The organism is Bacillus sp. LL01 (assembly GCF_001037965.1).
This window is the reverse complement of the sequence record NZ_LFEL01000007.1, coordinates 1-57,671: the sequence shown is the minus strand read 5'-3', so window position 1 is coordinate 57,671 and position 57,671 is coordinate 1. Positions and strand designations below refer to the sequence as shown.

Here is a 57,671-nt window from a genome sequence, read left to right as displayed (position 1 = left end):
ATCGGACTCATCGGGTATTTACTCATCGTCTGAGAAGTTAACATAATTCAGTGTAATTTGAATAAGCTTTACTATTACAACTAGGGGGGGCAAGCCATATGGACGAAAAATTGAACGTACTTTTTGTCGTTGTTGAAAGTCACTGGTGGCTGGCTTCTCTCGGTTTTATTCTTTTTCATGTATTAAGACAAGTCCTATTCATACCGGTTGTCATCATTTGCATCGCAGGTGGGGCATTGTTCGGTGGGATTGTAGGAAGTATCTACTCAATAGTAGGGCTGACGTTATCGAGTTTGTTTTTCTATTTTCTCTATCAACAGTTTCCCGGCATCTTTGGCAAAATATTGAGGATGAAAGAAAGGGTGTTTGGATCCCGAGCAAATTTCTCGGTTGGACAAATCACCGTCATGCGTCTCATTCCATTCATTCACTTTCACCTGCTCTCCCTATGTCTGATTGAAACAACCAAAAGCTTCACCAAATATGCTAAAGCCTCTCTTCTAAGTAATATTCCCCTCGCCATCATCTATACGGTCTTCGGTCAATTTATCAAGGAATTCTCCCCAACTGCAATGGTTGTTGTGCTGGCGGTACTTCTTCTTCTCATGCTCATCATGAGACAAAGGGTTGTCGTCATGAAATGGGAACAGTTCTTCCATAAAGAAAAGCAATACAAAAGAGGTTAACGCCCCGCATGGACGTTAACCTCTTTCTTCTTTAATAAACTCTTTTATCGGACTTTTCCAATCAATGAGGGCATCCGGATATTGCTTCCGGACCTCTTTTTGAATAAATTCAAAATCATGCTTTTTCAACCCTTGAAGTTTTTCCGGATTTTTTGGCCAAATAAAAATGGAGATGACTTCAAATGCCTTGTCCGTGGTGCCTAAATATTTTTCCCCCTCAAACATGACGCCTTTGTAAGTGAGAAGAAAGTTTTTACGTACATTGCTCTTCTGATCTAGCATATAAAAATTCTTTTGTTCATGGGCGATCTCCAACTTCCGCTTTGGATTCAGGAGGTACTTGAAAATGGAATAGATAATAAAAGCAACAAGTGCAAGTAAAGCAAGACGAATGAGAATCATAAACATATATTTGCTACTCCTTCGCAAAATTAAAAGTTTTATTATAAAATACCTAATATACGGGTGTAGGTATTAAAAGGTTTCATTTTTTATAAAAAAAATTTAAAAAAGGCGGTACTTATGAATTTACAGACATTATATGACATGCAAAGAGAGCTAGATGCAAAAATTGAATCACAACATGGATTGCGAAAAGAGAATTTGGTTGAAGAAAAGATATTGGCTTTGCTTGTAGAGCTTGGTGAGTTGGCGAATGAAACAAGATGTTTCAAGTTCTGGAGTGTTAAGCCACCTGCGGAGCGGAGTGTAATCTTGGAAGAGTATGTTGACGGGGTGCACTTCATATTATCACTAGGATTAACGTTCGAATATGGTGGAGAAGTATCAATAGGACTTGCGGAGCCTTCGGAGTCCCTTACCGGACAATTCAACTCGGTGTACAATCTTGTATCTGTGTTCAGAAATGATGTTTCTGAAGAGAATTTTTCCGTATTGTTTGAATCGTACATTGCATTAGGGGAAATGCTCGGTTTTTCCTGGGAAGAAGTAGAGCAAGCCTATTTTGCTAAAAATAAGGTTAATCACGAACGCCAGAAGCAAGGATACTGATTTCGTTAGTTAAGTTTGACCTCAAGTGGGGAAAACAACTAATCCTTTTTACATTAGTAAGACTTTTCTGTATAATAATTCTTGGATTGATATTTGTTAAGGGGGGCGAAATACATGACAAAGTTAGATGAAACTTTGACAATGCTAAAAGATTTGACAGATGCCAAGGGGATTCCCGGCAACGAAAAAGAACCGCGTGACGTAATGAGAAAATACATAACTCCATTTGCTGATGAAGTAATGACAGACGGCCTGGGAAGCTTGATTGCCAAAAAAATCGGAAAAGCGGACGGACCAAAAGTAATGGTAGCCGGACACTTAGATGAAGTAGGCTTCATGATTACCCATATCGATGACCGCGGATTCCTGCGCTTCCAAACAGTAGGCGGCTGGTGGTCCCAAGTAATGCTTGCCCAGCGAGTAACGATTGTAACTTCTAAAGGGGACGTAACTGGAGTAATTGGCTCTAAGCCACCACATATCCTGCCTCCGGAAGCTCGCAAAAAACCGGTAGATATCAAGGACATGTTCATCGACATCGGTGCATCCAGCCGTGAAGAAGCACAGGAGTGGGGAGTCCGCCCTGGCGACCAGGTAGTCCCTTATTTCGAATTCACAGTCATGAACAACGAAAAAATGCTTCTTGCAAAAGCTTGGGATAATCGCATTGGCTGTGCTATCGCCATTGACGTACTTAAGCAATTGAAGGATGCAGATCATCCGAATGTCGTTTACGGAGTGGGAACAGTCCAGGAGGAAGTTGGCCTACGTGGTGCGAAAACCTCCGCCAACATGATCCAGCCTGACATCGGATTCGGTGTGGACGTAGGAATCGCAGGGGATACTCCAGGCGTGACCGAAAAAGAAGCACTAAGCAAAATGGGGAAAGGACCTCAAATCATCCTTTATGATGCATCCATGGTCTCTCACAAAGGATTACGCGATTTTGTAACAGGCGTAGCCGACGAAATGGAAATTCCATATCAGTTCGACTCTGTTGCAGGAGGCGGAACAGATTCCGGTGCCATCCACCTGACAGCTCAAGGTGTACCTGCACTATCCATCACTATTGCAACACGCTACATCCACTCTCACGCAGCAATGTTGCACCGTGACGACTATGAAAATGCGGTGAAATTGATTGCAGAAGTGATCAAGAAGCTGGATGCTGATACTGTAAGCAGATTGACGTTTGATTGATATTTTTTGGAGGGCTCGCCGCTCGCATTATTGCGGGCGGTTGGCTTTTTATTTTCGATTTAGATCTTTGGGTATTTTTGGTCACTGGGGGTCGGTAGGATTAAGGTCAAAAAGTGGTTTGGCATCAACTTGGAGCGTTTTGGCATGAACTCGGGCGATTTTGGCATGAACTCGAAGCATTTCGGCATGAACTCTTCATAAAACGGCACGAACTTTCCGGAAATCTCTGCACAGTGTTGTTATATTATGGTACCATTAACCAGAACAAAATACTTGGAGGGAAAGATGATAATAAAACCACTAGAAAAACCGTTAACTATCAGAAAGTTAGAAGCATTGTTGAGAAGAATTGATAAAAATCATCCAAAAAGGCCGCAAATTGAGCAAGATCTAGCAAAAAGAATGGCAGGGTACAAAGGTGAACTTTCTATGGAGTATCATTTATCGTTTTTGGACGAACGTAAATACTATATCTTTCATGCGTTAAGGCTACAATCATCTACTAATTATTACTTCCAAATGGATGTCCTCCTCTTAACCTCAAAATACTTCCTCATCATTGAAATTAAAAACATCATTGGCCAAGTATCTTTTGAAAATCATTTTGCACAATTTATTCGGACATTAAATGGCATAGAAGAAGGTTTTTATAATCCGCTAGATCAAGTGAAAAAACAGAAACTAAGACTAGATTCGTTTATAGAAAATCATAAAATGAAATGTCCCCCTATAAAGTCCTTTGTTTGTTTTACCAATCCCCAAACAATTATTAGATCAGATTCTAGAGTGAAAGATTCCCACTCTGTCATGCATGCACATAATCTTTTTTCGAAAGTAGAAGAGCTTGAGCTTGAACAACAATTCGATACGCCCGTGTTTACTCAAAAAGAATTACTGAAAATTTCACGGAAATTATTAAAGAAGCATTGTGAAGAAGATATAAACATCCTAGAACGTTATGATTTAAAGCCTGAAGAAATTATAAGAGGAGTACAGTGTCCAGGCTGCTCTATTATTCCAATGAACAGGCAGAGTGGGTCATGGTTTTGTAAATGGTGCAATGTTAAATCTAAAGATACTCATATAACAACTTTGGAAGATTATAAATTACTATTCGGTGAAAAGATCACTCTCCAAGAGTTGTAAGTATTTCTGGAGATACCTTCAGATTCAGTTGCTTCTAAAATTATATACTCTTTAGAATTAACGCATTGTGGTTCAAAGTATAGGAGAACGTACAAACTCAAATAAAAACAGCCCCCACAAAGGAGCTGTCCCATCCAATACTATTTCAACCCATCCTCTAAAGTTGAGAGCATTTCAGCTTTGTCCTGCTCAGAAGAATTCTCCCAAATTACTTCAAACAACACGCCCAAACCTGGAAGCATTTTTTCCTCGCCTTTATTGATGGCATCTAAGATAGTCTCTCTAAGCTGGTCTTGGGAATTACCTTCCACATTTTCACGGATCGCATGACGTAAATTTAAATTCATCCTTATCACCTCGTAGGAAAAATAGTATCAACACATAGGATGTCCAACAGGTGGTTTAATTATGTGTGCAAAATGCGTATAATAGCAGTAATGAGTAGCGGAAAAGGAGAAACAAGCATTGAAACATATAGAATCCATCAAGAACAATAAAGTGAAACAGTGGAAAAAACTGCAGAAAAAGAAAGAACGTGAACAGTCCGGAACGTTTATCATTGAAGGATTTCATCTGGTGGAAGAGGCACTGAAAGTAGACAATCTTGTAGAAGAAATCATCATTTCCGAAGATCGCTCCATCCCGAGCGAATGGGATCTCAACCATGTGGAACTAATTTATGCCGTTCCGAATGTCCTAAAAGAAATCAGTGAAACGGAAACGCCACAGGGAGTGGCAGCGATTTGCCGAATTCCCGAAGAAAACGAACGCACTATCCAACCTAACCAAAAAATTCTTTTACTGGATAATGTTCAAGATCCGGGAAATGTGGGCACGATGATAAGAACAGCGGACGCAGCGGGAATGGACATGGTTATTTTAGGAGAAGGCTGTGCAGATCTATACAGCTCCAAAGTGATCCGTTCCACACAAGGATCGATTTTTCACCTGCCAATAACAAGAGGCGACCTCAAAAGCTACATCAAGCAGTGTAAAGAGCTCCATACACCAGTTTACGGAACTTCTCTTCAAAACGGTGTACCTTACCAGGAAGTCCAATCGTCTGAGGGCTTCGCGCTTATTCTTGGCAATGAAGGAAAAGGAATGGCCCAAGATCACCTCGACATGACAGACCAGAATCTTTATATACCTATCCACGGTCAAAGCGAATCCTTGAATGTCGGCGTTGCAGCAGGTATTTTAATGTATTATTTACGCGGATAGAGTTGCATCCGGCACGTGTTTTCAATATAATATAAAAATAGTTACATACAAAACAAAGCAATGAGAGAGGCAAGTAGCTCATTTCAGACCTTACCAGGGAATAGGTGCCGTAGACTGAAAGCATCTTAAAGGAAGAATGAGTGAACATTTCACCTCTTGAGTGACACTTGGACCAGCAGGCCTAAAGCCATGCTGTAAAGGTGGACCGGTTAGATAGCCGTTATCTGGAATAGAGCGAACAAAGAGTAATTTGTCTTTGTTAACTAGGGTGGTACCGCGAATATCTCGTCCCTTTTTTAGGGGCGAGTTTTTTTGTTTATTAATAGGCACTGTTAAACGCCGCTGTTGATTTCCGCACTGGGCTTCGCTTTCCGAGGGGCGGTGCTTGAGCCTACTCACTCCGTTGCGGGGTCTCAAGTCTACCGCTACCTCCCTCCGGAGTCTTCGCCCTGTGCTCCAATCAACAGCTGGAAATTTCAACAACCGTACTCAATAATGAACCAAGGAGGAATAGATGTGGAACAGCGATTAAAGGAATTAGAAACACTTGCCATCGAGCAGGTAGAACAAGCGCAAGACTTAAAGCAACTAAATGAAGTCCGTGTAGCGTACCTTGGAAAAAAAGGTCCCATCACGGAAATTTTGAAAGGAATGGGAAAGCTTTCAGCAGAAGACCGTCCGAAAATGGGAGCACTAGCTAACGTTGTGCGTGGAAATGTTGCCGAGAAAATTGAAGCAAAGCAAGCTGAAATGGAAAAGGCGGAAGTAGCGAAGAAGCTTGCATCTGAAACGATCGATGTAACTTTACCTGGCCGTCCGGCACCAACAGGAAACCCACACCCATTAACAAAGGTTATTGAAGAAATCGAAGACCTGTTCCTAGGGATGGGTTACACCATCACAGAAGGACCGGAAGTGGAAACGGACTACTACAACTTCGAAGCATTAAACTTGCCGAAGGATCACCCAGCCCGTGATATGCAGGATTCTTTCTATATTACAGATGAGGTACTTCTAAGAACACAAACTTCCCCTGTGCAAGCAAGAACGATGGAAGCGAACAAGGAAAAAGGACCAATCAAGATCATCTGTCCTGGTAAAGTGTACCGCCGTGATGATGACGATGCGACTCACTCCCACCAGTTCACACAGATTGAAGGACTTGTTATTGACGAGAACATCAGCATGAGTGACCTTAAGGGGACGCTTGAAACTTTTGCAAAGAAGATGTTCGGTGAAGATCGTGAAATCCGTCTGCGTCCTAGCTTCTTCCCGTTTACAGAGCCGTCTGTTGAGATTGACGTGACGTGTGCGAAGTGTGGAGGCAAAGGCTGTAGCATGTGTAAGGGAACTGGCTGGATTGAAATTCTTGGTGCAGGTATGGTACATCCACGCGTGCTTGAAATGTCCGGTTATGATCCGAAAAAATATCAAGGATTTGCTTTTGGAATGGGCCCTGAGCGTATTGCGATGCTTCGTTACGGTATCGACGACATCCGCCATTTCTACACGAACGATCAACGTTTCGTGAAGCAATTCAATCGAGTTTAAGAGGAGGGGAAACCATGTTTGTTTCTTACAATTGGTTAAAAGATTACGTAAATATAGATGATATTTCCGCAGAAGATTTAGCGGAAAAGATTACAAGAAGCGGAATTGAAGTAGAAGGCGTGGAAGTACTGAACGACGGTATCAAAGGTGTCGTAGTCGGTCATGTCTTAGAAAAAGAACAACATCCAAATGCGGATAAATTGAACAAATGCCAGGTGGACCTTGGAAACGGAGAGACTGTACAAATTGTCTGCGGTGCTAAGAATGTAGACAAAGGCCAGAAAGTGGCAGTTGCAACAGTCGGAGCAGTACTTCCTGGTAATTTTAAAATAAAGCGCGCGAAACTTCGTGGCGAAGAATCTAACGGAATGATTTGCTCCCTGCAGGAACTTGGAATCAACTCTAAGCTTGTTGCTAAGGAATTCTCAGAAGGGATCTTCGTGTTCCCAAATGAAGTTGAAGTCGGTGCAGATGCACTGGAATACTTAAACCGCACAGACAAAGTGATGGAGCTCGGTCTTACACCAAACCGTTCTGACGCACTAAGCATGCTAGGTGTGGCATATGAAGTAGGAGCAATCCTTGGCCGTGAAGTAAATTGGCCATCAACGGAATATGTTGCCAACAATGAGGAAGCTTCTGCTTATATTTCAGTCAATGTGGATGCATCTGAAGATAACCCGTTATATGTGGCTAAAGTAGTGAAAAACGTGAAAATCGGTCCTGCTCCGCTTTGGATGCAAGCTCGTCTGATGGCAGCGGGAATCCGGCCACACAACAACGTAGTCGACATTACGAACTACATTTTATTAGAATATGGTCAGCCATTGCATGCGTTCGACTATGATCGTCTTGGCAACAAGGAAATTCTTGTACGCCGTGCCCGTCAGGATGAGAAAATCACCACTCTTGACGATGCGGAACGTACGTTAACAGAAGACCATCTTGTTATCACAAATGGATCAGAGCCTGTCGCACTAGCTGGTGTAATGGGTGGAGCGAATTCAGAGGTTCAATCTGACACAACGACTATCTTGCTTGAGTCCGCATACTTCAACGGAGTGACTGTCAGAAAAGCTTCTAAAGACCACGGTCTGCGTAGTGAAGCAAGTGCCCGCTATGAAAAAGGAATTGACCCGAACCGGACACGTGAAGCTGCAGAAAGAGCTGTTGCCCTTATGGCAGAGTATGCTGGCGGTGAAGTGGTTGGCGGATCTGTGGAAGTTAACACATTGAAAGTAGAACCTGCAGTTGTGACTACTACTATAGAAAAAATAAATGCTGTTTTAGGAACTTCCATCACTGCTGCGGAAGTGAAGGAGATTTTTACGAAGCTTAAATTTGAGGTAACGGAAGACAACGGAAGCTTTACGGTAACGGTTCCTACTCGTCGTGGGGACATCACGATTGAAGAGGATCTTGTAGAGGAAGTTGCTCGTCTTTACGGTTACGGCAATATTCCAACGACATTGCCTGTAAGTGCTGCGACACCTGGTGTGTTGACACCTTATCAAGCGAAGCGTCGTAAAGTCCGCCGCTATATGGAAGGTGCTGGACTGATCCAGAACATCACATACTCTTTGACAAGTGATGAGCGTGCAAAGCAATTCGCCCTTGAGGATGGAAAGGCAATTCGCCTTTCAATGCCGATGAGTGAAGAAAGAAGCACGTTGCGTCTAAGCCTAGTGCCACATCTTCTAGAAGCTCTACAGCACAATATAGCTCGTTCCTCGCAAGCGAACGCTGTATATGAAATTGGTTCTGTATTCATCGGAAAAGACGAAGCTGTATTGCCGGAAGAAAAAGAGCGCCTCGCTGGTGCGTTAACAGGATTATGGCAGCAGCACCCGTGGCAGGGTGAGAAAAAAGCGGTTGATTTCTTTGTTGCAAAAGGAATCTTAGAAGGCGTGTTCACTATGCTTGGAGTGAGTGAATCTATTACTTACAACCGTTCAGAAAAAGACGGGTTACATCCAGGACGTACAGCAGAAATCTTACTGAACGGTGAGAGCATCGGTTTCATCGGCCAGCTTCATCCAGAAAAATTAAATGAGCTAGACTTACCTGAAACATACGTGTTCGAGCTTTCCTTAACAGCGTTACTTGGAGAGAACATTGGAGAAATCCAATACGAAGCTATCCCACGCTTCCCATCCATCAGCCGTGATATCGCGCTTGTAGTGGATCGTGAAACTCCGGCAGGCGAACTAGAAGCAGTCATCAAGACGACAGGTGGTTCCCTATTAAAAGAAGTAAAGGTATTCGACGTGTACGAAGGTGACAAAATCGACTCATCCAAAAAATCAGTCGCTTTTGCATTACGTTACTACCATCCCGAACACACACTAACAGATGAAGAAGTAACAAAAGTCCACACAAAAGTGCTTCAAGCAGTCGAAGAAAAATTCGAAGCCGTATTGAGAAGCTAATATAAATGAAAAAGGGATTCCTACTGGGATCCCTTTTTTTGTAATCTATTTAAAAATGCAAAGACTAGTTGATTGGAGTGGAAGGCGCGCAGACGCCCACGGGAGAAAGGGACAGGTGAGACCCCGCAACGGAGTGAGGAGGCTCACGGACCGCCCGCAGGCAAGCGAAGCGCCTGTAACGAAGATCAACCGCTAAATGCAAATACAAATCTTAACTCAATCTCTATTTCATTCTAAAAATAGGTATTTGGAAGGAATTATAAGAACATGTGTTCTGTTTTTCTGATAGAATGTTATAATAGAGTGGACAGTATAATAGGAACGGGTGGTGCGGTGAAATCCCTGTGGAGAACGGGGGTGACCGTATGAGCGAGGTGCAGCTTTTCTTGACATCAGGACTATTCCTCTTTGCGTTGGTGAATCTAGTAATTGTGTTAATAAAAGAAATGACAAAAAAATAACCCACCCGTGACTTCTAATTCGCTGTTAGGCAGTCGGGTGAGTTACTTATTACGTTCGACTCCACAGTAGCCGTGCTTCTGCGGAACTTATTCTGTCAAGAGTCAAAGTGCGTCCAACACTTTGGCTTCTTCAATCATGTGTATACACAAATTATAGCACAAGACCTGCTTCTGTAAACGAACTTTCGACTGGTAATGTTATCTTACCAATTTTTTTGCCTTCAGTGTGTTCGCAAAATGGACTTTCGCCACTTTGTTCAGGAAAGCTTCTCCGTGCTTTTCAATCACCCTTGCAGCTGCAGAATCCACTTTAGAACCTGCCCCTTTTGGAATCGTTATGCCGGCAAGCACACTCAGTTTATCCATCTCCTTCAGGAAGGAATACCTCGCGATAATCGATGCTGCTGCCACTGATAGATGCAAGCCTTCCGCTTTCGTGTGAAAATAAACATTTTCACGCACAATATTTTTTTGCTGTGCCACATGGCGGTAGTAGACACCCGACTCGGCAAACTGATCAATCAATATGGCATCAGGCTTCTCAGGTGCTATTTTATCCAATACATGCTGCAACGCTTTATTATGAAGCAAAGCCTTGATTTTCCCCTGAGTCATTCCACTCTGCTGTAGTTCATTATATTTCTCGTTATGTAAAACTAAAAGGCTATACGGGATATGTGGTAATATCGCTTTTGCAATCCTGACAATCTTTTCATCATTCAATGCCTTCGAATCCTGGACACCAAATTCTTTCAATTTTGCCATATGTTCCTTTTTTACATAGGCCGCGCAAACCGTAATCGGACCAAAATAATCTCCTGTTCCCACCTCATCCGAGCCAATAACGGAGAGGGAGACAAAGCCTGCAGGTAAGGAGGATTTCACTTTCGTTCCCGCCGAAGAAACTGTTGTTGCTTTCTTTCCGGACTTTGCAGGTGCATCTGTTGCCCCAAACCCCTTCCATATGTTAGCTTCCTCTTCAGCCCCTTTACCTTGGAACAATACCTTTCCGGATTTATAGGCCGTAATATTGCACTTTGGTGATTTGGCCACAAATACTGCCCCGGTTGGCAGTTTGTCGATTTGATATTTTTCATAAAAGCTTTTGATTTTGCTTAAAATACTTCCTGACACCTGAATGACTTGATATGACAATTAATTCACTCCTACTACAAATTTTTACATTTTTCCATGTTTCTTTTCCACTTTAGAATGTTTCGTGGTATTATAAAGATTAGGATTTTAATGAATGGGGGCATACACGTTGTCAGAGCATAAAACTCGCACAACTGTCGACATATATGGACAGCAATATTCAATTGTTGGTACGGAAAGTATAAGTCACATACGACTTGTTGCTTCCATTGTCGATGAAAAAATGAGAGAAATCAATGGTAAAAATTCAAACCTGGACATCAGTAAACTGGCAGTCCTCACTGCGGTTAACGTTGTACATGATTATATCAAATTAAAAGATGAATACGATATGCTCGAGAAAGAATTAAAGAAAAAGGGTTGAGTACGATGTTAGACTTAATTATTATTTTTCTATTTATTATGGGATTGATTGTAGGGATTCGTCGAGGGTTCATCATGCAAATCGTCCATTTATCCGGATTCATTGCCGCCTTTGTAGTGGCATATATGTTTTATGCGGATCTTGCGCCAAAATTGAAACTATGGGTACCGATGCCGAGTTTCGGGAATGCGGAAGCTTCGATGTTTTTTGAAACGATCAGTCTGGATACCGCTTATTACAGAGCAATTGCCTTTGCAATTTTGTTCTTCAGTACAAGAATTGCCGCCCAAATCATTGGTTCCATGTTGGATTTCCTTTCCCATCTGCCGATATTGAAGCAGGTGAACAGCTGGGCTGGTGCTGTTCTTGGATTCGTGGAAGTTTATCTGATTGTTTTTATCTTCCTATATATCGGTGCATTGGTACCTTTGGATATGGTTCAGACATCAATCAGCGATTCATCCATGGCAAAGGGAATTGTAGAAAATACTCCGATATTCTCTGAGAAATTGCAGGAACTATGGACAGGGTATATAGCAAGCAGGTAGGAAACAACATAGGAAAGCAGCAGACGGAAATTGGTGTCTGCTGCTTCTTTAATTACGAAATAATTAAACGAGCTTATGTCCACAGTTAGCACAAAAGTTTCCGCCTGCGGTTTTCGTTCCGCAATTTGGGCAAAAGTTCGGTTTGTTTTCCGCTGCTGGTTGCCCTTCAGAAACAGGGGGTGCAAGGGGAGTCTTTGCCTGAGCTGGAGTCTGAGGCTCGCTTTGGTCATTGTTCTGATTTTGCTGGTTCATTTGATTCATCATCTGATTTGCCATGTTCATGCCCATCATCATGCCTGCCATGTCGGACGCCGCTCCACTGCCATTCATCTTACCGGATGACATACCATCAACCATGGATAGGCGCTGGTATTTATCCACATCCCCAACCATGCCGTGCGATGCAGTCTTGGAAATCATATCCTGAATCTCTTTTGGATAATTGAAGCTCATGACATGGAAGCCTGTAATGGTTATGCCGTTATCAATGATCTGCATATCCAAATCTTCTTTGATGCCTTTTGATATTTCAAAAGAGTTGGACTGGAGATTGAACATATCTTTGCCTTCCCGGGTAATCCATTTCATCAGTAGCTGATCGAGAACAGAGGTGATACGGATTCTGACATCCTCTACTAGATAGCGCTCCCTGACTCCAGCTATTTTATCGATCAAGGCGATATAATCATCGACCTTGAAATTAAATGTTCCATTTGCTCGGATGGGCATTCCACCAGGTAGACCAGGTGCGGGGATGTTAATGGCATTTCTGGTACCCCATTTTACGGTAAATTCCTTCGTATTGACAAAAAGAACCTCTACGCGCATGCCACTATTGAATCCGAAACGGAAACCTTTCAGAGTAGATAGAAATGGAATGATCTGTGATTCAACATCATAGGTTCCTTCATCACGAAATACCCCTTCTATTTTTCCGTTGTTAAAGAAAATGGCATCTTGACCAGGACGAATGATCAGCTTGCTTCCCTTTTTGATTTCGTTGTTGTTCCATTTATAGAAGATCATGTCTTCTCTGAATTCTTGCCATTCGATGACATTTGCAAATTGATTTCTGAAAAACGACATTTTTCATCAGCTCCTTATTTATTAAAGTTCCTCTTGGCTGCCGCTGTTGATTTCCGCACTGGGCTTCGCTTTCCGCGGGGGGGGGGCTTGAGCCTCCTCACTTCGTTGCGGGGTCTCAAGTCTACCGCTACCTCCCGCTGGAGTCTTCGCCCTGTGCTACAATCAACAGCTAGTGTTTCTGTCATCACGAAATCTTCATCAGCCAACCAAGCGTATTAAAATTCCCCTCGGCTGCCGCAGATGATCTCCGCAAATGGCTTCGCTTTCCGCGGGGCGACCTTGAGCCTCCTCGCTTCGCTGCGGGGTCTCAAGATTGTCGCTACTCCCCCGCAGGAGTCTACGCCATTTGCTCCAATCATCAGCTAGGAACTGAATTAACTTAATTCACCCCGTCCAACCAGGCGTATTAAAATTTCCCTCGGCTGCCGCTGTGGGAATGGCCGCCACCTGTGATACCCCCACCACCTGTGAATCCACCGCCACTTTTGTTGTTATTGGTCGGCTTTTTCACTTTTGTTACGGTCTTCCTGAGGTATCTATCATGTTGATGAAGTACTTTAGAGCTATTGCTATTCATATAGGTCCGGGAGCTTACTGTGATCCTGCCTCCTGAATTATATGCAAGGATGCCCACAACGACTCCGGCAACAATTAAAGAGACCAAAAGCTGGAACCATAATTGGAAAAGGATATTTTCTGAGGAATTTCCACCAGCAAATTGATTATACTCTTCCTCGTAATCCTGATAACCATCATTATTATCAGGATAAGAACCAGGGTTTTCCGCACTCGTTTCCGGTTCCACTCCCATATAAGCATGTGAACTTGAAATAAATTCTGAGAATGCCTCAAAATAGTTCCCTTCAGAGAGGGCGGGCGTTATTTCTTCCCGAATCATATCCAAGCGTTGATCGTTCAGGTATAGTTCCGCCTTCTTGAATCCAGCCAAATAAATATCCCGTACTTCCATGTCAATGGCGAGTATGGCTGTATTCCCGTGAGGCTGGTCATAACCAGGAGCATTTTCGTCATAGAAGTCCCCTACATAGTCCACAATGTCCATACCATCCGTCCCATTGGCCGTGATAATTAGAAATGCAGTATCGGATTCTGCACCAAGCTCATTTGCTAACGATTCTAGTTGTATAACTTCCTGGTCCGTCAATAACCCGGCATTATCGAATACGAACTGCTTCTGGTTAACCGATTCTGCCTGTACGGTGAACCCCCATGTTACCATCAGTAAAAGAGCCATCATCAATGGAAGAAAGGTATAGGCTTTTCGTATATTCCAATTCCAACTCACCAAAAACCGCCTCCCATCATATAGGAGACCGATTTCATCGCCAGAAGGGTACCGCCTGCAACCCCACTGAACCACATCGCCACTTTTCCCATACTGATCGGCGGTTTACCTACCACTTTTCCTGTCTGTCCATTCATGGCAAAAGTATGCTCTGATTGGGCATAATCATAGCTGATCATCCACACAGGCAATAATACATAATGATTACTAACACTATTCGTATCTATCTTTTTTTCCTTGAAGCTGATGGATTGATAGCCGGATAGCGTGGAGTGTATGTAGGAATCAATGTATCCGCTTATTTTATCCTTTGCCCTAGGAAGGAGTTCCTCGTTGTCATAGTTGTATTTTTCCGCCACATATCCTACTAAATATGGGGTTTTGAAATCCTTCAGCTGATCGTAGGGGAATGGTTCTAATTTGTCCATCATTTCATCATTCATCTTTTCAGATGCATCCACCGGGATTTTGACATAGTCGAGGTTGATATCGCGAAAGGCATCATAGTACTTTGTCTCAGTGTAAATGTAATCACCTTGTGTGTAGGTTCGTACCTTTGTGCCCACTGCCGATACCTTGACCTTGCTATTCAGATCATATAGCCAAAAAGGTACGTAGATCCCTGTGATACTTTTGATACGGTCTGCACTCATAAAGCCTTTGGGTGTCAGAAGCCCCTTGCCGCACCATTTTTGAAATGCTGTTCTCGCAGCCTCTTTGTTAATGGTAAAAGGAATGACCTTAGCAGGAGCAAGATTGCCTGACAACCGATCTGCAATTACCACTCCGGCTCCGCAGAAGCTGCAGTTAGTTGCGGTGGTTTCTATTTCCGTCATCAGGACAGCGCCACAGTTTTCACATTGATATTCCTTTACTTCATCCTCTGTAAAAGTTGTGGTAATTAACTGTTCCGGATGTTCTTCAATATTTTCCCTTAGGCCGCAACTTTGACAAGAAAGCTTGCCTGATTCGGCATCAAATCTCATATCGCTACCACAGCCCGGGCATTTGTAATGTAGAATCATTAGATATCACCTCTCACCTTATTGCTCCACGCATATCTGGTACAGACATTTCAAAGCTGTAGCGTGTTTGCTACAGCTTCGTGGACTAGGACTGATTATTATTTTTTAATCTCGCTTTTAATGCTTCAAGCTCACTATCAACATTTGCGGTTTGCTGATCGTATTTGGCTGTAAGGTCTTCAATGTCATCCTTAGGACTCGCATTAAGTTCCGCCATTGCATTGGCTTCATCAAGCGCCTGGTTTACTTTGTCTTCCATTCTGCCAAATGCGGAGATGGTATTCCCAGAGTTTGCACTCTCATTCCCAAGTTTATTTATTCTTTCCTGCGTCTTAGCTACAGACCATTTTGCCTTCAGCATGTTCCTGCGTGCTTCCAATTCGCCGATATCAGAAACCAATTTATCATGCATCTGCTTCATCTGGAGGGAGTTGGTCCTAGCCAGTTGATAGGAGGATTCCAGCTCGGAGAAAGTCGTCTCGAGCGTTCTTTTTCTCTCAAGGAACTTTCTTGCATCATCCTCATTTCCGGATTCCAATGCTTTAACCGCATAGCGTTCCATTTTCTCCAAATCCTCTCTGCATGCATCCCATTCTCTCTTCGAACGCTGCTCCTGGGCCATGACAGATGCTGTTTCCGCTTTTACCTTTCCTAGATCACTGTTCAGGTTCCGTAAATATTGATCAATCATTTTCTCCGGGTTCTCCGCTTTATCCAACAAAGCGTTAATGTTACTGGACATAATATCTCTGAATCTCGCTATGATACTCATTAAATATATTCCTCCTTTTTTCTAATAAAAATAGGAAACTCTTAATTGTTAATACTGTATACAAGGAGGAAAGGTTTCATTTTTTCATGAAAATTTACCCCAGACCTTGTTTTCCGCTTTCCTCAAGCAACTTCGGTTGTACATTTCCCCTATTTATTTGTATGATTCTAATAGGATAAGTTTACATAAGGTCAGGTGAAAAAAATGAACAAAAAACAGATTGTAAAATGGTTGGAGACAATTGCGACATATATGGAATTAAAAGGGGAGAACGGCTTCAAGGTATCCGCCTTCAGAAAAGCGGCCTTGGCCCTTGAAAATGATGAAAGAAGCCTCAGTCAGATCGAGGATTTCACGAAAATAAGTGGAATCGGAAAAGGCACTGCAGCAGTCATTCATGAAATTATGGAAACGGGTAAATCCTCTGTCCTGGAGGAGCTTCAACAAGAAGTTCCAGAGGGATTAATTCCGTTATTGAACCTACCGGGTCTTGGCGGCAAAAAGATAGCGAAACTTTATCAGGAGCTAGACGTAGTAGATATTATAAGCTTGAAAGAAGCGTGTGAAGCGGAAAAGGTACAGGCGCTAGCAGGATTCGGTAAGAAAACCGAAGAGAAGATCCTAGCTTCCATCGAAGAAGTGGGGAAAAGGCCGGACCGTTTGCCTATCTCCTTCATGACGCCAATAGCCGAGCAAATAGAAGAGTACCTGTCGACCGTGGATGGAATTGAAGAATATTCCCGTGCAGGAAGTCTCCGCAGATACAGGGAAACCATCAAAGACCTGGATTTTATCATTTCCACAACGGAACCTGCGAAAGTAAGGGAACAGCTTGTGAAGATGGATCGGGTGACAGAAATCATTGCCAATGGTGATACGAAGGTATCCATTGTATTAAAATTTGATTATGATGTCTCCGTAGATTTCCGTATGGTGGAACCATTAAGTTTCCCTACAACACTTCATCATTTCACTGGATCGAAGGACCATAATGTCCGAATGCGCCAACTTGCAAAAGAACGTGGAGAGAAAATCAGCGAATACGGTGTGGAAGACGTGGAAACCGGGGAAGTCAAGCATTTCAAAACGGAAGAAGATTTTTTCAAGCATTTTAACCTGCCATTTATCCCACCGGAAATAAGGGAGGATGGAACAGAAGTGGAATATGCCCTTGAGAATGGAGAAATCCCATTGGTTTCTCTAAGGGATATTCGAGGAGATCTTCATATGCACTCCACCTGGAGCGATGGTGCCTATACTATCGAAGAGATGGTAGAAGCAAACCGTGCAAAGGGTTATAAATATATGGCGATCACTGATCACTCTCATTATTTGAAAGTGGCAAACGGGCTTACGCCGGAACGCCTTAGACAGCAAAAAGAAGAAATAAAGAAACTTAACGAGAAGTATGACGACATTACAATATTATCCGGAGTGGAGATGGACATTCTTCCTGACGGATCCCTTGATTATGATGACGAGCTGATGGAAGAGATGGATATTGTCATCGCTTCGATTCATTCGAGCTTTTCACAAAAAAGGGAAGTCATCATGGAACGCCTGAAAACAGCGCTTATAAATCATCATGTGGATTTCATCGCCCATCCGACAGGTCGCCTGATTGGACGCAGGGAAGGGTATGATGTCGACGTGGAAATGCTGATCCAACTTGCAAAAGAAACAGATACTGCGCTTGAGCTGAATGCCAATCCGCACCGTTTGGATCTTGCTAGCCATTATGTGCGTCTTGCCCAGGATGCAGGGGTGAAACTTGTCATCAACACGGATGCCCATAGCATCGACATGCTAGACCATATGGAAGTGGGCGTGGCAACAGCAAGAAAAGGCTGGATTAAAAAAGAGAACGTGATCAACACCTGGTCACTGGACGAGTTAAAGAAATTTTTAACACGACACCATACGTAAGACAAGCAAAGAAGGGAGTTATGGTAACGTGCAACCGAGAGTTTTAAAGGTATTGGAATTTAATAAAGTAAAAGATAAATTGGCTACTTTTTCTGCCTCTTCATTAGGGAAAGAAAAAGTGGCACAACTGACTCCCGCTACAAGTTATGAAGAAGTAGTGGAGAGGCAGCAGCAAACAGATGAGGCAGCAACTGTCCTTAGGTTGAAAGGGGAGGTTCCGCTTGGAGGGATTACTGATATCCGCGCGCATGTAAAGCGTGCCGAGATAGGCGGGACATTGAATACCCATGAACTGTTGGACATCGCTGGAACCATCTATGCGGCCCGAAAGCTTGACCGCTTTGTGGAATCGGTACTCGAAGAAGAGATAGCAATCCCCATTTTACAAAATTACATGAATCAGTTGATCATCTACCCTGAGCTCGAACGAAACATCAAAAATTGTATTGATGAATACGGAGGAGTTCTGGACGGAGCGAGTGACAAGCTGCGAGGGATTCGGCAGCAACTAAGATCCACCGAATCCAGGGTGCGTGAAAAATTAGAGAGCATGATCCGATCTTCAAATGCACAAAAAATGCTATCCGATGCTATCGTCACCATCCGAAATGAGCGTTTTGTTATTCCGGTGAAACAGGAATACCGTGGTGCATATGGAGGGATAGTTCACGATCAGTCTTCTTCGGGAGCGACCTTATTCATTGAGCCTCAGCAGGTGGTGGACCTTAACAATGTGCTTCAAGAAGCGAAGGTAAAAGAGAAGCTTGAGATTGATCGCATTCTTGCGGAACTTTCTGCTGAAGTGGCAGAGGTTGCCCGCGATTTGCTCGGAAATGTCAATATCCTTGCTGAAATTGATTTTATGTTTGCCAAGGCTAAATATGGAAAGCATATTCGTGGAACAAAGCCTGAAATCAATAATGATAAATACGTAAGACTTGTTCAGGCAAGACATCCCCTAATCAGTGAGGATGAAGTAGTTCCGAACACGATTGAGCTTGGCAAAGACTACACATCGATTGTGATTACCGGACCTAACACAGGTGGTAAGACGGTAACTTTGAAGACATTGGGGCTTCTAACCATCATGGCCCAATCTGGATTGCATGTACCTGCACAAGACGGATCCGAAGTTGGTGTGTTCTCCGCAGTCTATGCAGATATCGGCGATGAGCAATCTATAGAACAGAGCCTTAGTACATTCTCCTCTCACATGGTTAACATTGTCGACATCCTTAAAAAAGTAGACCACGACAGTCTTGTTCTGTTCGATGAGCTTGGTGCAGGAACAGACCCACAAGAGGGGGCGGCACTGGCCATTTCCATCTTGGATGAAGTGTATCAGCGAGGCGCCTGTGTCATTGCCACTACCCACTATCCGGAGCTGAAGGCGTATGGCTATAACCGGGAGGGCGTAGTGAATGCAAGCGTCGAGTTCGATGTTGATACATTGAGTCCAACCTACCGATTGCTGATTGGTGTGCCGGGAAGAAGTAATGCATTTGAAATCTCCAAACGTCTCGGCTTAGGCACGGATGTCATTGAACGGGCGAAAGAGTTCGTCAGTGAAGACAGCAATAAAGTCGAGAACATGATTGCATCCTTGGAAGCATCCCAAAAAAGGGCGGAAGAGGAATGGAAAGAAGCGGAGCAGATCCGAAAAACGTCACAAAAGCTGCATGTAGAACTCGAACAGCAAATGCAGGAGCTAAACGAGCAGCGTGATAAAATGTACGAAAAAGCGGCCGCAAAAGCGGAAAAAATGGTTGAAGATGCGAAGGAAGAAGCGGAAAAGGTTATTCGCGAGTTGCGTAAGATGCGTATCGAGCAGCATGCCAACGTAAAAGAGCATGAATTGATTGATGCGAAGAAACGACTGGAAGGTGCTGTACCTACTGTTAAAAAATCAGCGGCAACGAAAAAACAGGAAGCAAGTAGCCAAACGCTTGAGCCGGGTGACGAAGTGAAAGTGCTTAGTCTTAATCAAAAAGGTCATCTCGTTGAAAAAACGGGTGACAAGGAGTGGCAAGTTCAGATCGGCATTATGAAGATGAAGGTGAAAACCAAGGAAATTCAATATGTGAGCAGACCAAAGCCTGTGGAGACAAAGCCTCTGGCAACAATCAAGGGGAAGGATTATCATGTCAGCCTTGAGCTTGATCTTCGTGGTGAACGCTTTGAAAATGCATTAATGAGAGTGGAAAAGTACTTGGATGATGCTACATTGGCAGGCTACCACCGGGTTTCAATCATTCATGGAAAAGGGACCGGAGCGTTACGAGTAGGGGTGCAAAATTACCTGAAGAACCATCGTTCCGTAAAAAATTATCGATTTGGTGAGGCATCTGAAGGTGGCACTGGTGTAACCGTTGTCGAACTGAAATAGGAAGGGAGCCTGATATGTCTAGTTTTTGGGAAAACGAATTAGTCAGAACGGCTGCAAATTTCAGCGTGGTGGTATTATGTCTCGTTTTATTTCTGGCTATTTTTGAACTGGTGACGAAATATAAAAATATGGAAGAAATCAAAAAAGGGAATCTTGCCGTAGCAATGGCCACTGGCGGAAAAGTATTGGGAATTGCAAATATATTTCGCTATTCCATCAGTGACCATGACTCCCTGTTGACGATGATAGGATGGGGGGCAGCTGGATTCGTACTGCTGCTGTTCGCATATTTCATCTTTGAGTTCTTGACACCAAGCTTTAACATTGATGAAGAAATAAGGAATGACAACAGGGCCGTCGGCTTTATCTCCTTTGTCATTTCTGTTGGCCTATCATTTATAATAGGGGCAAGTATCGGGTAAGGAGAAGGAATCTGTGGAAACTTTAGCAAAAGTATTAATAGGCTTATGTGTAATTTTTGTCTTGATTGGAATCATTTATCTCGTTATCGCATAATATCGTATATTGCAGGGTGGCGAGGACGGATATTTGTCCAGTCAATTGCAGGCTAAAAGTGTTTTTCTGTTTGAATATACAGTAACCTTGTTGATCGGAGTGGAAGGCGCGCAGACTCCTGCGGGGGAAAGGGACAGGGGAGACCCCGCAGGCTTGCAAGGGCACTGAAAAACTGAAAACGAATTGTTTTTAATGGTTTCTAGCTGTGGATTGGAGCAAATAGCGTAGACTCCAGCAGGGGAGTAGCGACAATCTTGAGACCCCGCAGGGCGCAGCCCGAGGAGGCTCAAGGTCGCCCCGCGGAAAGCGAAGCTATTTGCGGAAATCAACAGCGGTGTTTACCCAAGAACTAAAATTCAGTACTTTTTCAGTGGCCTTCAGGCTTGCCGAGGAGGCTCCCGGACCGCCCGCGGAAAGCGAAGCGCCTGGAACGGAGATCAACAGAAACAACAAATTCTAATGATTGTCTACAGTCTGCGGAGAAGGAGTCGAATCTCCTTCTCCTTTTATTTAGGAGGAAAAAACAATGCAATTTAAAACAACGGAACTGCCCGGGATAGGCAAAAAAATATCCTTTATCACTGCAGAAGGTAATATGGTGGTATTGGTCGTACACCACTCTGGAAAAAGAGAAATGTATTTCTTTGATGACCCGGACGGAGATGAAGCGGATTTTTCCATTTCCATGACTTCAGATGAAACCAGAGAGTTGGGTGCGCAATTATTGGGTGCGATGTACCAGCCAGTTGATATGGATAAAATGAAAATGTTTAAAAAGCAGATTATCATTGAATGGGTTGATGTGAAAAAGGGGTCTTCTCTTGTCGGGAAAACCATTGGGCAATCTCAGATACGTACCAAGACAGGCGCATCTATCATTGGAATTGTAAAAGGTGAAGATAACATCGCCGTTCCAGATATTGATGTTATCCTCCACGAAGGGGATGTCTTGATGATCTGCGGAAAGCAGGCGCAAATTTCCAAGCTCACTAAGCTTTGTGAGGGAGGCGACGCTTCCTGATGGATCATGGAACACCAATACTTTTAAGCATAGGAGTCATATTATTAGTTCTTTTTCTTATTGGTTATATTGGTGGGAAAATAAAGATTCCAGGTGTTATCCTCTATATTGTTTTGGGTATCGGTATCGGTTCCTTCATTTCAGATAATGAGATTTTGCACATCGCAAGCGAAGTGGGAATCGTGCTTCTATTTTTCCTGTTGGGTCTGGAATTCCCATTAGCAAAATTAAAGGGGATGGCCGTAAAGGTCTGGAAGCCGGGACTGCTTGATGTCGTTCTGAATCTGGGGGTATCCACTTTCATCTGCCTATTTTTTGGACTAGACCTCCTACCTTCCCTCATAATCGGGGGTGTCCTATACGCTACAAGCTCTTCCATTTCCGCTAAGCTGCTTGAAAGTACAAAAAGGCTGGCAAATGCGGAATCGGAATACATACTTGCTATTCTCATCTTTGAAGATATTGTGGCGCCTATCATCGTTGCAGTACTAATTGGTATGGCCTCTGATGGTGGAATTACAGGTCTGGATTTTGCTATTTTACTAGGAAAAATAATCATACTGACAGCAGGTGCGATGCTCATAGGTCGCTTTGGATTCTCAAGGCTAGAGAAATTCTTTGAGCGACTGATTGGAAGTGACATGTACATTTTGCTGACAGTCGGAATTGCGTTGACTTATGGAGGACTTGCTTTACTTTTGGGGCTATCAGAAGTATTGGGTGCATTTTTAGCAGGAATCATGCTTGCCGAAACCAAACGCTCGCAAGACATTGAACATGTGACACTGCCAGTAAGGGACCTGCTCCTGCCTATTTTCTTCTTACACTTTGGCACAACGATCAACCTTGGGGAGGGTGTACCTTATATTGGACTACTATTTACTCTAGTCGGTTGGGCTCTGGTAGGAAAGATAATCGTAGGCATGCTTGGTGGAAGATGGTATGGGCTGTCAAAAAGAGTGGCATTAAGAGCTGGGTTTTCCCTTACGCCACGAGGAGAATTTTCCGTTGTCATCGCCGGTATTGCCACTGGTGCTACCAAAGTTTTCAGCGGTATGTTCATTTTAGTATCAGCTATGCTGGGAATCGTGTTCTTTATATTCGCACCATTGTTGACGAATTTAGTCTACGGAAAAAAACAAAAGAAGAAACTGAATTTGAAAGTTCCATCCTAAGTTGAAACCCGCAAATTGCCGTCTGGCAGCGTGCGGGTTTTTTGGTTAGAAAGTGGATACGCAATGTAATATTTTTGCAAAAATCAAAAAAGTGTTATAATTTTCATCGGATTACTGATATACTATAACAAACAGATATGGGCCTTTTGTAGTAGTACAGGCCAAATAAAGAGGAGGGAATGGAATGGAGCAAGTAGTGAGTAAGCCATGGCTATCACTTTATCCAGAAGAAATACCTCATGAGATCAACTTCGAAGAGCGAACACTGCAGTCATTTTTAAAACAAGCAGCGGAAGAATATCCGACTAAAACTGCTATCAGCTTCCTCGGCAAGAAACTGACATTTGAAGAAGTGTATGATCAATCTTTAAAACTGGCAAATTACTTAAAAGGACTAGGTGTCGAAAAAGGTGACAGGGTGTCCATTATGCTACCGAACTGCCCTCAAGCGGTTATCAGCTATTATGGAGTCCTATTCGCAGGCGGAATTGTCGTACAGACGAACCCCTTATATATGGAACGTGAACTCGAGTACCAGGTGAATGACTCTGGTTCGGAAATCATCATAACCCTGGATATCCTTTATCCAAGAGTATCAAAAGTGAAAGCGCTAACAAAATTAAAGCATGTTATTGTTACAGGAATAAAGGACTATCTTCCGTTCCCAAAAAACATGCTATATCCTTTTGTGCAGAAAAAACAATACGGTATTGTCGTAAAGGTGGAACATAGTGGAGAAAACCATCTCTTTACACAAGTCATCAAACAATCCGAAGCTCAGATGATTGATGTTCAGATAGATCCGAACGAAGATCTTGCCCTGCTTCAATATACTGGTGGGACAACAGGATTTCCTAAAGGGGTCATGCTGACACATATGAATCTCGTTTCCAATACGATGATGAGTGTGAAATGGATGTATCAATGCAAAAAAGCACAGGAAAAAGTCATCGGAATTCTTCCGTTTTTCCATGTGTACGGCATGACAGCAGTGATGAACCTTTCGATTATGCAAGCATTTGAAATGGTGCTGCTTCCAAAGTTCGATCCAGAAACAACCTTGAAAACCATTCAGAAAGAGAAGCCCACACTCTTCCCTGGAGCCCCGACAATCTATATTGCTCTTTTGAATCACCCTGATATCCAGAAGTATGATTTATCCTCCATCGATTCCTGTATCAGTGGATCTGCCGCTTTGCCTGTAGAAGTACAGGAGCAGTTCGAGCGGGTGACAGGAGGTAAACTGGTAGAAGGATACGGACTTTCCGAAGCTTCACCAGTTACACATGCAAATTTCCTTTGGGATGAAAGGGTATCCGGAAGCATCGGAATTCCTTGGCCAAATACGGATTCAGTCATTCTATCCATGGAAAACGGAGAATTGGCCCCTATCGGAGAAATCGGTGAGATTGCAGTCAGAGGTCCACAGATCATGAAAGGCTACTGGAACCGAAAAGAGGAAACGGAAGCAGTCCTTAAAGATGGTTGGTTATTGACTGGTGACCTTGGCTATATGGACGAAAGAGGGTATTTTTATGTGGTGGACCGTAAGAAAGACATGATCATAGCTGGTGGATTTAACATCTACCCTCGTGAAATAGAGGAAGTGCTATATGAGCATGAACAGATCCAGGAGGTTGTAGTTGCAGGTGTACCGGATGCATATCGCGGTGAGACAGTGAAAGCGTATATCGTGAAGAAGGCGGGGGCCACTCTGACTGAAGAAGAACTGGATGCATATACCCGCAAGCATCTCGCCGCCTACAAGGTTCCGAGACTCTATGAGTTCAGAGATGAATTACCAAAGACTGCTGTAGGGAAAATCCTCAGAAGAGCATTGGTGGAAGAAGAGAAACAGAAGATCGCAAAGTGATGATATCTGATATGGAGAGGGCGCTGAGAGGAGCCCCTCTCTCTTCATTTTTAGCCCACCCTGAATCGAAGTAAGGAGGCTCAAGCACCGCCCTGCGGAAAGCGAACACCCGGAACGGAAATCATCAGAGACTTTCCCAGAATACTAAGCTGAAAAAGAGTAGTGTTTTGTACGAAAACTATGATAAGATAATGATTGACAGTTCATTCACGGTGCAGTATCATGAAAATATGAATGATTATTCATTCATTTTCTCAAAAGGAGCGAATAGGTTGAAACAACAAAAGCCTAAATACAAACAAATAATAGATGCAGCAGTTATTGTCATAGCCGAAAACGGCTACCATCACGCACAAGTTTCCAAGATTGCCAAACAGGCGGGAGTTGCGGACGGTACCATCTATTTATATTTTAAAAATAAAGAAGACATCCTGATTTCTCTTTTCCAAGAAAAAATGGGACTCTTCGTCGAAAAGATTCGTCAAGAAATTGCAGGAAAATCGACATCAACGGAGAAATTATTAACGTTGATAGAAAAACATTTTTCCATGCTTGCTGCTGATCATCATCTGGCAATTGTAACGCAATTGGAGTTAAGACAATCCAACCTAGAGCTCCGTTTGAAGATTAACGAGGTGTTGAAAGGGTATTTACATGTTGTGGATGAAATTCTGCTGGCAGGTACCAAGAATGGTGAACTTCGAGCAGACTTGGATGTCCGACTTGCAAGACAAATGGTGTTCGGTACGATAGATGAAACAGTGACCACTTGGGTAATGAATGATCAGAAGTACGACCTGGCTTCCATCGCACCCAGAGTGCATGATCTATTGATCAGAGGGTTTGGAGCTACACCTTAAGTAGCTCTGCGCTTTACATATGGCCGTTTCTCAAAGTTTGTTGCTTATATGATAAGTTAAAGTAATGAGAGTTTGCAGCGAAAAGGAACGGTCAAACTTAAAAGCCAATAAGGAGGGATTTTTAATGGAATTCTTGCAAATGAAAGTAGAAAATCGAATTGCATTTATCACCATCAACAAAGCACCGGCAAATGCTTTGTCATCCGCAGTTTTGAAAGAGCTTTCATCATTGATGGATGACCTGGAGAAGCAAGAGGACGTAAGGGTGGTCATACTTCATGGAGAAGGAAGATTCTTCTCTGCAGGTGCTGATATTAAAGAATTCACCACGGTGGAAACCGGTGAAGAGTTCGCTCAGCTGGCAAAGTTCGGCCAGGATCTTTTTGAGAGAATGGAAAACTTTTCTAAACCTATCATTGCTGCCATCCATGGTGCCGCTTTGGGCGGAGGACTTGAGCTTGCAATGGGTTGCCATATCCGATTGGTAACGAAAACGGCAAAGCTTGGCTTGCCGGAATTGCAATTGGGGCTGATTCCAGGTTTTGCTGGAACGCAACGTCTACCTAAACTTGTTGGCTCGGCAAAAGCGTTTGAAATGTTATTTACAAGTGATACATTGACTGGCGAAGAAGCTGTTCAATGGGGGCTTGCGAATAAAGCCGTCGATGAAGAAGCTTTAATGGAAGAAGCTTTGAAGATGGCGAAAAAGATTGCACAAAAAGGACCTATCTCTGTTGCTTCGGTGATTGAGCTGTCCCGCTATGTTAAACATGAAGAATTTTACCAAGGGGTAGAAAAAGAAGCACAACTATTCGGTAAGGTCTTCACTTCAGAAGATGGTAAAGAAGGAATCACAGCGTTTATGGAAAAAAGAGCTCCTGAATTCAAAGGGAAGTAATTTTTTTTATAATATAAAATCAGAAAATTACTAATAAAAATAATGTTTAAACAGGAGGTACTGTGATGAATATTTTTGTTTTATTAAAAAGAACATTTGATACAGAGGAAAGACTTACGGTGTCAAATGGCAGCATAAATGAAGATGGTGCAGAATTCATAATCAACCCTTACGATGAGTATGCAGTGGAGGAAGCAATCCAAGTAAGAGACGCTCATGGCGGAGAAGTCACAGTCGTGACAGTAGGTACAGAGGAAGCGGAAAAAGAGCTTCGTACGGCGCTTGCGATGGGTGCTGACAAAGCGGTATTGATCAATACAGAAGATGATGTCGAAAACGGCGACCAATTTACAACGGCGAAAATTCTAGCTGAGTTCTTGAAAGACAAGGATGCTGACCTGATCATCGGCGGTAACGTAGCTATTGACGGTGGATCCGGACAGGTTGGACCTCGCGTAGCGGAATTATTGGATATTCCTTATGTTACAACTATCACTAAGCTAGAAATCAACGGAGAAACGGCTACAATCGTTCGCGACGTCGAAGGTGATTCCGAAGTCATTGAAACATCCCTACCGTTGCTTGTTACAGCACAACAGGGATTAAATGACCCTCGTTATCCATCTCTTCCGGGAATCATGAAGGCGAAGAAAAAGCCTCTTGAAGAATTGGAACTAGATGACCTAGATCTTGATGAGGACGATGTCGAGGCAAAAACAAAAACGCTTGAAATTTACCTTCCACCGAAAAAAGAAGCTGGTCGTGTGCTTCAAGGGGAACTTGATGCTCAAGTAAAAGAATTGGTTTCCGCATTAAGAAACGAAGCGAAAGTAATCTAATACTACAAAGAGGACATTTAGCGTTTGATTGGAGCAGATGGCGTAGACTCCGGCGGGAGGTAGCGCTTAGGGGAGACCCCGCGAGAGCCTGAGGGCACTGAAAAAATGAAAACGAATTGTTTAATGGTTTCTAGCTGTAGATTGGAGCAAATAGCGTAGACTCCTGCAGGGGAGTAGCGACAATCTTGAGACCCCGCAGGGCGCAGCCCGAGGAGGCTCAAGGTCGCCCCGCGGAAAGCGAAGCTATTTGTGTAAATCAACAGCGGTGTTTACCCAAGAACTAAAATTCAGTACTTTTTCAGTGGCCTCCAAGAGCCTGAGGAGGCTCCACAAGTGCCCCGCGGAAAGCGAAGCCAGCTGCGGAAATCAAACAGCGACGCACGAAAGATTCTCATAGATAGATACATGGACAGGAGGAGACAAACATGGCAAGAAAAGTATTAACATTAGCAGAAGTACGTGATTCCGCATTGCGTAATGTTTCGTTTGAGGCAATTGCTGCAGGGAAAACAGTAGCAGAGGGTGGCGAGGTTGTCACTGTACTGGTAGGGGAAAGTGTAGGTTCGCTTGCCCAGGAATTAATCGCTTACGGAGCAGACCGCGTAATTACAATAGAGCACGCAAATTTGAAAGCGTACACATCCGATGGGTACTCCCAGGCATTAATGGCAGTAATCGACTCGGAAAATCCAGAAGGAATCATTTTTGGTCACACAGCTTTAGGGAAAGATCTATCACCTAAGTTGGCTTCCAAACTGAATTCCGGATTGATCTCGGATGCTACAGAAGTGGAAGAGGTTGGTGGAAACCTTGTATTCACAAGACCGATCTATTCCGGTAAAGCATTCGAAAAGAAAATCGTGACAGACGGAGCAATCTTTGCAACTATTCGTCCAAACAACATCGCATCCCTTGAAAAAGATGATGCTCGTACTGGCGATGTGTCTTCACTTGATGTTGATGTAAAAGACCTTCGCACGATCATTAAAGAAGTGGTTCGAAAAGCAACGGAAGGTGTGGATCTTTCTGAGGCAAAAGTTGTAGTGGCTGGAGGACGTGGTGTGAAATCCACAGATGGATTCGAGCCATTAAAAGAATTGGCGGATGTTCTTGGAGCGGCGGTCGGTGCTTCCCGTGGTGCGTGTGACGCAGACTATTGCGATTACTCCTTACAAATCGGTCAAACAGGTAAAGTGGTAACTCCTGACCTTTACATTGCATGCGGTATATCCGGAGCCATTCAGCATCTAGCTGGTATGTCCAACTCCAAAGTAATCGTTGCGATCAATAAAGATCCGGAAGCAAACATTTTCAAAGTAGCTGACTATGGTATCGTCGGTGACCTATTTGAAGTAGTACCGATGCTTACGGCTGAATTCAAGAAGCTGTTGGTGACAAACTAAGGTATCTTTTACAGACAGCCAGGCGCTTTTGGGTGCTTGGCTGTTTTGGTGTGTTGAATAAGGGATAACGTAGCTGGTGATTGGAGCAAAAGGCGAAGACTCCAGCGGGGGAGAACGACAATCTTGAGACCCCCAAGCGCAGCGAGGAGGCTCAAGGTCGCCCCCCGGAAAGCGAAGCCATTTGCGGAAATTACCAGCGGTGTTTTATGTATCTCCCCTATTAAATAAAAACCCTGAAATTGGGTAAACCTATAACGAAGCAAATAATTAGCGTCACTATGTGGTAAATGCTATACTTTAGCTATAGTAAAACTCTGAAAGATTTTCCATCTGTCAGAGAACACATTAACAGCATATATTGTTAACTGTGAGATAAAAGGCTTAGGAGGAATTTATTATGGCAATTACAAATGCAACTGACCAAAACTTTACACAAGAAACTAGCGACGGTCTAGTTTTAGCTGATTTCTGGGCTCCATGGTGCGGACCTTGTAAAATGATCGCTCCAGTTCTTGAGGAACTAGATCAAGATATGGGCGACAAAGTAAAAATAGTAAAAGTTGATGTGGATGAGAACCAAGAAACTGCCGGTAAATTCGGCGTTATGAGCATCCCGACTTTACTTGTTATCAAAAACGGTGAAGTAGTAGACAAAGCAGTAGGTTTCCAACCGAAAGAAGCTTTGGCTGAACTATTAAACAAGCACGCTTAATGCGTTTTTGCTGAAAGCCTGGTCCTTTGACCGGGCTTTTTGTTTTTTGGGCCAGATGTAGAATTGCTGAGGGACTTTTATCAAGAAACCTGAGAATATATCGAGAAAACTTTGGATATATCAATAAAATTGGAAATATATCGAGAAAACTCGGGATATATCAAGAAAACAGGGATCTCACAAACAATCCACCTCCACCGGGAATACGATCCTGCAAGCACCCACTTCAACTACCCTAAAACCTACAAATGGAACATACGTACGAAACAAGGTATAATGGAAACGTACATAAAATCTTTGGTTGGGAGGAAGAACCATTGAACGAATCATTAAAAGAAAAATTAGCTATCTTGCCCGACCAACCGGGATGCTATCTGATGAAAGATCGCCAAGGAACCATTATCTATGTTGGAAAGGCGAAGGTGCTGAAAAATCGAGTCCGTTCTTATTTTACCGGAAGCCATGACGGTAAAACGCTAAGGCTCGTAAATGAGATAGTTGATTTTGAATATATTGTTACGTCATCAAATATCGAAGCACTGATACTTGAGCTGAATCTAATTAAAAAACATAACCCAAAATATAATGTCATGTTGAAAGATGACAAGCGTTATCCCTTCATCAAAATAACAGCGGAGAAGCACCCACGTCTTCTGATAACGCGTAAAGTCCAGAAGGATAAAGGAAAATACTTCGGTCCATACCCGAATGTCCAGGCTGCAAATGAAACAAAAAAACTGCTCGATCGGGTCTATCCCCTCAGAAAGTGTATGACACTGCCTGACCGTGTCTGCCTTTACTATCACATGGGACAATGTCTGGCTCCTTGTGTGGAACATGTATCGGAAGAAACGAACAAGGAAATGGTCGATGGAATTGTACGGTTCCTGAACGGTGGTTATAAGGAAGTCAAAAGTGAACTAACCGAAAAGATGATGAAAGCATCAGAGAACCTAGAGTTTGAAAGGGCACAGGAATTCAGGGATCAGATCATCAATATCGAAGCGACGATGGAAAAACAGAAAATGGAGATGAACGACTTCGTCGACCGAGATGTATTTGGATACGCCTTCGACAAAGGGTGGATGTGCGTTCAGGTCTTTTTCATCCGTCAGGGGAAACTGATTGAGCGTGACGTGTCCCTATTCCCTATTTACAACGAGGCGGAAGAGGATTTCCTCACGTTCCTCGGGCAGTTCTATTCCAAGCAGAATCACTTTGTTCCAAAAGAAGTGATGCTTCCGAGTAAGATCGACCTGCCCGTTGCACAACAGCTTCTTCAAACCAATGTGCTACAGCCACAACGGGGGAAAAAGAAGCAGCTTGTGGACTTGGCTAACAAGAATGCAAAGGTCGCGTTAGGAGAGAAATTTTCTCTGATAGAGCGGGATGAAAGCAGGACCATCAAAGCGGTCGAAAACCTCGGAGAGATTCTTGGCATCATAACCCCTCACCGTATCGAGGCGTTTGATAACTCCAATATCCAGGGGACTGATCCGGTTTCTGCCATGGTGGTCTTCATTGATGGCAAACCGGAAAAGAGGGAGTATCGAAAGTATAAAACAAAAAGTGTCCAAGGTCCTGATGACTATGAATCCATGAGGGAAGTGGTCAGAAGACGGTACACCCGAGTGCTTAAGGAATCGCTGCCACTGCCTGACCTGATAGTCATTGATGGTGCAAAGGGCCATATGAGTGCAGTAAGGGATGTTCTTGAAAATGAACTGGATTTGTTTATCCCGATCGTCGGACTTGCTAAAGACGACAAACATAGAACAAGCAACCTCCTTGCAGGGGAGGATGCGGTGATCGTACCGCTAGAAAGAACGAGTCAGGAGTTCTACTTGCTCCAACGGATACAGGATGAGGTTCATAGATTCGCGATAACGTTCCACCGTCAGATCAGAAGTAAAAGTGTTTTCCAATCCATACTGGATGAAATCACAGGCGTCGGTGCAACAAGGAAAAAAGCATTGATGAAGCACTTCGGTTCCGTTGCAAAGATGAAAGAGGCGACTGTGGAAGAAATACAGGCTGCAAAAATACCTAAGGCGATAGCTGAAGAAATTTTTAAAAAACTTCGTGAATAGGTGTTGTAAGGATTCTTATTGTCTGATATAATCACTATTAATTTCATAATGTGCCACTTCAAATCGATGAAGTGATGATAGAGGTGCGAACTTCAAAAGTATGTAATCGGAGAAGATAGAGCTTCCGAGATGATTACGGAAAGGGGAGGATCGCCGAAGTAAAAAAAAGTCTCTTTTTCTTTTTTTTACTGGTTCTGCGTTTAAGAAATGTAGGACTGTCAGGTTGTCTTTGTGCTGCCTGGAGAGCTATCTCACCGCGTGAACGGATTCTTAATTTGACCAATCACAGCAATGAGACATTAGCTCATTGCTGTTTTTTTATATCCTCACAATGCTGCTATGGCAAAATGCGTACTGAGAGCTATCTAACATTATGATGAAATTAATCAATGAAAAGGGAATGGTGCACATGTCAACGATTGTTGTACAAAAATTCGGAGGAACATCAGTGGGCTCTGTGGAAAGAATTCAGCACGTGGCACGTCGGGTCATCAGTGAAGTGGAAAACGGACATAAAGTGGTGGTCGTGGTTTCGGCTATGGGAAAAACGACAGATGAGTTGTTAAAATTAGCGAATGCGATTAATCCGCATCCAAGCAAACGGGACATGGATATGCTTCTGACAACTGGCGAGCAGATTACGATCTCTTTGCTTGCAATGGCATTGCAGGTAAGAGGGCATGAAGCAGTTTCCCTAACAGGCTGGCAGGCGGGAATCCGGACAGAGCCGGTACATGGAAACGCAAGAATCACTCATATTGAAACAGGCTTTCTAAAAAGCCATTTGGATTCAGGAAAAATCGTCATCGTTGCCGGTTTCCAAGGGATTACGGCTAACAACGAAATCACAACACTTGGACGCGGTGGGTCGGATACTACTGCGGTAGCATTGGCTGCTGCACTAAGCGCGAAGAAGTGCGACATTTATACAGATGTTACTGGTGTTTACACAACAGACCCACGTTTTGTAAAAGAAGCCAGAAAGCTTGCTGCTATTGCATATGATGAAATGTTAGAACTGGCAAACCTAGGAGCAGGTGTACTCCACCCGCGCGCGGTAGAATTTGCAAAAAATTATGGAGTGCAGCTTGTTGTGCGATCCAGTATGGAAGAGGAAGAAGGAACGATTATTGAGGAGGAAGTATCCATGGAAAAAAATCTAGTTGTCAGAGGAATTGCATTCGAAGACCAAATCACCCGTATCACCGTTTGTGGACTGCCAAATGAGCTACATACATTATCCACAATCTTTACAACACTGGCTCAGCACAGCTTGAACGTCGATATCATCATCCAAACAAGTATGGATAAAGATACAACTAATATTTCTTTCTCTGTCAAAACAGTGGACGTGAAAGATACTATTGAAGTATTGGAACAGCACCAAGGCCGTTTAGGGTTTACAGCCATCGAGCAGGAAAGCGGTCTGGCGAAAGTATCCATCGTGGGCTCTGGTATGGTTTCCAATCCTGGGGTAGCAGCCGAAATGTTCCAGGTGCTTGCTACAGAAGGAATCCATGTGAAAATGGTGAGCACTTCTGAGATCAAAGTTTCCACAGTAGTCGATGTTGCCGAGATGGTTCGTGCGGTGGAGGCGTTGCATGTGGCATTTAAGCTAGGCGAAGAGTCTGTTGAGAGAGTATTAAGCTAAGAGAATAGTAGTTTTGTTTGTGAAGTGCCCTTTTCTAAGTGAAGAGGGTGCTTTTATGTGGGGTGTGGGGAGTGCTAGTGCGCATTTACTTTCCGTTAGATAGAAATACGAGCCGAACTGACCAACATACGAGCCGAACTGACCAACATACGAGCCTAACTCATTAAGATTCTTTCCGTTAAAAGAATATACGAGCCGAACTCACCAAAATACGAGCCGTCCGACAAAAAAACACAAAATCCCCCATCCCCCTCCCCTAAGTACATCCCACACTACTCCCAAAATCCCCTAAAAAAAGCCGACCACCCCAACAGGGCAATCGGACATCAACTATTATCAAATTAGCAAGCGGGAAAATTAACCATCATTAGGTTGCCACCCGTAAGGTAGTCAGAAGCCAAGCCCGCACGAATCCACCTGGAAGTGCACTCGGTAGCTTGCTGCCCGCTAACCACCCTGGAGGCAGCAACAAAATGACATCACTTATCCCACTGTACTGTAATTGTAATCTCTTTTCGTTTTTTCTGCTCTTCAATCGCTTCTGCAGTTTTCCCTTTTTGACGTTGTATCTGTTCGGCTAGGAATCCTGCTTCAAGTTGGAAGGTTGCGTCTTTGTTTAGCTCTAGACGGCGCTGAACCATTTCACCGCGAATGAGGTATTTTACCTCATATTTGCTCTGTTCTATCAGTTCAAGCTCTCCCCACCCAGCTTCTCTGAAGAACTGGACAATTTCCTCTTGGATATCAATAGTGAATTTGCGTGCCAGCTGTTTTCCAGCCCAGTAGATGATCTGGGTGTGGTCTTTCCCCAATAGATTAGGAAGGAGCATGTCACGAATCAATTCGTACCCAAAGATAGGGACTTGGATTTGTGTGTCGATCACTTGTTGTTGGTTATTTGATTCTGTCATTTAATTCCCCTCTTTCTCTATGTTCATTATATACCATCCTGGCCCTTTAATAAATGTAACGTATGGAGGATTTTATTCTACTAATATATTTTTATATTTTTCTGATAATTGAATTGTTATTTAGAGTTTTTTTAAAAGTTCAATTTTTGTTCGCGTTTTCTTGACGCTACACATATAGGGGAGTAAAATAAATATGTCACATATTTGTCGATATATCTGCAAAGGCTTTCATTTTATTGAAAGTTTCAAAAACGAGATGGGGAGTTCCATGATTTTCTACTATAATAGATAGTGAAAAGCAGAACTTACAAAACATCTAATCTATTTTCTTATCTGAAAAAGGGGGTTAAGTGATGGCAACAGAACGTGAATTTTTACTTCGTAGACTCCACTCATTACTAGGAGTCATTCCTGTTGGTCTCTTCTTGATTCAGCATTTGGTTATAAACCACTTTGCTACAAAAGGACCAGAATCTTTTAACAAAGCGGCACACTTTATGGAGAGCCTGCCGTTCCGTTATGCGCTAGAAATTTTTGTAATCTTTCTTCCGATCCTTTTCCATGCTATCTATGGCTTATATATTGCTTTTACAGCAAAAAACAATGTAAGCAACTATGGATTTGTTCGTAACTGGATGTTTATGCTTCAGCGCTTTACAGGAATCGTTACATTAATTTTTATCGTATGGCATGTATGGGAAACGAGAATTGCAGCAGCACTTGGAGCGGACGTTAACTACAACATGATGGCAGACATCTTGTCTAGCCCGTTTATGTTCTGGTTCTACATTGTTGGTGTAGTTGCAACAATCTTCCATTTTGCAAATGGACTTTGGTCTTTCTGTGTAAGCTGGGGAATTACAGTAACTCCTCGTTCTCAACTTATTGCAACCTACGTAACTATCGGTATTTTCTTTGCATTGTCTTTCGTAGGGGTACGTGCAATCCTAGCATTCGTCTAATTAGCAACTATTAAGGAGTGAGTTACATATGAGTAAAAAAGTTATCGTGGTCGGCGGTGGATTAGCAGGCTTGATGGCAACCATCAAAGTCGCTGAAGCCGGTGTACCAGTTGATCTATTTTCATTAGTACCGGTTAAACGTTCTCACTCAGTTTGTGCCCAGGGTGGAATAAACGGGGCAGTAAACACTAAAGGAGAAGGGGATTCTCCTTGGGAACACTTTGACGATTCCGTATATGGTGGAGATTTCTTAGCAAACCAGCCACCTGTTAAAGCGATGTGTGATGCGGCGCCAGGAATCATCCATCTATTGGACCGTATGGGAGTTATGTTCAATCGTACTCCAGAGGGATTATTGGACTTCCGACGCTTTGGTGGAACGCAGCATCACCGTACAGCATTCGCTGGTGCAACAACAGGTCAACAGTTATTATACGCATTGGACGAGCAGGTTCGCCGCTTTGAAGTTTCCGGTCTTGTTACAAAGTATGAAGGTTGGGAATTCTTAGGTTCTGTTATCGACGACGAGGGCATCTGCCGCGGGGTTGTCGCACAAAACCTTACTAGCATGGAAATCGTATCATTCCCTGCAGACGCAGTTATCATGGCGACTGGTGGTCCTGGTATTATTTTCGGTAAATCTACAAACTCTGTCATCAATACTGGTTCAGCAGCATCGATCGTATATCAGCAAGGTGCCTACTATGCGAATGGTGAGTTCATCCAGATTCACCCGACAGCAATACCTGGAGATGATAAGCTTCGTCTTATGAGTGAATCTGCTCGTGGTGAAGGTGGACGTGTTTGGACATATAAAGACGGTAAGCCGTGGTACTTCCTTGAGGAAAAATACCCAGCTTACGGAAACCTGGTTCCTCGTGATATCGCAACTCGTGAGATTTTTGACGTGTGTGTTAACCAGAAACTTGGTGTTAACGGTGAGAACATGGTGTATTTGGATCTTTCCCATAAGGATCCAAAAGAATTGGATGTCAAACTTGGTGGAATCATCGAAATCTATGAAAAATTCATGGGTGACGATCCACGTAAAGTACCAATGAAAATCTTCCCTGCTGTTCATTATTCCATGGGTGGAATCTGGGTGGATTATGACCAGATGACAAACATTCCTGGACTATTTGCTGCAGGTGAATGTGATTATTCTCAGCATGGTGCGAACCGTCTTGGAGCCAACTCCCTACTATCCGCAATCTACGGTGGTATGGTTGCAGGTCCAAAAGCGGTAGAATACATGAACGGATTGGAAAAATCTACGGATTCCCTTTCTTCCTCCCTTTTCGACCGTTATGTAAAAGAAGAAGAAGCAAAGTGGAACAAGATTATGACAATGAACGGCACAGAGAATGCTTATGTGCTTCATAAAGAGCTTGGTGAGTGGATGACAGACAACGTAACAGTTGTTCGCTACAATGACAAGCTGAAGCAGACGGATGAAAAAATTCAGGAGCTTCTCGAGCGTTATGACAATATCAATATCCATGATACAGCGAAATGGAGCAATCAAGGAGCGGCGTTCACCCGTCAGCTGCATCACATGCTTCAATTGGCTCGTGTTATCACAATCGGCGCATACAACCGTAATGAGAGTCGTGGAGCACATTACAAACCGGACTTCCCGGAGCGTAATGATGAGGAATTCCTAAAAACTACAATGGCGAAATTCACAGGTCCTAAATCTGCACCTGAATTCTCCTATGAAGAGGTAGATGTTAGCTTAATCTCGCCACGTAAGCGTGACTACTCTAAGAAAAAAGGGGGTAAAGAATGATGGCTGAACAAGCAAAAACTGTAACGTTTAAAGTGAAGCGTCAGGACGGTCCTGAGGGAACCCCTTATTATGAAACATTCGAATTGGCTTACCGCCCGAACATGAACGTAATCTCTGCACTTATGGAAGTTCGTCGTAACCCTGTTAATAATGAAGGGAAAGAGACGACTCCTGTAAACTGGGATATGAACTGTTTGGAAGAAGTATGTGGAGCTTGTTCCATGGTAATCAACGGCAAGCCGAGACAATCCTGTACGGCGCTTGTTGACCAATTGGAGCAGCCTATCGTACTTGAGCCGATGAGTACTTTCCCGGTTGTACGTGACCTTCAAGTCGATAGAAGTCGCATGTTCGACTCCTTGAAAAAGGTGAAAGCATGGATTCCGATCGATGGCACTTATGATCTTGGACCTGGTCCTCGTATGCCGGAGAAAAAGCGTCAATGGGCATATGAACTTTCCAAATGTATGACTTGCGGAGTATGTTTGGAAGCTTGTCCTAACGTTAACAGCAAATCAGAATTCATCGGTCCTGCACCACTTTCCCAAGTGCGACTATTCAATGCACATCCAACCGGGGAAATGAACAAATCCGAGCGTCTTGAAGCGATCATGGGAGACGGAGGCCTTGCAAACTGTGGTAACTCACAAAACTGTGTGCAGTCCTGCCCTAAAGGTATCCCTTTGACTACTTCCATCGCAGCGCTTAACCGCGACACGACGGTTCAGATGTTCAGAAGCTTCTTTGGTTCCGACCAGGGCTAATAAACAACTTACAGAACGCCTCTTTGCTGAAAAGAGGCGTTTTTTTACAAAAATTCAAGTGTGAAAATAGAAAACGGTTGATTTCCGTTCCAGGCGCTTCGCTTTCCTGCGGGCGGTCCGGGAGCCTCCGCGACAAGCCTGCGGGGTCTCCCTTGTCCCTTCCTCCCGCGGGAGTTTCGCGTCTTCCACTACAATCAACAAGGAGAATACATTCAATCTTTGAAAAAATTTATTATTTTAAAAAAAGTCCCCCTGGTGACTGAAGTGCAAGATGTGAGACTCCGGCGGGAGGTAGCGGTAGACTTGAGACCCCGCAACAAAGTGAGGAGGCTCAAGCACCGCCCCGCGGAAAGCGAACATCTGGAACGGAAGTCAACAGGAGTTATGCTAGATATCTATCAATCCATTTCAAGGAGATTTGATAATTCAGGGAGGAATAAACATGAAAAAGTTAGCCTATATAGAAGACCTGCAACAATGGATGAATGAGTTCTCATTCAGTCACGGAGTCAAAGTAAGATTTTCCGAAACAGACATGTTCGGTCATATGAATAACACGGTGCCGTTTGTATATTTTGAGGAAGCTAGAATAGAATTCTTCAAAAGCCTAGGGTTCATGCAAGAATGGACACAAGCAGGAAGCAACACCATCCCTGTCGTAGCAGACTTACAATGTGACTTTCTACAACAAGTCTACTTTGGGGAAGAACTGGAGATCTGTGTAAAAACGAATGAAGTGGGAACCTCTTCTGTTGACCTGCATTATCTTGGTAGAAAAGGAAATGGGAAGCCTTATTTTGTGGGGAGAGGACGTATGGTCCAACTGAATAAACATACCGCTAAAGGTGAAGCTTGGAACGAGGAGCAGCGAAACCTCTTCCTTTCTAGAGAATCAATGAAAAAATAATGAAAATACGTCTAATTACGTGGAACTCCCGTCTGCCTTCTAACATATTATACCATGACTAAATATACACCCATCCGCTAGTTCAGCTCTGGCTAAGGCAAGGAGGGTTACAATTATTGAAGGAGAAAGAGTTTCAACCAAAGCCATTGCTTACCAAAAGAGAAAGAGAAGTATTTGAGCTGTTAGTTCAGGATAAAACAACGAAAGAAATTGCTGGTGAGTTGTTTATCAGTGAAAAGACAGTTCGGAACCACATTTCCAATGCTATGCAAAAGCTGGGAGTAAAGGGGCGTTCCCAAGCAGTTGTCGAGCTTCTTCGCATGGGAGAATTAGAGCTTTAACTTAACCTGCCGACTATCTTCTAACAATACAGTTAAGAGTGGTAGTCGGTTATTTATTATCTTATGTACAAGTTTTACAGTTCCTAGCTCCAAAAAACGTTCAAACCCAAGTATTTCTATGTGGGTAAATATATTTAAAAGCCTTTACATCTTGCTTTTTATATGAAAACATAAGAAAATAAACATAATAGACACAATGATTACATGACACCTTATGTTCAGATAAAAAAGAAAAAGGGAAGAAAGAGGGTCGAGAATGACGAATCAAAATGAAGCAGTATTGCAGGATCCGCAACTGGTTGCAGATATAGAGAAATCATTAAGATACATAGCGACTTTGGTGAAACAGAAAGGTCGCGAAATATTAAGCAATTACACCATCACACCTCCGCAATTCGTTGCGTTACAATGGTTGCTTGAAGGTGGGGATATGACCATCGGTGAATTGTCCACGAAAATGTATTTAGCGTGCAGTACGACTACTGACCTTGTAGACCGTATGGAGAAGAATGAACTCGTCCAGCGTGTAAAAGATCCAAACGACCGACGTGTTGTACGTATTCACCTTCTTGTAGAAGGAGAACGTATTATCGCGGAAGTGGTGAAAAAACGTCAGGACTATTTGCAAAACATACTAAAGAACTATTCCAAAGATGAAATTTTCATGTTAGAAAAGTGTTTAGCACGATTACATCTAGAAATGAAAGAATGAGGGATTTAGTTGCTAAGACCAATAGGAGTTATTGATTCTGGAGTAGGAGGCCTGACGGTTGCAAAAGAAATCATGCGTCAGTTGCCGAAAGAGCGCATCATATACTTAGGAGACACAGCTCGGTGTCCGTATGGACCAAGGCCTGTTGACGAGGTGCGGCTTTATACTTGGGAAATGACAAGGTATCTGTTGACCCATAATATAAAAATGCTTGTTATTGCCTGTAATACAGCCACTGCGGTTGTGTTGGATGAGATAAGGGAGCAATTGGACATTCCTGTGATAGGGGTTGTGGACCCTGGTGCCAGAACGGCGTTAAAGGTTACATCAAATTATCAGGTAGGTGTCATTGGTACAGTGGGGACCATCAACAGCGGTGCGTATGCCAATGCCCTTAGAGCCATTAACAATGAAGTGCATGTAGAAAGCCTGGCGTGTCCAAGCTTTGTGCCGTTAGTAGAAAGTGGGAATTTCGAAGGGGAGCGAGCCAAGGCTGTCGTCGAAGATACTCTACACTTGTTTAAAGGATCTAATATAGATACTTTAATTCTGGGTTGCACCCACTATCCTCTGTTGCGGCCTACCATCCAGGAAGTGATGGGAAAGGATATTCAGTTGATCTGTTCTGGTGATGAGACTGCCCGTGAGGTAAGTACCATCCTCAATTTCAAAAAACTTTTGAATAAACAGCAGGTAACGGAAAACCATCAATTTTACACAACCGGTTCTAAGGAGCTATTTGAGAAGATTGCAAGCAAGCTTTTTGAACAGCCTATCGAGAACGTCAATACGATTGTGTTGGATCCGATCGGGATATAAATGAATCACAGGTGTGAACCAAGTGAATTCCAATAGTAAAACAGGGCGGTGAATTTTCCCGCCCTGTTTTTTTGTGTAAAGATAAGAATATATATAATTCTGTTGATTTCCGTTCCAGGCGCTTCGCTTTCCAGTGGGCGGCAACCAATATGGGACAAAACTTTTTCCAGAGCTCGGTCTATTTTTAGGAATAGCTCGTATATATATTAGTACAAACCGTCTTAGGAGGGAAACCTATGTCTCATAAAAAAGTGAAAATGACAGCTGCTGCAGTGCTTGCTTCTTCCGTGCTTTTATCCGGATGTGGATTATTTGGAGGTGACGAGCAAGCAGGATCTGAGCAGGAAATTCCGCAAGATGTCTCATATGTAGATGATGCTGCAAACGAAAATGGTGCTGACAGTGATGTTACTGGGGAAGAAACGGATGGGGAAGAGGCTACTGTATCTGAAAACGTACAAGGGGAAATATACTTAATTGATAGCAATGGCTATGTGGTTTCGCAAACACTGGAGCTTCCGAAAACCAATGAAGTGGCGAAACAAGCATTGGAATACTTAGTTGTGGGAGGACCAGTGGATGCGATGCTGCCAAATGGATTCCGTGCAGTAATACCTGCTGGAACGGAAGTGGATGTAAACCTTAAGAAAGACGGCACAATTGTTGCTGACTTTTCCAACGAATTCATGAACTATGATGCTGCAGATGAAGAGAAAATTCTCCAAGCAATCACATGGACTTTGACTCAATTTGAAAATGTGGATAAAGTGCAAATCATGGTGAACGGACATGTTCAGACCGTGATGCCTGTCAATCAGACACCTATTGGCGAGGGTGTGAGCAGAGCAAACGGAATCAACTATGACACTGCAGAATCCGTCGATCTAATGACTTCAAGGGCCGTGACGCTTTATTTTATGGCAGAAAGCAATGATGGGGATCCGTACTATGTACCGGTAACTACCCGATTGAGCCTGGAAGGGAAAGATAAGTATTCGGCTATTGTAGAGGCGCTTATTAAAGGTCCATCCCACAACTCGGGCTTAACGAACGATTTAACTAATGAAATCGCTCTTCTAGATGAACCGGTAATGGAAGATGGAAATCTTGTATTGAATTTCAATGAGGCGATTCTCGGTCTCGAAGGACGTATTGTGTCCAAGTCGATTGTTGATTCATTGGTTCTTACATTAACCGAGCAGACAGGCGTTGAGAGCATTGCGATTACGGTGGACGGGGAAGGCGACCTGATGGCAACGGATGGCACGAACATCTCGGAACCTGTGGTGCGTCCTGAAAAAGTGAACACAGGCAGGTTTTAATGTGTAAAATTTGATATACTAATAATAGAAAACAAGAAGAGGTGAAACACTGCCTCTTCTTTCTTTTTTTACTGTTAAATTTGATTGTGAAAATTTTAGACATTTTAGCTGTTGATTGTAGCACAGGGCGAAGACTCCGGCGGGAGGTAGTGCTTAGGGGAGACCCCGCAGGCTTGCCGAGGAGGCTCCACAAGCACCCCGCGGAAAGCGAAGCCCAGTGCGGAAATCAACAGCGGCGTATAACAGAGCCTTTCTCTTAAATATATGGCTACAAAAGGAGCTTTTAAGAATGTCCAGAGCAGATGGAAGAGAGCAAAATCAAATCAGAACGATTGAAATATTGACAGACTATATCACTCATCCCGAGGGTTCGGTTTTAATTTGTGTTGGAAATACGAAAGTTATTTGTTCAGCAACTATCGAAGACAGGGTACCGCATTTTATGAGAGGTGGAGGAAAGGGCTGGATTACAGCAGAGTATTCCATGCTTCCACGGGCTACAGAAAAAAGAACCATGCGAGAGTCTACAAAAGGCAAGGTAACAGGTAGAACAATGGAAATCCAACGACTGATAGGACGTGTGCTCCGTTCGGTTGTTCAATTGGAGAAGATAGGTGAAAAAACAGTTTGGATAGATTGTGATGTCATTCAGGCCGACGGGGGAACAAGAACGGCATCAATCACTGGAGCGTATGTTGCCATGGTTCTTGCTTTTCAAAAACTTGTGGAGGCAAAGAAAATCACAAGCCTTCCTGTCACAGACTTTCTGGCAGCAACCTCTGTTGGAATAATGGAGAATGGGCAGCCTTTGCTCGATTTGAACTACATGGAAGATTCAAGCGCTATGGTAGATATGAATGTGATTATGACGGGATCCTTAGACTTGGTGGAGCTGCAAGGTACCGGGGAAGAAGCGACATTTTCAAGAAAACAGCTAAATGAACTATTGAACCTAGCTGAAGAAGGAGTCCTTCATCTGGTCGAGGCCCAAAGAAAGGCATTGGGTCACTTGGCTGATAGTATTATTGAAAAGAGTAAAGGAGTCAACTAACGTGACAGATATTATTATAGCAACCAATAATCCAGGAAAAGTGAAAGATTTTGAAGTGATTTTAGAACCAAAGGGATTTCAAGTGAAGTCTTTAGCAGATTTCCCTGACATTCCTGAAGTTGAGGAGACGGGAAGCACCTTTGAGGAAAATGCACTACTAAAGGCAGAGGCAGTTTCAGTTCATCTAGGGAAAATAGTGCTTGCGGACGATTCCGGTTTGGAAGTGGATGCACTAAATGGAGAACCAGGTGTGTACTCTGCACGCTATGCGGGTATGGGAAAAGATGATGGTGAAAATATTCATAAGGTACTAAGTAAACTGCAGGAAGTTCCAGAAGAAAAACGATCGGCACGTTTTGTCTGTGTATTGGCAGTCGTGGATCCAGAAGGTGAAAAATTTACCGTTCGTGGGACGTGTGAGGGCACTATCGCTTTTGAGCCTGCTGGGCAAAACGGATTCGGCTATGATCCCATTTTCTATGTGAAAGAAAAACAGAAGACAATGGCCCAACTCTCTAAAGAAGAAAAAAGTGAAATCAGCCACAGAGCCAACGCCATATGTCAATTAACCAATCAGTGGGAGCTGCTCTCCCGCAACAACTAGGAGTGGAAGTATGAAAGTTTTAATTGTTAGTGACAATCATGGACACGCAGAGGTACTAAGGCAGATAAAAGCACGTCATCAAGACGAAGTAGATCTTTTCATTCATTGTGGCGATTCTGAGATGCCATATGCGAGTGATGAGATGAAGGGCTTTTATGCAGTGAGAGGAAACTGCGATTTTGATGATGATTATCCACAACAATTAACCAAGGAATTTCCAAACAATCGACTTTTCGCAACACATGGTCATCTATATCAAGTCAAATCCTCCTTGCTGCCGTTGAAATATGCAGCAGAAGAAAAGGAAGCGAATATTGTCTGCTTCGGACATTCACACATTGCTGGTGTGGAATTGCTGGAAGGAATCCTCTTTATTAACCCTGGTAGCATAGAACTTCCCCGTATGACACGAAATAAAACCTATGCTATACTTGATACAAACGATACATGTTATTTTGTACATTACTATAATGAAAAGGGAGAGAAACTTTCCTCCCATACATTTGAGAAGTAGCAGGAGAGGGGATTCTCCTCTCTCTATTTTGATGAGAAAATTATATGAGAAAAATTTTTAAAAAGTGTTGACTTTAATTTCTGTATCTCATATAATAAATCTTGTCGCTGCAGATAATTAGTAAATATTTCTTATCGAGAGTGGCTGGTAGATACATAACTTGCATTGTAATGAGCAAGCCTTAACTCTTATATTATCCCAGTAGCTCAGCTGGATAGAGCACGATCGAATACGCTTCTTGTAAAAGCTTCAGCGTACCGATTTTGAATACTTCCCGAATTAACTTTCCAGCAAAATCGGGACGACGGTAGTACAGAATAACCATAGCAAGCCTTAAAACTTATAATGTCCCAGTAGCTCAGCTGGATAGAGCAACGCCCTTCTAAGGCGTGTGTCGGGGGTTCGAATCCCTCCTGGGACGCCATTTACCTAAAGTAACACCATGTACATTTTTATGAACACTTTCTAGAAGAGTGCTGATAAAAATGCTTGCATGGTGTTTTTTGTTTAGTATTGAGGCAGTGGCTTTTGAGGTCAAAAGAAATTCTTGAGTATAAACACCGGACCTATTAACATTCTCCCTTCCCCCTATCGCTTGTGCTCCCCCAAAAACATTGATAAACTTGTTTCAAATATTTCAACTATAAAAATAGGGCGGCTACATACATATGAAAAAAGAGAAAAAGATAGTTGAGTTCCCAAATTTAAAACAGAGGCTTCTGGAAAAAGCGATGCAGACGATGAAAGAGAAAAAATTCTCGGAGGCACTCGGGCTTTTTGAGCAGGCTCGAGAAAAAGAGTATGCTTATGCAGAAGTGGAGCTGGGGATGGTTGTATGCTACATGGAACTAGGACAACTTACCGAAGCAAAGAACCGTTGCAAGAAAATGCTGCGTGAGGATATAGGCGATTATTTTCATGTGCTCCAAATCTACATCACCATTCTGATCCAGTTAAAGGAATACGGAGAGGTCAAGTCGACCATTGAAGCAATCCTAGAGGAGGATAAGCTTCCCGCCCAGTATGCCCAGAACTTTTATCAGCTTTTGGAGTTCGCGAGAAAAATGCTTCCTTCAGAAGAAGAGAATGCGGAGCAATTTGAACCTGACTTTGGGCAGCCGAACTCCGACTTCGATGAAATGGTCCAGCTTCATGAAGGCTCTCTTCAGAAGCAGTATGAGATAATTCAGTTGTTAAAGCACCGAAACATTCGGCCGCTCATAACGGAAATTGAAAAATACCTGATGGATGAACTGAAACACCCGGTATTAAAAACCTTCCTACTCCACATTCTCAAAGAGCAGGGCTGGGACAAAGAAATAGAAATAGTGAAATTGGGTCAGCAGCTTTCCATTATACCAAGCAGCTTACAGAGTGGAGAAGAAGATTCATTTTTAAATAAAATCATTACCATATTAGAAGATAAAGTAGAAAGTGATAATCCCACTCTTTTTCAGAGCTTGAAAGAAATGCTCGTTCGATTACATACAGTACAATATCCGCTTCCATTCACACCGGATAAGCCGAGAGTGTGGGCGGCAGGACTGCATTGTGCAGGTGGGGATCTGTTTGGTTTAAGTTTGGATATGGAGCAATTGGAAGAGGAATATGATGTTTCCAAAATGGAAGTAAAGTCGATTGTACGGGAGATCAATAAGCTTGAAGATTTTTCATATTTGCGATTATGAGGCTATGTGTTGAACTCACCTGGGATTATGTTATAATGTAAGGGTTGTAAACTGTATATACCATATAGGTCTTTAGATAATCCTCTTGTAAAAGGGGTGTTTAAGACTGTGTACTTGCAGCAAAATGTTGAAAACAACAACCACCTCGTGTGGTTCATCAGATTAGATGGTGTATGATTCATTGTCTTATTTGAAAATAGATGTTGGAGGGAAAATTATGTCTGCTAAATGGGAAAAGTTAGAAGGAAATCAAGGCGTATTAACGGTTGAAGTTGATGCTGACACTGTTAACAAGGGTCTTGACGCAGCATTCAAAAAAGTAGTAACTAAAGTAAACGTACCAGGATTCCGTAAAGGGAAAATTCCTCGTGGAATGTTCGAGCAACGTTTCGGTGTAGAATCCCTATACCAGGATGCTCTTGATATCATTCTTCCTACTGCATACTCTAACGCAGTTGTGGAAACTGGAATCGAGCCGGTTGACCAACCGGAAATCGATATCGATACAATCGCTAAAAACGAAAAGCTAGTATTCACTGCTAAAGTGATCGTGAAGCCTGAAGTGAAACTTGGCGAGTACAAAGGATTAGAAGTTGAGCGCATGGATTCTATTGTTACTGACGAAGATGTAGAAGCTGACTTAACAGGTCTTCAAGAGCGCCAAGCTGAACTTGTTGTGAAAGAAGAAGGAACTATTGAGAACGGCGATACAGTTGTAATGGACTTCGAAGGATTCGTAAACGGTGAAGCGTTTGAAGGTGGAAAAGCTGAGAACTATTCTTTAGAAATCGGTTCTAACACTTTCATCCCTGGCTTTGAAGAGCAATTGATAGGTCTTGCAGCTGGAGCGGAGAAAGAAGTGGAAGTTTCTTTCCCTGAAGAGTATCATGCTGAAGAGCTTGCTGGTAAGCCTGCAGTATTCAAAGTGACAGTTCACGAAATCAAAACAAAAGAACTTCCTGCACTTGACGATGAGTTCGCTAAAGATGTAGATGAAGAAGTTGAAACTCTTGAAGAGCTTAAAGCTAAAACAAAAGCTCGCCTAGAAGAAGCGAAGAAAACAGAAGCTGACAACCACCTACGCGACACGCTAGTGGACAAAGCTGCTGCTAATGCAGAAGTGGAAGTTCCTGAAGCTATGGTGAAAACAGAAACAGATCGCATGGTTCGTGAATTCGAACAACGCCTTCAAATGCAAGGTATGACAATGGATCTTTACTTTCAATTCTCTGGTCAGGACGAAGAAGCTCTTCGCACTCAAATGAAAGAGGATGCAGAAAAGCGTGTGAAAATGAACCTTACGCTTGAAGCGATTTCCAAGCTTGAGAACATCGAAGTAACGGATGAAGAAGCAAACGAAGAAATCGAAAAAATGGCTGGCATGTACAATATGTCTATTGACCAAATTAAGCAAGCATTAGGAAGCTTAGAAGGTCTTAAGGAAGATTTGAAAATTAGAAAAGCAATTGATTTCCTTGTAGAAAACAGTAAAGATGTTGCATAATAGAGTATAAGAGACAAGGCGCGACTTGATCGTGCCTTGTTTTGTACCATCCGGGACTTTTTTGAGACTTGGCATGCCTGTTTCTATAGGTATGGCAAGTAAAGATTTCCGCTATTTCCATTCATCGCTGTGTTAGTAAAACGAAATCATGGATACAATAGTACGGACTCTTTCTCTAAAATATCCATACATAACCAAAGTATAATTGTTAGAAATGTTAGGCTAAAATGTGGTAAAATGCAGTACATAACTATTCGTTTTTTAATGAGGATGTTCCACTAATAAAACATGTGGAATTGGAGACTATGGCAGGCTTGAAGCTGCAACAGTTTTTCTCATTTTTAGAATACCAGCTGATGGATGGGAAAAGAGAGAAATGATAAGGGGTGAAATAATTTGTTTAAATTTAATGACGAAAAAGGACAATTAAAATGTTCTTTCTGTGGAAAAACTCAGGATCAAGTGCGTAAACTTGTTGCTGGACCAGGCGTATACATATGTGATGAATGTATTGAACTTTGTACGGAAATCGTAGAAGAAGAGTTGGGGACAGAGGAAGAAGTAGAATTTAAGGACGTTCCGAAGCCGAAGGAAATTCGCGATATTTTAGACGAATATGTTATTGGCCAGGAGTCTGCCAAAAAATCTTTATCCGTAGCGGTTTATAACCACTACAAACGTATCAATTCCAATAGTAAGATTGATGATGTAGAGCTTGCGAAGAGTAATATTGCCATGATCGGACCGACTGGTAGCGGTAAGACCCTTCTTGCTCAAACACTTGCAAGAATATTGAATGTTCCATTTGCGATTGCAGATGCGACTTCTTTAACTGAAGCTGGTTATGTTGGGGAAGACGTCGAAAACATTCTATTGAAGCTTATCCAAGCGGCTGACTATGATGTGGAGAAAGCGGAAAAAGGTATCATCTACATCGATGAAATTGATAAGGTGGCACGTAAATCGGAAAATCCGTCCATTACGCGTGATGTTTCAGGTGAAGGTGTGCAACAGGCACTATTGAAAATTCTTGAAGGAACAGTGGCAAGCGTCCCTCCTCAAGGTGGACGTAAGCACCCACATCAAGAATTCATTCAGATTGATACGACAAATATTCTATTTATCTGTGGTGGTGCATTTGATGGTATCGAACAAATCATCAAACGCCGTCTAGGTAAGAAGGTTATCGGTTTCGGTACTTCTGAAACGAAGGCTGACGAAATGGAACAAAAAGAATTACTGGGTAAAGTGTTACCGGAAGATTTGCTTCGTTTCGGATTAATTCCAGAGTTCATTGGTCGTCTTCCAGTGACAGCGAGCTTAATGCCGCTTGATGAAGATGCCCTGATCGAAATCCTTACTAAGCCTAAGAATGCACTTGTGAAGCAATATCAAAAGATGCTAGATCTTGATAATGTGGAACTTGAGTTCGAGGAAGGCGCACTAACTGAGATTGCGAAAAAAGCGATCGAAAGAAAAACTGGCGCACGTGGATTAAGATCCATCATTGAAGGAATCATGCTAGATGTTATGTATGAACTTCCTTCCCGTGAGGATATTAAGAAATGTGTGATAACTGCAGAAACAGTTGCAGATAATGTTGCACCTAAATTGATTTTAGATGATGGGTCTGAGTTGAAAGAAGACGAAAAGACCTCAGCATAATATTAACGATAAAGAGCACTTTCCTTCAAGGGAGAGTGCTCTTTTCGTTTGATATCAATCCTTTAATTGAAAATGGCATATTACATGAAGGACAGCAATTTCAAGTATGGAGATGGGACATTCTTCTGGATATTTTATGGTATAGGTTGGTCTTGGAAAAGATTTTCCCCTAGTGATTTCAGTTAGTAGAATCCCTTCCTTTTTTATGTAAGTGGTACCGTCCAATATGTTTTTTTCGAGGGTGAAATGTCGGTCATTTTTCTTGTATATAAACCTTCCATGGGTTTTTATTTTAGTAACATCTTGAAAGAAATAGGTTTTTTCTTCTCCTGGGCTTTTAGTGTAGTGAACATCCCATTTGGGCTTAAAAAGGTTCTCCTTAAATGTGCGCTCCTCTACTTTTATCGCTTCTCCAATATTTGAAACTCCCATTAAATCTTTTTTTTCGAAAAAAGCTTGTACACCTTCCGATAAAATGGGGATCGGCAGCTTTGAAACAATTTCTACCCACTTTTTTCTGTATGTTCGGTTAATAGATGCAACTTGGTTTTCTGCTGAATCGAGTATTGGAATTGGTTTAGAAGAATGTTTTAGTAGAGGGAGGGTGAAAGTTAGTTCTATCATAGGTTTACTCCTCTTTTTATATTTTTACGAAGAAATACCTAGAAAAGTTTCATATTTCTCAATTTTAGAAATAATGTTATACCCTCCAATCTTTTCGAAAAGAGCCTAATTTAACCAAATGTTTTTTGTTGGTTTATTCCCCAATCTCACGGAGATACTACCATATAATCACATCAAGAATGCAGGAGGGTTTCTATGTCTTTCACAGGTATAGCACTGTTCATACAGCTTTTCTTCGGGGTCATCATTGGTCTGTATTTCTGGAACCTACTTAAGAACCAACGGACGCAAAAAGTGACGATTGATAAAGAGTCGAAAAAGGAAATGGAACAATTAAGGAAGATGAGAAGTATTTCATTGTCAGAGCCACTCGCTGAAAAAGTAAGACCTACAAGCTTTAAAGAAATAGTAGGACAAGAAGATGGCATCAAGGCATTAAAAGCTGCCATATGTGGACCGAACCCTCAGCATGTCATCATCTATGGCCCGCCTGGAGTAGGGAAGACTGCAGCTGCAAGACTTGTTCTCGAAGAAGCGAAAAAGAATCCGAAATCACCATTCAGAGGCTCTGCCGTATTTATTGAATTGGATGCAACCACTGCTCGTTTTGATGAGAGAGGGATTGCGGATCCGTTAATCGGGTCGGTGCATGACCCGATCTATCAAGGTGCAGGGGCGATGGGACAAGCGGGAATCCCTCAACCGAAGCAAGGTGCTGTAACGCATGCGCATGGGGGAATGCTTTTCATTGATGAAATCGGTGAGCTTCATTCCATCCAAATGAACAAATTACTTAAAGTCTTGGAAGACCGGAAAGTGTACTTAGATAGCGCGTATTACAGTGAAGAGAACAATCAAATCCCGACACATATTCATGATATATTTCAGAATGGCCTGCCTGCTGACTTCCGTCTTGTTGGAGCAACCACAAGAACACCAAATGAAATTCCACCTGCCATCCGTTCGAGATGTATGGAAGTATTCTTCCGTGAATTGGATCAGGAGGAACTGGAAGCAGTCGCAAGAAATGCTGCATCCAAAATTAACATGTTGGTGGAGGAAGAGGGTATAAGCCTGCTTGCCTCCTACACAAGAAACGGTCGCGAAGTCGTTAATATGATGCAGATTGCGTGTGGACTGGCTATTACAGAGGACAGGGATACGGTAGATGTGGCAGATATTGAATGGGTAATCCACTCCAGTCAACTGGCGCCAAAATATGAAAACAAAATCAAAGAGGCAGCTCAGCCTGGACTTGTTAACGGTCTTGCGGTATTCGGACCGAACTCAGGTGCACTCCTTGAAATAGAAGTGACGGCAATTCCGACCGAAGAGAAAAAAGGAACGGTGAACATCACGGGAATCGTGGAAGAAGAGAGCATAGGCAACCAAGGTGGAAAATCCATACGCAGAAAAAGCATGGCTAAGGGTTCAGTTGAAAATGTCATTACTGTTCTAAGAAAGCTTGGCGTACCTGCTGCAGATTATGATATCCATGTGAATTTTCCTGGTGGAATTCCGATTGACGGGCCTTCCGCAGGGATTGCAATGGCAACGGGAATTTATTCAGCTATTTTCAAGATTCCAGTCAGCAATCTTGTGGCGATGACCGGGGAAATCAGTATCCATGGAACCGTCAAACCGATTGGTGGGGTGATTCCGAAAATTAAAGCCGCAAAGCAGGCAGGGGCCGAACGAGTGATCATCCCAGCTGATAACATGCAATCGATTATAAAGGAAATTGATGGAATTGAAGTGATTCCGGTAAAAGAGTTCCAGGAAGTATTGGATCTTGCATTAGTAAGAGAAAAAATTACAGAAACAAGCTTTGAAAATATCCTGCAGGCACCGATCAGTATTCCGAAAACAGAATCCATGTAAAGGATAGGCAGGCCATGTAAGGTCTGCCTGTTTACATATTGCAATACTTTCCCTTTGCACTTGCATCCCGAAAAAGGTAAAATTTTTACTACCGGTTTCCTTATTAACTGAGACAAACTAGTAAAAGATAGTAAAAGAAAACTCTTTTCCAACCCAAACTGTCTCTTTGATTAGACAGGGCAATTTAATTAGGATAGAATTGTACAAAGATACACAAAGGAAGAGCGTACGGGGGTGTTACCATGGCAACAAATAAGGAGTATCATGTTCCATTATTGCCTTTAAGAGGACTGATGGTTTTTCCGACAATGGTTTTACATTTGGATGTCGGAAGGGAAAAGTCAATAGAAGCGTTGGAACAAGCGATGCTTGGAGATGATATTGTCGTTCTTTCTACCCAGAAAGAAGTGGGAACGGACAATCCAACAAAAGACGATCTATATGAATGGGGCACTTTGACAAAAGTGAAACAGATGTTAAAACTCCCTAATGGAACGGTACGTGTTCTGGTCGAAGGGCTGGAGCGTGCAAAAATAGAAGAATTCATTGAAAAAGATACGCACTGGGAGGCCAAACTTCTGACTTATCCGGATACGGAAGAGAAGGACCCGGAAGACGAAGCGTTAATGAGAACTTTGCTGGAATATTTTCATACATACACAAAGCTCTCCAAAAAGACGACAATCGAAACATATCATACGGTAGTTGATATAGTAGAGCCTGGTCGTATGGCTGATATCATTACGTCTCATTTACCTGTCAACATGAAGGAAAAACAGGATATCCTCGAAACGAGAGATGTCAAAGAGCGCCTGAACAAGGTTATCAAACATGTGAACAATGAAAAAGAAGTACTGCAGCTGGAAAAGAAAATCGGTTTGCGTGTGAAGCGTTCCATGGAGCGAACACAAAAGGAATACTACCTGCGCGAACAGATGAAGGCAATCCAGAAAGAGCTTGGGGATAAAGATGGAAAAGGCGGAGAAATCCAGGACCTGAAAGAGAAACTTGAAAAGATTGGGATGCCGGAAAATGTGAAGAAAACCGCATTGAAGGAAATCGACCGCTACGAAAAAATTCCATCCAGTTCAGCTGAAAGCTCCGTCATCAGAAATTATATTGACTGGCTATTGAACCTTCCATGGAAAGAAGCGACAGAAGATCAGCTTGACATTATCAGGGCGGAAGATATTCTGAATGAAGACCATTTTGGATTGGAAAAAGTCAAAGAACGCGTTCTCGAATATTTAGCTGTTCAGCAGTTGACGAAGTCGCTCAAAGGACCGATTCTCTGTTTAGCAGGACCACCAGGTGTGGGGAAAACTTCCCTTGCTCGTTCCATTGCGAAGTCCCTGGATCGTAAGTTTGTCCGAGTCTCTCTTGGTGGAGTAAGGGATGAATCCGAAATCCGAGGTCATCGCAGAACCTATGTTGGTGCGATGCCGGGACGCATCATTCAAGGCATGAAAAAAGGTGGAACTATTAACCCAGTTTTTCTGTTGGATGAAATTGACAAAATGTCCAATGACTTCAGGGGGGATCCATCATCCGCATTGCTGGAAGTATTGGACCCTGAACAGAATTTCAACTTCAGTGATCATTACATTGAAGAACCATATGATCTATCAAACGTCATGTTCATCGCAACGGCGAACAACTTGGCGACAATTCCTGGACCGCTACGTGATCGTATGGAAATCATTACGATTGCCGGATACACGGAAATTGAAAAACTAAATATCGGAAAAGACCACCTGCTGCCACGTCAGGCGAAGGAGCATGGTCTTCAGAAAAACCTGCTGCAGATAAGAGATGAAGCATTAATGTCCATTATTCGCTACCACACACGTGAAGCAGGCGTGCGTAGCTTGGAAAGACAACTTGCCTCTATTTGCAGAAAAGCTGCAAAGATTATCGTATCCGGTGAGAAAAAGCGTGTGGTCATTACGGATAAAAACCTTGCAGACTTCCTTGGCAAGCCGAAGTTCCGATATGGACAGGCAGAGGTGGAAGACCAGGTTGGCGTTGCAACAGGTCTTGCTTATACAACGGTTGGTGGAGATACTCTATCCATTGAGGTATCTTTATCTCCAGGTAAAGGTAAGCTGATGTTGACTGGTAAGCTTGGGGATGTGATGAAAGAGTCCGCTCACGCAGCGTTCAGTTTTATTCGATCACGTGCTAAGGAACTGAACATTGACCCTGATTTTAACGAGAAAAATGATATTCATATACATGTCCCAGAAGGCGCGGTTCCTAAAGACGGCCCGTCAGCTGGAATCACGATGGCTACAGCGCTCATATCAGCACTGACTGGCAGACCGGTCCGAAGAGACGTGGGCATGACAGGGGAAATCACCTTAAGAGGACGAGTATTGCCAATTGGCGGATTAAAAGAAAAATCACTCAGCGCTCACCGCGCAGGCCTAAAAAAGGTTATACTACCTAAAGAGAACGAAAAAGATTTGGATGATATTCCAGAAAGTGTGCGAGAAGATTTAACGTTTGTTTTAGTATCACATTTAGATCAAGTGTTAGAACACGCATTAGCAGGAGAGAAAAAATGAAAGTAACACAAGCAGATATAGTAATCAGTGCCGTTAAACCAGAACAATATCCAACTGAGCAATTACCTGAATTTGCGTTAGCGGGTCGTTCCAATGTGGGGAAATCATCTTTCATCAATAAGATGATTAACCGCAAAAACCTAGCTAGAACATCTTCCAAACCGGGAAAAACACAAACATTGAACTTTTATTTGATCAATGAAATGCTTCATTTTGTGGATGTTCCTGGTTACGGATTCGCGAAAGTGCCAAAGTCTGAGCGCGATGCATGGGGCAGAATGATGGAAGTTTATTTGACAAACCGGAACCAGCTCCGTGCTGTTCTACAAATTGTTGACCTGCGTCATCCACCGTCCAAAGACGACGTAACGATGTATGAGTACTTGAAGCATTACGACCTACCGGTAATCGTCATTGCAACCAAAGCAGACAAGATTCCAAAAGGCAAATGGCAGAAGCACCTTAAGATTGTACGAGAAACTCTAGGCATGGAAAAGGAAGATGAAGTAATTCTATTTTCTTCTGAAACTGGCCAAGGTAAAGATGAAGTCTGGGGTATTTTGCAAAAGAGAATGAAGTAAAGTGGAAAGCTGTGTTCAGAGTGGAAAATGACTCTGAGCGCAGTTTTTTTCAATAGGCTACCATGGGGGAAAGAGGATTTATCTGCTTAACTCCTGTAGATTTTCGTTCCAGGTATTCGCTTTCCGCGGGGCGGTGCTTGAGCCTCCTCACAACGCTTCAGGGGTCTCAAGTCTACCGCTACCTCCCGCCGGAGTCTCAGGCCTTGCACTACAGTCTACAGGGGTATTTTATATAACAAGATAAACTCCATTTTCATTCGAAATGATGTGAATCTCGTTAAATAAACAGCGGTGTTTACCATAGTGCTTTTTAATGATGAAGGAGTGAAAAGAAGATGGAAAACAAATTATATTATCGTGACCCTTACATACGAGCATTTAAAACCATCCTGAAAAAGCAGACACAGGACGATTCAGGGAAATGGTATGCCATTTTGGAGGAAACCGCTTTTTACCCAGAAGGCGGAGGACAGCCCTTTGACACCGGGACGCTGAACGGTCATACGGTTTTGGAAGTTCAAGAGATCGGAGGGGAAATCAAGCATTATCTTGAGCGGCCACTTCCGGAAACGACAGAGGAAATAACGGGGGAGATCGATTGGGAACGACGCTATGACCACATGCAACAACATGCTGGGCAGCATCTGCTTTCGGCTGCCTTTGAGGAATTATTTTCCTATAAAACCAAGAGCTTTCACTTGGGAAAGGAAGTATCCTCAATCGATCTTGATACCACTGATTTGACGGAACAAGAAGTTCTGGAGGCGGAGGCACTTGTTAACAAGATAATCCTTGAGAATCGAAACATTGAAACGAAATGGGTGACAAAAGACGAGCTTTCGGACTATCTATTAAGAAAAGAACTGACGGTATTAGAGAATATCCGTCTCGTCATCATTCCAGACTTCGACTATAACGGTTGTGGAGGGACTCATCCGAATTCGACAGGAGAAGTGGCAACTCTTAAAATTCTCTCGTTAGAAAAGCAAAGAAAAATGCTCCGTGTCACGTTTGTTGCCGGGTCTCGTGTCCTAAAGCAGCTCCATGAAAAGCAGAAGGTTATCTCTAATTTATCGATGCAATTGAATGCGCCGCAGCAAAACATGGGCGAAGCGGTTGCAAGACTTATAGAGCAGGCAAAGGCATTGAAAGAAGCAAAAGATAGGATGCTTCAATATGAAGCATTTTCCCTTGTGTCAAATTTGAAGATGATAGATGGACGGACCGTTATTAAAGCGGTGTTCCTTAATAGATCAATAGGAGAACTGCAAAGCATGGCGCGGCATATTACGCAGGAAGTAGAAGATGCGAATGTCTTTCTCGTGGTAGAAAATGAAGATAGATTGGCCTTTGTAGCTGCTCGTGGAAACAAATCAGAAGTGAATATGAAGGCTGTCGCCCAAAAAGTTCTGCCTGCTATTAATGGAAAAGGTGGAGGAAGCGAAAGTTTTGTCCAAGGTGGAGGAGAAGCAAATGTCACTGGTGATGAAATGTTGAAACTGCTTTATGAATCAATGTAGAGAATGAAAGTGTTAAAGGCGTTTGGGTATTAACTTGTTTCAGGTTGATATTCTATGCGTCTTTTTTTGTTTTACAGATTTTCCGAACGGGAAAGCCCACTCCTTCAGGTGTGGGATGGTAGTGAGGTCAAATACGAGTGCCACTGGTAACCGAAGGTTTGTGGTACTTCAAGTATTTGAATATTTCGCTACTTTTTTAATCTACACATGCAGTTTATTTATTAAACTGATAAAATTATATATATGAATGGATATAGAAGAACTTAAACAACCGTTTCGTTATTAAACTATCATTTCGTTTTTTTGCCCTCGTTATAGAAGGAAAATTTTTCTTGTGGAGGAGGTAGAAAAACGTTTTAAAGAATTGGTGCAAGAGATCTGTGAAGAGGTGGAAATACAAATTGTTGCTATTGAATGTGACAAGGACCACGCACATATGTTTCTTAACGCACTACCCAAACTAAGTCCGTCGGACATCATGGCGAAAATTAAAGGATACACATCAAAAAAACTTAGAGATGAATTCCCTCACCTTCAACACTTGCCTAGCCTTTGGACACGTTCGTTTTTCGTGTCCACTGCTGGTAATGTTTCTAGCAAAACTATTAAACGATACGTTGAAAATCAAAAGAAAAGGAACTAGAGAGGAGTAAAAATCCTATGGCAAGAAAAACGAAGCCAACTTATACCATTGAATTTCCTCTACATATTCCACCTTGGCAACAAGACCGTTTGGAAAAGAAATTCAAAATTGCTAAAACGGTATATAATTCTTGCCTAGGTGAAGCTCTAAAACGTCACAAAGGGGTAAAGTCGGATAAAGAATATCGTAAATTTCTTAAAGAACCTAAGTCTAAAGAACGTGATAGTCAACTTTCAGATATTCGTCTAAATTATGGCTTTTCCGAATATGGAATACATAACTTTGTGAAGTCTGTACAAAAAAAGTTCAAAGAACACATCGGAAGTTTCGAAGCGCAAAAGCTTGCAACAAGAGCATTTCAGGCGGTGGAGAAACTCCATTATAGGAAATCGAAAAAATGTCACTTTAAAAAAACCATTGATGATATTTCAGTTGAAAATAAATCAAATAAAACGGGATTAAGGTTTGTAGATGGCAACATTCTTTGGGGAGATAAACCAACAAAGAATAATCCTAGACCCAAAAATTGGCTCTCTATGTCTGTTTCGCCGAAACGTAACGATGAATATGCACATTTAGCTTTAATGGATAAGACGAAGTACGTTCGTATATTAAAACGTGAAGTGCGCGGGAAAGTTCGCTACTTTGTTCAACTTATTCAAGAAGGTTATCCACCAACGAAAAGAAATCGTGAGATTTCTAACGATGAAACTAAACGAGTAGGTATAGATATTGGTACGTCTACTATTGCGATATGTAGCGAAGATAAGGTCCAACTGCAAGAACTCGCACCGGAATGTAAAACCAACGAAAAAGAACTAAAACGAATTCAGCGTAAAATGGATAGGTCTAAACGAAGTACAAATTCTAATAATTTCAACGAAAACGGAACAATAAAAAAAGGTAGGCAAACTTGGATATACTCAAAAAAATACGAGAAACTACGCAAAAAAAGAAAAGAACTTTATCGTAAAATCACTGTTCAACG

The 57,671-nt window shown here is 42.7% G+C and carries 50 protein-coding genes, 1 tRNA gene, 2 pseudogenes and 1 riboswitch (1 of these 54 running past the window's edge); of the genes and pseudogenes, 44 read left to right on the top strand and 9 right to left on the bottom strand.

Annotation, left to right across the window (positions count from 1 at the left end):
- Positions 1-33, top strand: partial view of a DUF1294 domain-containing protein gene (locus AB685_RS18490; RefSeq protein ID WP_047972092.1) — the 3' portion only. Its footprint begins 234 nt before the window's first position; 33 of the gene's 267 nt are visible here — the last part of the coding sequence; the start codon falls outside the window, past its left edge; it ends in the stop codon at positions 31-33.
- 65 nt (positions 34-98) lie between these two features.
- Positions 99-686 carry a VTT domain-containing protein gene (locus tag AB685_RS18485; protein ID WP_047972091.1) on the top strand — a complete coding sequence of 196 codons (588 nt, stop codon included), beginning with the start codon at positions 99-101 and terminating at the stop codon, positions 684-686.
- A 15-nt stretch (positions 687-701) separates the two neighbouring features.
- Here the strand turns inward: AB685_RS18485 and AB685_RS18480 are convergent, their stop codons facing one another.
- Complete coding sequence (locus AB685_RS18480; RefSeq protein WP_047972090.1) at positions 702-1,094, bottom strand: hypothetical protein; 393 nt, start codon at positions 1,092-1,094, stop codon at positions 702-704.
- 114 nt (positions 1,095-1,208) lie between these two features.
- Between AB685_RS18480 and AB685_RS18475 the strand changes: the two genes are divergently transcribed.
- The 3 genes from AB685_RS18475 to AB685_RS18465 all read left to right on the top strand — a co-directional run bounded on the left by AB685_RS18475 (position 1,209) and on the right by AB685_RS18465 (position 4,043).
- Positions 1,209-1,697, top strand: a complete 489-nt coding sequence (locus AB685_RS18475; protein WP_047972089.1) for a dUTP diphosphatase — start codon at positions 1,209-1,211, stop codon at positions 1,695-1,697.
- 114 nt (positions 1,698-1,811) lie between these two features.
- Complete coding sequence (locus AB685_RS18470; protein WP_047972088.1) at positions 1,812-2,897, top strand: M42 family metallopeptidase; 1,086 nt, start codon at positions 1,812-1,814, stop codon at positions 2,895-2,897.
- A gap of 285 nt (positions 2,898-3,182) precedes the next feature.
- Positions 3,183-4,043 (top strand): nuclease-related domain-containing protein, encoded by an 861-nt coding sequence (locus AB685_RS18465; RefSeq protein WP_053073881.1) that lies wholly within the window; start codon positions 3,183-3,185, stop codon positions 4,041-4,043.
- Positions 4,044-4,183: 140 nt separating this feature from the next.
- Here AB685_RS18465 and sspI read toward each other — a convergent pair whose 3' ends face one another.
- Positions 4,184-4,390 (bottom strand): small acid-soluble spore protein SspI, encoded by a 207-nt coding sequence (gene sspI, locus AB685_RS18460; RefSeq protein ID WP_047972087.1) that lies wholly within the window; start codon positions 4,388-4,390, stop codon positions 4,184-4,186.
- Between the two features lie 118 nt (positions 4,391-4,508).
- Here sspI and AB685_RS18455 point away from each other — a divergent pair, with 118 nt between their 5' ends.
- The 3 genes from AB685_RS18455 to pheT all read left to right on the top strand — a co-directional run bounded on the left by AB685_RS18455 (position 4,509) and on the right by pheT (position 9,247).
- Positions 4,509-5,267, top strand: coding sequence for an RNA methyltransferase (locus AB685_RS18455; RefSeq protein ID WP_047972086.1), 759 nt, complete (start codon positions 4,509-4,511; stop codon positions 5,265-5,267).
- A 516-nt stretch (positions 5,268-5,783) separates the two neighbouring features.
- Entirely contained in the window at positions 5,784-6,818 is a 1,035-nt protein-coding gene (gene pheS / locus AB685_RS18450) for a phenylalanine--tRNA ligase subunit alpha (RefSeq protein ID WP_047972085.1), read from the top strand.
- Positions 6,819-6,832: 14 nt separating this feature from the next.
- The gene (gene pheT, locus AB685_RS18445; RefSeq protein WP_047972084.1) at positions 6,833-9,247 is read left to right on the top strand and encodes a phenylalanine--tRNA ligase subunit beta; all 2,415 of its coding nucleotides are present in this window, start codon (positions 6,833-6,835) and stop codon (positions 9,245-9,247) included.
- Positions 9,248-9,906: 659 nt separating this feature from the next.
- Here pheT and rnhC read toward each other — a convergent pair.
- A complete protein-coding gene (gene rnhC, locus AB685_RS18440; protein ID WP_047972083.1) occupies positions 9,907-10,863 on the bottom strand; it encodes a ribonuclease HIII in 957 nt (318 codons plus the stop codon).
- A gap of 94 nt (positions 10,864-10,957) precedes the next feature.
- Here rnhC and zapA point away from each other — a divergent pair, with 94 nt between their 5' ends.
- Complete coding sequence (gene zapA, locus AB685_RS18435) at positions 10,958-11,227, top strand: cell division protein ZapA (RefSeq protein WP_047972082.1); 270 nt, start codon at positions 10,958-10,960, stop codon at positions 11,225-11,227.
- A gap of 5 nt (positions 11,228-11,232) precedes the next feature.
- Positions 11,233-11,775: a CvpA family protein gene (locus tag AB685_RS18430; protein ID WP_047972081.1), complete on the top strand. Its 543-nt coding sequence runs from the start codon at positions 11,233-11,235 to the stop codon at positions 11,773-11,775.
- A gap of 63 nt (positions 11,776-11,838) precedes the next feature.
- Here AB685_RS18430 and AB685_RS18425 read toward each other — a convergent pair whose 3' ends face one another.
- The 4 genes from AB685_RS18425 to AB685_RS18410 all read right to left on the bottom strand — a co-directional run bounded on the left by AB685_RS18425 (position 11,839) and on the right by AB685_RS18410 (position 15,964).
- Positions 11,839-12,861 carry an SPFH domain-containing protein gene (locus AB685_RS18425; protein ID WP_047972080.1) on the bottom strand — a complete coding sequence of 341 codons (1,023 nt, stop codon included), beginning with the start codon at positions 12,859-12,861 and terminating at the stop codon, positions 11,839-11,841.
- 406 nt (positions 12,862-13,267) lie between these two features.
- Positions 13,268-14,167 carry a TPM domain-containing protein gene (locus AB685_RS18420; protein WP_241773341.1) on the bottom strand — a complete coding sequence of 300 codons (900 nt, stop codon included), beginning with the start codon at positions 14,165-14,167 and terminating at the stop codon, positions 13,268-13,270.
- Positions 14,164-15,192 (bottom strand): TFIIB-type zinc ribbon-containing protein, encoded by a 1,029-nt coding sequence (locus AB685_RS18415; RefSeq protein ID WP_047972079.1) that lies wholly within the window; start codon positions 15,190-15,192, stop codon positions 14,164-14,166. The genes AB685_RS18420 and AB685_RS18415 overlap by 4 nt, the downstream gene beginning before the upstream one ends.
- An 85-nt stretch (positions 15,193-15,277) precedes the next feature.
- The gene (locus AB685_RS18410) at positions 15,278-15,964 is read right to left on the bottom strand and encodes a PspA/IM30 family protein (protein WP_047972078.1); all 687 of its coding nucleotides are present in this window, start codon (positions 15,962-15,964) and stop codon (positions 15,278-15,280) included.
- 204 nt (positions 15,965-16,168) lie between these two features.
- On the opposite strand from AB685_RS18410, the gene polX reads away from it, so the two are divergent.
- The 13 genes from polX (at position 16,169) to AB685_RS18345 (ending at position 33,314) form a co-directional block, all read left to right on the top strand.
- The gene (gene polX / locus AB685_RS18405) at positions 16,169-17,890 is read left to right on the top strand and encodes a DNA polymerase/3'-5' exonuclease PolX (protein WP_047972077.1); all 1,722 of its coding nucleotides are present in this window, start codon (positions 16,169-16,171) and stop codon (positions 17,888-17,890) included.
- A 28-nt stretch (positions 17,891-17,918) separates the two neighbouring features.
- Positions 17,919-20,276 (top strand): endonuclease MutS2, encoded by a 2,358-nt coding sequence (locus AB685_RS18400; RefSeq protein ID WP_047972076.1) that lies wholly within the window; start codon positions 17,919-17,921, stop codon positions 20,274-20,276.
- Positions 20,277-20,290: 14 nt separating this feature from the next.
- Positions 20,291-20,698, top strand: coding sequence for a DUF350 domain-containing protein (locus AB685_RS18395; RefSeq protein ID WP_047972075.1), 408 nt, complete (start codon positions 20,291-20,293; stop codon positions 20,696-20,698).
- A 620-nt stretch (positions 20,699-21,318) separates the two neighbouring features.
- Positions 21,319-21,813: a cation:proton antiporter regulatory subunit gene (locus AB685_RS18390; RefSeq protein ID WP_047972074.1), complete on the top strand. Its 495-nt coding sequence runs from the start codon at positions 21,319-21,321 to the stop codon at positions 21,811-21,813.
- Complete coding sequence (locus AB685_RS18385) at positions 21,813-22,988, top strand: cation:proton antiporter (RefSeq protein ID WP_047972073.1); 1,176 nt, start codon at positions 21,813-21,815, stop codon at positions 22,986-22,988. Before AB685_RS18390 ends, AB685_RS18385 begins: the two co-directional genes overlap by 1 nt.
- A gap of 184 nt (positions 22,989-23,172) precedes the next feature.
- A complete protein-coding gene (locus AB685_RS18380) occupies positions 23,173-24,861 on the top strand; it encodes a long-chain-fatty-acid--CoA ligase (RefSeq protein ID WP_047972072.1) in 1,689 nt (562 codons plus the stop codon).
- A gap of 272 nt (positions 24,862-25,133) precedes the next feature.
- The gene (locus AB685_RS18375) at positions 25,134-25,721 is read left to right on the top strand and encodes a TetR/AcrR family transcriptional regulator (protein WP_047972186.1); all 588 of its coding nucleotides are present in this window, start codon (positions 25,134-25,136) and stop codon (positions 25,719-25,721) included.
- A 124-nt stretch (positions 25,722-25,845) separates the two neighbouring features.
- On the top strand, positions 25,846-26,619 hold the full coding sequence (locus AB685_RS18370) for an enoyl-CoA hydratase (RefSeq protein WP_047972071.1): 774 nt from the start codon (positions 25,846-25,848) through the stop codon (positions 26,617-26,619).
- 65 nt (positions 26,620-26,684) lie between these two features.
- Positions 26,685-27,458 carry an electron transfer flavoprotein subunit beta/FixA family protein gene (locus AB685_RS18365; RefSeq protein WP_047972070.1) on the top strand — a complete coding sequence of 258 codons (774 nt, stop codon included), beginning with the start codon at positions 26,685-26,687 and terminating at the stop codon, positions 27,456-27,458.
- A gap of 425 nt (positions 27,459-27,883) precedes the next feature.
- Positions 27,884-28,861, top strand: a complete 978-nt coding sequence (locus AB685_RS18360; RefSeq protein ID WP_047972069.1) for an electron transfer flavoprotein subunit alpha/FixB family protein — start codon at positions 27,884-27,886, stop codon at positions 28,859-28,861.
- A gap of 397 nt (positions 28,862-29,258) precedes the next feature.
- Positions 29,259-29,573, top strand: a complete 315-nt coding sequence (gene trxA, locus AB685_RS18355; protein WP_047972068.1) for a thioredoxin — start codon at positions 29,259-29,261, stop codon at positions 29,571-29,573.
- A 317-nt stretch (positions 29,574-29,890) separates the two neighbouring features.
- Positions 29,891-31,663: an excinuclease ABC subunit UvrC gene (gene uvrC / locus AB685_RS18350; protein ID WP_047972067.1), complete on the top strand. Its 1,773-nt coding sequence runs from the start codon at positions 29,891-29,893 to the stop codon at positions 31,661-31,663.
- 70 nt (positions 31,664-31,733) lie between these two features.
- A riboswitch (Lysine riboswitch) is annotated at positions 31,734-31,920 on the top strand.
- 152 nt (positions 31,921-32,072) lie between these two features.
- Positions 32,073-33,314 carry an aspartate kinase gene (locus AB685_RS18345; RefSeq protein ID WP_047972185.1) on the top strand — a complete coding sequence of 414 codons (1,242 nt, stop codon included), beginning with the start codon at positions 32,073-32,075 and terminating at the stop codon, positions 33,312-33,314.
- Positions 33,315-33,793: 479 nt separating this feature from the next.
- On the opposite strand, the gene AB685_RS18340 is transcribed toward AB685_RS18345, so the two are convergent.
- On the bottom strand, positions 33,794-34,225 hold the full coding sequence (locus tag AB685_RS18340; protein WP_047972066.1) for a YslB family protein: 432 nt from the start codon (positions 34,223-34,225) through the stop codon (positions 33,794-33,796).
- 353 nt (positions 34,226-34,578) lie between these two features.
- Between AB685_RS18340 and AB685_RS18335 the strand changes: the two genes are divergently transcribed.
- From AB685_RS18335 to clpX, 15 genes are all read left to right on the top strand, one after another.
- Positions 34,579-35,187: a succinate dehydrogenase cytochrome b558 subunit gene (locus AB685_RS18335; RefSeq protein ID WP_047972065.1), complete on the top strand. Its 609-nt coding sequence runs from the start codon at positions 34,579-34,581 to the stop codon at positions 35,185-35,187.
- A 28-nt stretch (positions 35,188-35,215) separates the two neighbouring features.
- Positions 35,216-36,976: a succinate dehydrogenase flavoprotein subunit gene (gene sdhA, locus AB685_RS18330; protein ID WP_047972064.1), complete on the top strand. Its 1,761-nt coding sequence runs from the start codon at positions 35,216-35,218 to the stop codon at positions 36,974-36,976.
- Complete coding sequence (sdhB, locus tag AB685_RS18325) at positions 36,976-37,740, top strand: succinate dehydrogenase iron-sulfur subunit (protein ID WP_047972184.1); 765 nt, start codon at positions 36,976-36,978, stop codon at positions 37,738-37,740. The genes sdhA and sdhB overlap by 1 nt, the downstream gene beginning before the upstream one ends.
- Before the next feature lie 442 nt (positions 37,741-38,182).
- On the top strand, positions 38,183-38,647 hold the full coding sequence (locus tag AB685_RS18320) for an acyl-CoA thioesterase (protein WP_047972063.1): 465 nt from the start codon (positions 38,183-38,185) through the stop codon (positions 38,645-38,647).
- A 116-nt stretch (positions 38,648-38,763) separates the two neighbouring features.
- On the top strand, positions 38,764-38,988 hold the full coding sequence (gene gerE, locus AB685_RS18315; RefSeq protein WP_047972062.1) for a spore germination transcription factor GerE: 225 nt from the start codon (positions 38,764-38,766) through the stop codon (positions 38,986-38,988).
- A gap of 256 nt (positions 38,989-39,244) precedes the next feature.
- Positions 39,245-39,700 (top strand): MarR family transcriptional regulator, encoded by a 456-nt coding sequence (locus AB685_RS18310; RefSeq protein ID WP_047972061.1) that lies wholly within the window; start codon positions 39,245-39,247, stop codon positions 39,698-39,700.
- A gap of 9 nt (positions 39,701-39,709) precedes the next feature.
- Positions 39,710-40,519, top strand: a complete 810-nt coding sequence (gene racE / locus AB685_RS18305) for a glutamate racemase (protein WP_047972060.1) — start codon at positions 39,710-39,712, stop codon at positions 40,517-40,519.
- A gap of 236 nt (positions 40,520-40,755) precedes the next feature.
- Entirely contained in the window at positions 40,756-41,841 is a 1,086-nt protein-coding gene (locus AB685_RS18300; protein WP_047972059.1) for a GerMN domain-containing protein, read from the top strand.
- A 289-nt stretch (positions 41,842-42,130) separates the two neighbouring features.
- Positions 42,131-42,892 (top strand): ribonuclease PH, encoded by a 762-nt coding sequence (gene rph, locus AB685_RS18295; RefSeq protein WP_047972058.1) that lies wholly within the window; start codon positions 42,131-42,133, stop codon positions 42,890-42,892.
- 1 nt (position 42,893) lies between these two features.
- Positions 42,894-43,496 (top strand): XTP/dITP diphosphatase, encoded by a 603-nt coding sequence (locus AB685_RS18290; RefSeq protein WP_047972057.1) that lies wholly within the window; start codon positions 42,894-42,896, stop codon positions 43,494-43,496.
- Positions 43,497-43,506: 10 nt separating this feature from the next.
- On the top strand, positions 43,507-44,010 hold the full coding sequence (locus AB685_RS18285) for a metallophosphoesterase (RefSeq protein ID WP_047972056.1): 504 nt from the start codon (positions 43,507-43,509) through the stop codon (positions 44,008-44,010).
- A 347-nt stretch (positions 44,011-44,357) separates the two neighbouring features.
- Positions 44,358-44,434 (top strand) — tRNA-Arg (locus tag AB685_RS18280).
- 244 nt (positions 44,435-44,678) lie between these two features.
- The gene (locus AB685_RS18275) at positions 44,679-45,698 is read left to right on the top strand and encodes a tetratricopeptide repeat protein (protein WP_047972055.1); all 1,020 of its coding nucleotides are present in this window, start codon (positions 44,679-44,681) and stop codon (positions 45,696-45,698) included.
- Positions 45,699-45,915: 217 nt separating this feature from the next.
- A complete protein-coding gene (tig, locus tag AB685_RS18270; protein ID WP_047972054.1) occupies positions 45,916-47,202 on the top strand; it encodes a trigger factor in 1,287 nt (428 codons plus the stop codon).
- A 396-nt stretch (positions 47,203-47,598) separates the two neighbouring features.
- A complete protein-coding gene (clpX, locus tag AB685_RS18265; RefSeq protein ID WP_047972053.1) occupies positions 47,599-48,867 on the top strand; it encodes an ATP-dependent protease ATP-binding subunit ClpX in 1,269 nt (422 codons plus the stop codon).
- A 54-nt stretch (positions 48,868-48,921) separates the two neighbouring features.
- Here the strand turns inward: clpX and AB685_RS18260 are convergent, their stop codons facing one another.
- Positions 48,922-49,491, bottom strand: a complete 570-nt coding sequence (locus AB685_RS18260) for a hypothetical protein (protein ID WP_047972052.1) — start codon at positions 49,489-49,491, stop codon at positions 48,922-48,924.
- A 195-nt stretch (positions 49,492-49,686) separates the two neighbouring features.
- Here AB685_RS18260 and lonB point away from each other — a divergent pair, with 195 nt between their 5' ends.
- The 6 genes and pseudogenes from lonB to AB685_RS18230 all read left to right on the top strand — a co-directional run.
- Positions 49,687-51,372, top strand: a complete 1,686-nt coding sequence (lonB, locus tag AB685_RS18255) for an ATP-dependent protease LonB (RefSeq protein WP_047972051.1) — start codon at positions 49,687-49,689, stop codon at positions 51,370-51,372.
- A gap of 242 nt (positions 51,373-51,614) precedes the next feature.
- Entirely contained in the window at positions 51,615-53,939 is a 2,325-nt protein-coding gene (lon, locus tag AB685_RS18250) for an endopeptidase La (protein ID WP_047972050.1), read from the top strand.
- On the top strand, positions 53,936-54,520 hold the full coding sequence (gene yihA / locus AB685_RS18245) for a ribosome biogenesis GTP-binding protein YihA/YsxC (RefSeq protein WP_047972049.1): 585 nt from the start codon (positions 53,936-53,938) through the stop codon (positions 54,518-54,520). The genes lon and yihA overlap by 4 nt, the downstream gene beginning before the upstream one ends.
- 335 nt (positions 54,521-54,855) lie before the next feature.
- Entirely contained in the window at positions 54,856-56,040 is a 1,185-nt protein-coding gene (locus AB685_RS18240; RefSeq protein WP_047972048.1) for a serine-tRNA(Ala) deacylase AlaX, read from the top strand.
- Between the two features lie 243 nt (positions 56,041-56,283).
- Positions 56,284-56,683: pseudogene (gene tnpA, locus AB685_RS18235) on the top strand (IS200/IS605 family transposase).
- Positions 56,684-56,700: 17 nt separating this feature from the next.
- Positions 56,701-57,671 (top strand): annotated as a pseudogene (locus tag AB685_RS18230) (RNA-guided endonuclease TnpB family protein); the annotation flags it as partial.

Coding starts and splice junctions, on each gene's coding strand:
- AB685_RS18425 (WP_047972080.1), bottom strand. CDS start 12,861: ATGTCGTTTTTCAGAAATCAATTTGCAAATGTCATCGAATGGCAAGAA.
- AB685_RS18365 (WP_047972070.1), top strand. CDS start 26,685: ATGAATATTTTTGTTTTATTAAAAAGAACATTTGATACAGAGGAAAGA.
- AB685_RS18310 (WP_047972061.1), top strand. CDS start 39,245: ATGACGAATCAAAATGAAGCAGTATTGCAGGATCCGCAACTGGTTGCA.
- AB685_RS18260 (WP_047972052.1), bottom strand. CDS start 49,491: ATGATAGAACTAACTTTCACCCTCCCTCTACTAAAACATTCTTCTAAA.
- lonB (WP_047972051.1), top strand. CDS start 49,687: ATGTCTTTCACAGGTATAGCACTGTTCATACAGCTTTTCTTCGGGGTC.
- AB685_RS18300 (WP_047972059.1), top strand. CDS start 40,756: ATGTCTCATAAAAAAGTGAAAATGACAGCTGCTGCAGTGCTTGCTTCT.
- AB685_RS18360 (WP_047972069.1), top strand. CDS start 27,884: ATGGCAAGAAAAGTATTAACATTAGCAGAAGTACGTGATTCCGCATTG.
- sspI (WP_047972087.1), bottom strand. CDS start 4,390: ATGAATTTAAATTTACGTCATGCGATCCGTGAAAATGTGGAAGGTAAT.
- AB685_RS18470 (WP_047972088.1), top strand. CDS start 1,812: ATGACAAAGTTAGATGAAACTTTGACAATGCTAAAAGATTTGACAGAT.
- pheT (WP_047972084.1), top strand. CDS start 6,833: ATGTTTGTTTCTTACAATTGGTTAAAAGATTACGTAAATATAGATGAT.
- AB685_RS18480 (WP_047972090.1), bottom strand. CDS start 1,094: ATGTTTATGATTCTCATTCGTCTTGCTTTACTTGCACTTGTTGCTTTT.
- AB685_RS18370 (WP_047972071.1), top strand. CDS start 25,846: ATGGAATTCTTGCAAATGAAAGTAGAAAATCGAATTGCATTTATCACC.
- AB685_RS18275 (WP_047972055.1), top strand. CDS start 44,679: ATGAAAAAAGAGAAAAAGATAGTTGAGTTCCCAAATTTAAAACAGAGG.
- tig (WP_047972054.1), top strand. CDS start 45,916: ATGTCTGCTAAATGGGAAAAGTTAGAAGGAAATCAAGGCGTATTAACG.
- AB685_RS18475 (WP_047972089.1), top strand. CDS start 1,209: ATGAATTTACAGACATTATATGACATGCAAAGAGAGCTAGATGCAAAA.
- AB685_RS18410 (WP_047972078.1), bottom strand. CDS start 15,964: ATGAGTATCATAGCGAGATTCAGAGATATTATGTCCAGTAACATTAAC.
- AB685_RS18465 (WP_053073881.1), top strand. CDS start 3,183: ATGATAATAAAACCACTAGAAAAACCGTTAACTATCAGAAAGTTAGAA.
- trxA (WP_047972068.1), top strand. CDS start 29,259: ATGGCAATTACAAATGCAACTGACCAAAACTTTACACAAGAAACTAGC.
- zapA (WP_047972082.1), top strand. CDS start 10,958: ATGGGGGCATACACGTTGTCAGAGCATAAAACTCGCACAACTGTCGAC.
- AB685_RS18240 (WP_047972048.1), top strand. CDS start 54,856: ATGGAAAACAAATTATATTATCGTGACCCTTACATACGAGCATTTAAA.
- AB685_RS18395 (WP_047972075.1), top strand. CDS start 20,291: ATGTCTAGTTTTTGGGAAAACGAATTAGTCAGAACGGCTGCAAATTTC.
- sdhB (WP_047972184.1), top strand. CDS start 36,976: ATGGCTGAACAAGCAAAAACTGTAACGTTTAAAGTGAAGCGTCAGGAC.
- AB685_RS18430 (WP_047972081.1), top strand. CDS start 11,233: ATGTTAGACTTAATTATTATTTTTCTATTTATTATGGGATTGATTGTA.
- sdhA (WP_047972064.1), top strand. CDS start 35,216: ATGAGTAAAAAAGTTATCGTGGTCGGCGGTGGATTAGCAGGCTTGATG.
- AB685_RS18335 (WP_047972065.1), top strand. CDS start 34,579: ATGGCAACAGAACGTGAATTTTTACTTCGTAGACTCCACTCATTACTA.
- lon (WP_047972050.1), top strand. CDS start 51,615: ATGGCAACAAATAAGGAGTATCATGTTCCATTATTGCCTTTAAGAGGA.
- AB685_RS18415 (WP_047972079.1), bottom strand. CDS start 15,192: ATGATTCTACATTACAAATGCCCGGGCTGTGGTAGCGATATGAGATTT.
- AB685_RS18285 (WP_047972056.1), top strand. CDS start 43,507: ATGAAAGTTTTAATTGTTAGTGACAATCATGGACACGCAGAGGTACTA.
- yihA (WP_047972049.1), top strand. CDS start 53,936: ATGAAAGTAACACAAGCAGATATAGTAATCAGTGCCGTTAAACCAGAA.
- AB685_RS18345 (WP_047972185.1), top strand. CDS start 32,073: ATGTCAACGATTGTTGTACAAAAATTCGGAGGAACATCAGTGGGCTCT.
- AB685_RS18385 (WP_047972073.1), top strand. CDS start 21,813: ATGGATCATGGAACACCAATACTTTTAAGCATAGGAGTCATATTATTA.
- rph (WP_047972058.1), top strand. CDS start 42,131: ATGTCCAGAGCAGATGGAAGAGAGCAAAATCAAATCAGAACGATTGAA.
- AB685_RS18485 (WP_047972091.1), top strand. CDS start 99: ATGGACGAAAAATTGAACGTACTTTTTGTCGTTGTTGAAAGTCACTGG.
- AB685_RS18380 (WP_047972072.1), top strand. CDS start 23,173: ATGGAGCAAGTAGTGAGTAAGCCATGGCTATCACTTTATCCAGAAGAA.
- AB685_RS18320 (WP_047972063.1), top strand. CDS start 38,183: ATGAAAAAGTTAGCCTATATAGAAGACCTGCAACAATGGATGAATGAG.
- polX (WP_047972077.1), top strand. CDS start 16,169: ATGAACAAAAAACAGATTGTAAAATGGTTGGAGACAATTGCGACATAT.
- AB685_RS18340 (WP_047972066.1), bottom strand. CDS start 34,225: ATGACAGAATCAAATAACCAACAACAAGTGATCGACACACAAATCCAA.
- AB685_RS18390 (WP_047972074.1), top strand. CDS start 21,319: ATGCAATTTAAAACAACGGAACTGCCCGGGATAGGCAAAAAAATATCC.